This window comes from Maricaulis sp. D1M11, assembly GCF_047308265.1.
Taxonomy (GTDB): domain Bacteria; phylum Pseudomonadota; class Alphaproteobacteria; order Caulobacterales; family Maricaulaceae; genus Maricaulis.
This window is the reverse complement of sequence record NZ_JBKQWY010000008.1, coordinates 57,672-114,505: the sequence shown is the minus strand read 5'-3', so window position 1 is coordinate 114,505 and position 56,834 is coordinate 57,672. Positions and strand designations below refer to the sequence as shown.

At 60.4% G+C, this 56,834-nt stretch carries 53 protein-coding genes (2 of these 53 cut by a window edge); 18 read left to right on the top strand and 35 right to left on the bottom strand.

The window, feature by feature from the left end:
• Positions 1 to 979, bottom strand: the 5' portion of a protein-coding gene (locus tag RMQ97_RS13075) for an ABC-F family ATP-binding cassette domain-containing protein (protein ID WP_413661337.1). The gene continues 905 nt to the left of window position 1, outside the view; the window shows 979 of its 1,884 coding nt (coding positions 1-979); its start codon is at positions 977 to 979; its stop codon lies beyond the left edge, outside the window.
• 161 nt (positions 980 to 1,140) lie between these two features.
• Between RMQ97_RS13075 and RMQ97_RS13070 the strand changes: the two genes are divergently transcribed.
• Both RMQ97_RS13070 and RMQ97_RS13065 read left to right on the top strand, forming a co-directional pair.
• Entirely contained in the window at positions 1,141 to 1,863 is a 723-nt protein-coding gene (locus RMQ97_RS13070) for a DUF2268 domain-containing putative Zn-dependent protease (protein WP_413661336.1), read from the top strand.
• 237 nt (positions 1,864 to 2,100) lie between these two features.
• On the top strand, positions 2,101 to 5,373 hold the full coding sequence (locus tag RMQ97_RS13065) for a VPS10 domain-containing protein (protein ID WP_413661335.1): 3,273 nt from the start codon (positions 2,101 to 2,103) through the stop codon (positions 5,371 to 5,373).
• A gap of 70 nt (positions 5,374 to 5,443) precedes the next feature.
• Here the strand turns inward: RMQ97_RS13065 and RMQ97_RS13060 are convergent, their stop codons facing one another.
• Positions 5,444 to 7,405 carry a TonB-dependent receptor gene (locus tag RMQ97_RS13060; RefSeq protein WP_413661334.1) on the bottom strand — a complete coding sequence of 654 codons (1,962 nt, stop codon included), beginning with the start codon at positions 7,403 to 7,405 and terminating at the stop codon, positions 5,444 to 5,446.
• Positions 7,406 to 7,611: 206 nt separating this feature from the next.
• Between RMQ97_RS13060 and ndk the strand changes: the two genes are divergently transcribed.
• Together ndk and RMQ97_RS13050 are read left to right on the top strand one after the other, a co-directional pair.
• A complete protein-coding gene (gene ndk, locus RMQ97_RS13055; RefSeq protein WP_413661333.1) occupies positions 7,612 to 8,034 on the top strand; it encodes a nucleoside-diphosphate kinase in 423 nt (140 codons plus the stop codon).
• Between the two features lie 212 nt (positions 8,035 to 8,246).
• Entirely contained in the window at positions 8,247 to 8,867 is a 621-nt protein-coding gene (locus RMQ97_RS13050) for a LysE family translocator (RefSeq protein ID WP_413661332.1), read from the top strand.
• Between the two features lie 10 nt (positions 8,868 to 8,877).
• On the opposite strand, the gene RMQ97_RS13045 is transcribed toward RMQ97_RS13050, so the two are convergent.
• On the bottom strand, positions 8,878 to 10,317 hold the full coding sequence (locus RMQ97_RS13045) for a S41 family peptidase (protein WP_413661331.1): 1,440 nt from the start codon (positions 10,315 to 10,317) through the stop codon (positions 8,878 to 8,880).
• A gap of 120 nt (positions 10,318 to 10,437) precedes the next feature.
• Here RMQ97_RS13045 and RMQ97_RS13040 point away from each other — a divergent pair, with 120 nt between their 5' ends.
• On the top strand, positions 10,438 to 11,703 hold the full coding sequence (locus tag RMQ97_RS13040; RefSeq protein WP_413661330.1) for a winged helix-turn-helix domain-containing protein: 1,266 nt from the start codon (positions 10,438 to 10,440) through the stop codon (positions 11,701 to 11,703).
• A gap of 29 nt (positions 11,704 to 11,732) precedes the next feature.
• Positions 11,733 to 12,749 (top strand): adenosine deaminase, encoded by a 1,017-nt coding sequence (locus RMQ97_RS13035; RefSeq protein WP_413661329.1) that lies wholly within the window; start codon positions 11,733 to 11,735, stop codon positions 12,747 to 12,749.
• A gap of 15 nt (positions 12,750 to 12,764) precedes the next feature.
• On the opposite strand, the gene arfB is transcribed toward RMQ97_RS13035, so the two are convergent.
• From arfB to purM, 4 genes are all read right to left on the bottom strand, one after another.
• Complete coding sequence (gene arfB / locus RMQ97_RS13030) at positions 12,765 to 13,184, bottom strand: alternative ribosome rescue aminoacyl-tRNA hydrolase ArfB (protein ID WP_413661328.1); 420 nt, start codon at positions 13,182 to 13,184, stop codon at positions 12,765 to 12,767.
• 70 nt (positions 13,185 to 13,254) lie between these two features.
• A complete protein-coding gene (locus tag RMQ97_RS13025) occupies positions 13,255 to 13,650 on the bottom strand; it encodes a TM2 domain-containing protein (protein ID WP_413661327.1) in 396 nt (131 codons plus the stop codon).
• A 90-nt stretch (positions 13,651 to 13,740) separates the two neighbouring features.
• A complete protein-coding gene (gene purN, locus RMQ97_RS13020) occupies positions 13,741 to 14,391 on the bottom strand; it encodes a phosphoribosylglycinamide formyltransferase (protein WP_413661326.1) in 651 nt (216 codons plus the stop codon).
• 110 nt (positions 14,392 to 14,501) lie between these two features.
• A complete protein-coding gene (gene purM / locus RMQ97_RS13015; protein ID WP_413661325.1) occupies positions 14,502 to 15,557 on the bottom strand; it encodes a phosphoribosylformylglycinamidine cyclo-ligase in 1,056 nt (351 codons plus the stop codon).
• Positions 15,558 to 15,688: 131 nt separating this feature from the next.
• Between purM and RMQ97_RS13010 the strand changes: the two genes are divergently transcribed.
• The 4 genes from RMQ97_RS13010 (at position 15,689) to RMQ97_RS12995 (ending at position 21,260) form a co-directional block, all read left to right on the top strand.
• Positions 15,689 to 16,801 carry a DUF2066 domain-containing protein gene (locus tag RMQ97_RS13010; protein WP_413661324.1) on the top strand — a complete coding sequence of 371 codons (1,113 nt, stop codon included), beginning with the start codon at positions 15,689 to 15,691 and terminating at the stop codon, positions 16,799 to 16,801.
• Positions 16,802 to 16,870: 69 nt separating this feature from the next.
• Positions 16,871 to 17,551, top strand: coding sequence for a hypothetical protein (locus RMQ97_RS13005; protein ID WP_413661323.1), 681 nt, complete (start codon positions 16,871 to 16,873; stop codon positions 17,549 to 17,551).
• Positions 17,548 to 19,734: an RNA degradosome polyphosphate kinase gene (locus RMQ97_RS13000; protein ID WP_413661322.1), complete on the top strand. Its 2,187-nt coding sequence runs from the start codon at positions 17,548 to 17,550 to the stop codon at positions 19,732 to 19,734. The genes RMQ97_RS13005 and RMQ97_RS13000 overlap by 4 nt, the downstream gene beginning before the upstream one ends.
• A complete protein-coding gene (locus RMQ97_RS12995) occupies positions 19,731 to 21,260 on the top strand; it encodes a Ppx/GppA family phosphatase (protein ID WP_413661321.1) in 1,530 nt (509 codons plus the stop codon). The genes RMQ97_RS13000 and RMQ97_RS12995 overlap by 4 nt, the downstream gene beginning before the upstream one ends.
• A gap of 3 nt (positions 21,261 to 21,263) precedes the next feature.
• Here RMQ97_RS12995 and rnd read toward each other — a convergent pair whose 3' ends face one another.
• The 15 genes from rnd to RMQ97_RS12920 form a co-directional block, all read right to left on the bottom strand.
• Positions 21,264 to 22,421, bottom strand: a complete 1,158-nt coding sequence (gene rnd / locus RMQ97_RS12990) for a ribonuclease D (protein ID WP_413661320.1) — start codon at positions 22,419 to 22,421, stop codon at positions 21,264 to 21,266.
• Positions 22,422 to 22,456: 35 nt separating this feature from the next.
• A complete protein-coding gene (locus RMQ97_RS12985; RefSeq protein WP_413661319.1) occupies positions 22,457 to 23,767 on the bottom strand; it encodes an MFS transporter in 1,311 nt (436 codons plus the stop codon).
• A complete protein-coding gene (locus RMQ97_RS12980; RefSeq protein ID WP_413661318.1) occupies positions 23,764 to 24,489 on the bottom strand; it encodes a lysophospholipid acyltransferase family protein in 726 nt (241 codons plus the stop codon). Before RMQ97_RS12980 ends, RMQ97_RS12985 begins: the two co-directional genes overlap by 4 nt.
• Before the next feature lie 42 nt (positions 24,490 to 24,531).
• Positions 24,532 to 25,302, bottom strand: coding sequence for a lysophospholipid acyltransferase family protein (locus RMQ97_RS12975; RefSeq protein ID WP_413661317.1), 771 nt, complete (start codon positions 25,300 to 25,302; stop codon positions 24,532 to 24,534).
• 37 nt (positions 25,303 to 25,339) lie between these two features.
• On the bottom strand, positions 25,340 to 25,957 hold the full coding sequence (locus tag RMQ97_RS12970; protein WP_413661316.1) for a TetR/AcrR family transcriptional regulator: 618 nt from the start codon (positions 25,955 to 25,957) through the stop codon (positions 25,340 to 25,342).
• Between the two features lie 302 nt (positions 25,958 to 26,259).
• The gene (locus RMQ97_RS12965; protein ID WP_413661315.1) at positions 26,260 to 26,874 is read right to left on the bottom strand and encodes a phage tail protein; all 615 of its coding nucleotides are present in this window, start codon (positions 26,872 to 26,874) and stop codon (positions 26,260 to 26,262) included.
• A 2-nt stretch (positions 26,875 to 26,876) separates the two neighbouring features.
• On the bottom strand, positions 26,877 to 27,503 hold the full coding sequence (locus RMQ97_RS12960) for a phage tail protein (RefSeq protein ID WP_413661314.1): 627 nt from the start codon (positions 27,501 to 27,503) through the stop codon (positions 26,877 to 26,879).
• Between the two features lie 18 nt (positions 27,504 to 27,521).
• Positions 27,522 to 28,115: a phage tail protein gene (locus RMQ97_RS12955; protein ID WP_413661313.1), complete on the bottom strand. Its 594-nt coding sequence runs from the start codon at positions 28,113 to 28,115 to the stop codon at positions 27,522 to 27,524.
• A 184-nt stretch (positions 28,116 to 28,299) separates the two neighbouring features.
• A complete protein-coding gene (locus RMQ97_RS12950; protein WP_413661312.1) occupies positions 28,300 to 28,917 on the bottom strand; it encodes a phage tail protein in 618 nt (205 codons plus the stop codon).
• Positions 28,918 to 28,919: 2 nt separating this feature from the next.
• Complete coding sequence (locus RMQ97_RS12945; protein ID WP_413661311.1) at positions 28,920 to 29,528, bottom strand: phage tail protein; 609 nt, start codon at positions 29,526 to 29,528, stop codon at positions 28,920 to 28,922.
• A gap of 21 nt (positions 29,529 to 29,549) precedes the next feature.
• Complete coding sequence (locus RMQ97_RS12940; protein WP_413661310.1) at positions 29,550 to 30,140, bottom strand: phage tail protein; 591 nt, start codon at positions 30,138 to 30,140, stop codon at positions 29,550 to 29,552.
• Between the two features lie 53 nt (positions 30,141 to 30,193).
• Positions 30,194 to 30,385 (bottom strand): hypothetical protein, encoded by a 192-nt coding sequence (locus tag RMQ97_RS12935; protein WP_413661309.1) that lies wholly within the window; start codon positions 30,383 to 30,385, stop codon positions 30,194 to 30,196.
• 4 nt (positions 30,386 to 30,389) lie between these two features.
• Positions 30,390 to 30,983: a phage tail protein gene (locus tag RMQ97_RS12930; RefSeq protein WP_413661308.1), complete on the bottom strand. Its 594-nt coding sequence runs from the start codon at positions 30,981 to 30,983 to the stop codon at positions 30,390 to 30,392.
• Positions 30,984 to 30,986: 3 nt separating this feature from the next.
• Positions 30,987 to 31,589 (bottom strand): phage tail protein, encoded by a 603-nt coding sequence (locus tag RMQ97_RS12925; protein ID WP_413661307.1) that lies wholly within the window; start codon positions 31,587 to 31,589, stop codon positions 30,987 to 30,989.
• A gap of 25 nt (positions 31,590 to 31,614) precedes the next feature.
• Positions 31,615 to 32,226, bottom strand: coding sequence for a phage tail protein (locus RMQ97_RS12920; protein ID WP_413661306.1), 612 nt, complete (start codon positions 32,224 to 32,226; stop codon positions 31,615 to 31,617).
• A 230-nt stretch (positions 32,227 to 32,456) separates the two neighbouring features.
• Here RMQ97_RS12920 and aspS point away from each other — a divergent pair, with 230 nt between their 5' ends.
• Positions 32,457 to 34,268, top strand: a complete 1,812-nt coding sequence (aspS, locus tag RMQ97_RS12915; RefSeq protein WP_413661451.1) for an aspartate--tRNA ligase — start codon at positions 32,457 to 32,459, stop codon at positions 34,266 to 34,268.
• Between the two features lie 124 nt (positions 34,269 to 34,392).
• Here aspS and RMQ97_RS12910 read toward each other — a convergent pair whose 3' ends face one another.
• From RMQ97_RS12910 to RMQ97_RS12900, 3 genes are all read right to left on the bottom strand, one after another.
• On the bottom strand, positions 34,393 to 35,646 hold the full coding sequence (locus RMQ97_RS12910; RefSeq protein ID WP_413661305.1) for a pentapeptide repeat-containing protein: 1,254 nt from the start codon (positions 35,644 to 35,646) through the stop codon (positions 34,393 to 34,395).
• Between the two features lie 73 nt (positions 35,647 to 35,719).
• Positions 35,720 to 36,214, bottom strand: a complete 495-nt coding sequence (locus tag RMQ97_RS12905) for a pentapeptide repeat-containing protein (RefSeq protein ID WP_413661304.1) — start codon at positions 36,212 to 36,214, stop codon at positions 35,720 to 35,722.
• 50 nt (positions 36,215 to 36,264) lie between these two features.
• Positions 36,265 to 39,234, bottom strand: coding sequence for a hypothetical protein (locus RMQ97_RS12900; protein WP_413661303.1), 2,970 nt, complete (start codon positions 39,232 to 39,234; stop codon positions 36,265 to 36,267).
• 251 nt (positions 39,235 to 39,485) lie between these two features.
• Here RMQ97_RS12900 and RMQ97_RS12895 point away from each other — a divergent pair, with 251 nt between their 5' ends.
• Both RMQ97_RS12895 and RMQ97_RS12890 read left to right on the top strand, forming a co-directional pair.
• On the top strand, positions 39,486 to 39,893 hold the full coding sequence (locus RMQ97_RS12895) for an NADH:ubiquinone oxidoreductase subunit NDUFA12 (RefSeq protein WP_413661302.1): 408 nt from the start codon (positions 39,486 to 39,488) through the stop codon (positions 39,891 to 39,893).
• Between the two features lie 68 nt (positions 39,894 to 39,961).
• A complete protein-coding gene (locus tag RMQ97_RS12890; RefSeq protein ID WP_413661301.1) occupies positions 39,962 to 40,429 on the top strand; it encodes a DUF2155 domain-containing protein in 468 nt (155 codons plus the stop codon).
• Here RMQ97_RS12890 and aat read toward each other — a convergent pair.
• The 4 genes from aat to aroQ are packed head-to-tail and all read right to left on the bottom strand — an operon-like array spanning position 40,396 to position 43,423.
• Positions 40,396 to 41,046: a leucyl/phenylalanyl-tRNA--protein transferase gene (aat, locus tag RMQ97_RS12885; protein WP_413661300.1), complete on the bottom strand. Its 651-nt coding sequence runs from the start codon at positions 41,044 to 41,046 to the stop codon at positions 40,396 to 40,398. The genes RMQ97_RS12890 and aat overlap by 34 nt on opposite strands.
• Positions 41,047 to 41,065: 19 nt before the next feature.
• Positions 41,066 to 42,409: an acetyl-CoA carboxylase biotin carboxylase subunit gene (gene accC / locus RMQ97_RS12880; RefSeq protein WP_413661299.1), complete on the bottom strand. Its 1,344-nt coding sequence runs from the start codon at positions 42,407 to 42,409 to the stop codon at positions 41,066 to 41,068.
• 36 nt (positions 42,410 to 42,445) lie between these two features.
• Positions 42,446 to 42,958 (bottom strand): acetyl-CoA carboxylase biotin carboxyl carrier protein, encoded by a 513-nt coding sequence (gene accB, locus RMQ97_RS12875; protein ID WP_413661298.1) that lies wholly within the window; start codon positions 42,956 to 42,958, stop codon positions 42,446 to 42,448.
• 24 nt (positions 42,959 to 42,982) lie between these two features.
• Positions 42,983 to 43,423 carry a type II 3-dehydroquinate dehydratase gene (gene aroQ, locus RMQ97_RS12870; RefSeq protein WP_413661297.1) on the bottom strand — a complete coding sequence of 147 codons (441 nt, stop codon included), beginning with the start codon at positions 43,421 to 43,423 and terminating at the stop codon, positions 42,983 to 42,985.
• Between the two features lie 72 nt (positions 43,424 to 43,495).
• On the opposite strand from aroQ, the gene thiS reads away from it, so the two are divergent.
• Complete coding sequence (gene thiS, locus RMQ97_RS12865; protein WP_413661296.1) at positions 43,496 to 43,699, top strand: sulfur carrier protein ThiS; 204 nt, start codon at positions 43,496 to 43,498, stop codon at positions 43,697 to 43,699.
• Between the two features lies 1 nt (position 43,700).
• Entirely contained in the window at positions 43,701 to 44,501 is an 801-nt protein-coding gene (locus RMQ97_RS12860; protein WP_413661295.1) for a thiazole synthase, read from the top strand.
• 57 nt (positions 44,502 to 44,558) lie between these two features.
• Here RMQ97_RS12860 and RMQ97_RS12855 read toward each other — a convergent pair whose 3' ends face one another.
• From RMQ97_RS12855 to RMQ97_RS12845, 3 genes are all read right to left on the bottom strand, one after another.
• Positions 44,559 to 45,335, bottom strand: coding sequence for a DsbA family protein (locus tag RMQ97_RS12855; protein ID WP_413661294.1), 777 nt, complete (start codon positions 45,333 to 45,335; stop codon positions 44,559 to 44,561).
• 152 nt (positions 45,336 to 45,487) lie between these two features.
• On the bottom strand, positions 45,488 to 46,837 hold the full coding sequence (locus tag RMQ97_RS12850) for a M48 family metalloprotease (protein ID WP_413661293.1): 1,350 nt from the start codon (positions 46,835 to 46,837) through the stop codon (positions 45,488 to 45,490).
• Between the two features lie 76 nt (positions 46,838 to 46,913).
• Positions 46,914 to 49,856, bottom strand: a complete 2,943-nt coding sequence (locus RMQ97_RS12845) for an Rne/Rng family ribonuclease (RefSeq protein ID WP_413661292.1) — start codon at positions 49,854 to 49,856, stop codon at positions 46,914 to 46,916.
• A gap of 581 nt (positions 49,857 to 50,437) precedes the next feature.
• Between RMQ97_RS12845 and RMQ97_RS12840 the strand changes: the two genes are divergently transcribed.
• The 3 genes from RMQ97_RS12840 to prfB all read left to right on the top strand — a co-directional run bounded on the left by RMQ97_RS12840 (position 50,438) and on the right by prfB (position 55,508).
• Positions 50,438 to 51,640, top strand: coding sequence for an N-acetylmuramoyl-L-alanine amidase (locus tag RMQ97_RS12840; RefSeq protein ID WP_413661291.1), 1,203 nt, complete (start codon positions 50,438 to 50,440; stop codon positions 51,638 to 51,640).
• A 127-nt stretch (positions 51,641 to 51,767) separates the two neighbouring features.
• Positions 51,768 to 54,290, top strand: coding sequence for a penicillin-binding protein 1A (locus RMQ97_RS12835; RefSeq protein ID WP_413661290.1), 2,523 nt, complete (start codon positions 51,768 to 51,770; stop codon positions 54,288 to 54,290).
• 89 nt (positions 54,291 to 54,379) lie between these two features.
• A protein-coding gene (gene prfB, locus RMQ97_RS12830) for a peptide chain release factor 2 (protein ID WP_413661289.1) occupies positions 54,380 to 55,508 on the top strand; the annotation gives its coding sequence in 2 pieces (ribosomal slippage) (positions 54,380 to 54,448 and positions 54,450 to 55,508; 1,128 coding nt in all).
• Between the two features lie 29 nt (positions 55,509 to 55,537).
• On the opposite strand, the gene RMQ97_RS12825 is transcribed toward prfB, so the two are convergent.
• From RMQ97_RS12825 to RMQ97_RS12815, 3 genes are all read right to left on the bottom strand, one after another.
• Positions 55,538 to 55,846: a winged helix-turn-helix domain-containing protein gene (locus RMQ97_RS12825; protein WP_413661288.1), complete on the bottom strand. Its 309-nt coding sequence runs from the start codon at positions 55,844 to 55,846 to the stop codon at positions 55,538 to 55,540.
• Between the two features lie 7 nt (positions 55,847 to 55,853).
• Positions 55,854 to 56,474, bottom strand: a complete 621-nt coding sequence (locus RMQ97_RS12820; RefSeq protein WP_413661287.1) for a hypothetical protein — start codon at positions 56,472 to 56,474, stop codon at positions 55,854 to 55,856.
• Between the two features lie 78 nt (positions 56,475 to 56,552).
• Positions 56,553 to 56,834: the 3' portion of an acyltransferase family protein gene (locus tag RMQ97_RS12815; protein WP_413661286.1), read on the bottom strand. The gene runs 945 nt beyond the window's last position; only the last 282 of its 1,227 coding nucleotides appear in the window; its start codon lies beyond the right edge, outside the window; the stop codon is at positions 56,553 to 56,555.

Genomic DNA, 56,834 nt, shown 5'->3' with positions numbered 1-56,834 from the left:
GGACCGGCTTGCCCGGTTCATAACCGGCCTGGAGATTTTCCATGCGCACAATGGGCGGTGCCATGCGACGCTGTGGACTGGGAAAATCAAAGGGCGAGACCGGATCATCGACAATCGTGGCGACGGGCTGCATGCGTTCGAGCATTTTCACCCGCGACTGGGCCTGTTTGGCCTTGGAGGCCTTGGCCTTGAACCGGTCGACAAAGCTTTGAAGATGACGACGCTGGGCGTCCTGCTTTTCCAGTAATTTCATTTGCAGGCGTTGCTTCTCGCGCAGAGCCTTTTCGAAATCATCATAACCCCCTTCATAGACGCTGATCTTGGCGTCCTTGAGATGGGCGATGCGCTGGACGGCGCCATTGAGCAGGTCGCGGTCGTGCGAAATGATCAGAACCGCACCGGGGAAGGCTTTCAGATAGGACTGAAGCCACATCACTCCTTCCAGATCGAGATAATTGGTCGGCTCGTCGAGCAGGAGCAAGTCGGGGCGCGCAAAGAGTGTGGCGGCGAGGGCGACCCGCATGCGCCACCCACCGGAGAATTCCCGGCAGGCCCTTTGCTGATCCACACCGGAAAAGCCCAGTCCGGACAGAATGGATCCGGCGCGGGCTTCGGCAGAGTGGGCGTCGATATCGGCGAGGCGGGTCTGGATCTCGGCTATACGGTTGGGGTCGGTTGCGGTTTCCGACTCGTGCAGCAGGGCGGCGCGTTCCGTGTCCGCTGCGAGCACGACCTCCATCAAGGTTTCGTCACCGCCGGGCGCCTCCTGGGCGACCCAGCCGAGACGGGCGCCCTTGAGCACACGGGCCTCGCCGGTTTCCGAGGAGAGTTCGCCCCGGATCAGGCGGAAGAGCGTGGATTTGCCGGTACCATTGCGCCCCACAAGCCCCATCTTGGCCTTGGCGGGCAGGGCGAACGTGGCCTGGTCAAACAGGGTGCGGCCTTCAATCCGGAAGGTGAGATCATTGACGTGTAACATGGGATTTGGGGGCGTAGCGCTTCGTTTCCCCGTGTGCAAGCGCTTTGGCAGTCTCCCGCCCGGGACGGGCGCGCAGACTGTCCCGCTGTGCCCGCACGTCCGGCTGAGGCAGAAGGCGGACAACCTCTTGGGACGAGTGTTGAACATAATCGAGGAAGATCATGTCGTCTTTTCTTGCCCTCTCGGCCCTGGCCGTTCTGACCGTGAGCGATCCGGTCGATGCGACCTTTGCCAGTAATGAACATCATCAGTTTTCCGCGCAGGAAATGGAGCGGATTGGCGAGCGCCTGGCTGTGATCCATGCCCGTGTTGCCACCGACTTCCCGCATCTGGATGACCGGGTGAATGTGTCTGTTGTGCCAGTGAACCGTCCCGTTCTGGATGCTCTGGGCGGTGTGACCGGCCGGGCCGACCAGGTGGACCAGGTTCTGATTGAGATGTCGGTCACCTTTCCCGGTGGCATGGATGCCGCATCCGAGGCCGGACTGGACGCGACCTTCGCACATGAGCTTCACCACACCGCGCGCGGCTGGCTGATCAATGGCAATCATTATGGCTATGGCATCCAGATTGCCGCCATCAATGAGGGGCTGGCGACGGTCTATGCGGAAGAGCTTTTAGGGACGGTCAACCCCTCCGACCTGCCGCCCGAAGATGTCGAGGCGTGGGCCCTGGAAATCCTGGCACTGCCGCAGGCCTCCGATTACGGGCACTGGATGTTTTCCCATCCCGACGGACGCGAAGCGATTGGATACCGGACCGGACGCTGGGTGGTGCGCCGCGCCATGGCGCGTTCCGGGCTGTCGATCATCGAATTATCCGACATGACACCGGAGGCGATCTGGCGTCTGGCCGGCTATGATTGGGACCGCGCTTTGAGGTGATCCAGGGTCTGCCCGGTCGGGCCGATGTGTCAAAAGAGCCGTGTGTCCCGGACCCCGGGGATGCCGGCTCGTCTGGCGCCGCAGCCGATAGATTTTGGATCCATAAGCGTTATACTATAACGCAAATGTAATCCCGACCGTGCTGGACGATAGAGTATCGGCAGCTTAACCTCGCGTCATGCGAGAATGCGGGCGAGGTCTAAACGCATTCCGCGCAACATATAATCGGGGTAATCAATGAAACCTATTCTTGCCGCCACGGTGGCGTTTTCAGCGCTGGCATTTGTGGCTCCGGCCTGTGCCCAGTCTGAAGACGACACCCTGTCGAGTGGAACTTTCTCCGCTTTCGAATTGCGCAATATCGGCCCGGCCTTCATGTCCGGCCGGATTTCCGACATCGACATCCATCCGGATGACCCGTCGACCTGGCTGGTCTCTGTCGGCTCCGGCGGTGTTTGGCGCACGGAAAATGCCGGTACGACCTGGACGCCGCTGTTTGATGGCCAGCCTGTCTATTCGATCGGTGCGCTGACCATCGATCCGAGCGCGCCCGATGTCATCTGGGTGGGGTCCGGTGAAAATGTGGGCGGGCGCCATGTCGGTTGGGGTGACGGGATTTACCGCTCTACCAATGGTGGCCAGACCTGGGAGAATATGGGCCTGCCTGACAGTGCGCATATCTCGCAGATCATTGTGCACCCGGACGACAGCGATACGGTCTGGGTTGCGGCCCAGGGTCCGCTCTGGTCCTCGGGCGGAGATCGCGGTCTGTTCAAGACCACTGACGGCGGTGAGACATGGGAGAATGTCCTCTCCGACGGCGAATGGACCGGTGTGACCGACGTGATCATCGATCCGCGCAATCCGGACCGCCTGTATGCGGCCACGTGGCAGCGTCACCGCACGGTCGCGGCCTATATGGGCGGCGGACCAGAAACGGCGATCTACACGTCGGAAGATGGTGGCGAGAGCTGGGACAAGCTGTCCGTCGGCCTGCCCACCGGAAATCTCGGCAAGATTGGCCTGGCCATTTCGCCGCAAAATCCGGACGTGATCTACGCCGCGATCGAAACCGAGCGCCGCGAAGGCGGTCTGTGGCGGTCCGAGGATCGTGGTCAGTCCTGGTCGAAAATGTCGGACGAGGTCGCCGGTGGCACGGGTCCGCATTATTATCAGGAGCTCTATGCCAGCCCGCACAATTTCGACGAAATCTATCTGGTGTCCAATACCAGCCGCTATTCCCGTGATGGCGGACGCACGTTCGAGTCGATCGACAACACCAACAAACACGTGGACGATCATGCGATAGCCTTCCGTGAGGACGATCCGGATTTCATCCTGTTCGGATCAGATGGCGGGCTGTATGAGAGCCTCGATGGCATGCAGACTTGGCGTTACATGGCCAATCTGCCGATCACCCAGTTCTACAAGATCGCCGTCGATGACAGCGAACCTTTCTATTCCGTTTATGGGGGGACGCAGGACAATTCGACACAGGTCGGTCCGTCCCGCACGCTGAACCGCCACGGCATCCGCAATGATGACTGGGAAGTCGTGGTGTTCGCCGATGGTCACCAGCCCGCGACCGAGCCGGGCAATCCGGACATCGCCTATGGCCAGTGGCAGCAGGGTAATCTGGTCCGTTTTGACCGCACGACCGGTGAGATCGTTTATATCCAGCCGCGCCCGGCGCCGGGCGAAGACCCGCAGCGCTATAACTGGGATGCACCGATCCTCGTGTCCTCGCACGACCCGGCGCGTATCTATCACGGGTCCCAGCGTCTGTGGCGGTCGGATAATCGCGGTGACAGCTGGACGCAATTGTCCGGCGATCTGACCCGCAACCAGGACCGTATGCAATTGCCGCTCATGGGGCGCCAATGGTCCTGGGAAGCGAGCTGGGACATCTATGCGATGTCCAATTTCAACACGATCACCTCTATCGCCGAAAGCCCGGTGAATGAGGATGTGTTGTTTGTGGGCACGGATGACGGTCTCATCCAGACCACGACCGATGGCGGCGCCAACTGGACCGTCACCGATGTCTCGCGTCTGCCGGGTGCACCGCGTGGGGCCTATGTCAACGACATCAAGGCCGACCTGTTTGACGAGAACACGCTCTATGTGGCGCTCGACAATCACAAATACGGCGATTTCACACCGTATCTCTACATGTCGACGGATGGCGGACGTCGCTGGACCAATATCGGCGAGGACCTGCCCGAAGATCACGTGGTCTGGCGTATTGTGCAGGACCACGAGAATCCGGACCTGCTCTTCACCGGCACCGAATTCGGCGTCTTCTTCTCGGTCGATCGCGGTGAGAACTGGATCAAGCTGACCGGTGGGGCACCGACGATTGCCTTCCGCGATCTGCAGATCCAGCGTCGTGAAAACGATCTTGTGGCCGGCAGTTTTGGTCGCGGCATTTTCGTGCTCGATGACTACTCGCCCTTGCGCGAGGTTTCGGCGGAGGCTCTGGAGGCCGATGCGCTCCTGTTCCCGAGCCGCGATGCGCTTTGGTATATGGAAGAGCACCCGCTGGGCTTTGGTGCCGGTGGCTCGCAAGGCCATGGCTATTACCGGGCCGAGAACCCTGATTTCGGCGCGGTGTTCACCTACTACCTGAATGACGGCCTCCAGACCGCAGCGGAAATCCGTCAGGACGCGGAAGCGGACCGGATTGAAGCCTGGGACGATACGCCATTCCCCGGTTTTGACACTGTTGAAGCCGAGCGTCGTGAACATGCACCGGAAGTCTGGCTGGTGGTCTCCGATCAACGCGGCAATGCGGTGCGCCGTATCCCGGGCGCGACCGGGTCCGGTTTCCATCGGGTCAGCTGGGATCTGCGTCGTCCGCTTGGCTCGGCGATTACCCGGGCCGGTGGCGAGGAGATCCCGTCCGGTGTGATGGTGGCTCCGGGCACGTATACAGCGACGCTCTATCAGCGCGTTCGCGGTGAAACCACACAGCTCGCAGCTCCCGTGGAGTTCGACGTGGTCCCGCTGAGATCCGGCGCGCTGGAAGGGGGTACCCCGGCTGAAGTGGCGGCGTTCTGGGATCGTCTGAATGATTTCCAGGCGGATGTCTCGGCAGCCAATGCCATGTTGTCCGACATGGATGACCGTCTGGACATTATGCGGACGGCTCTTGTGCGGGCACCCGCGGCACCGGGTGAACTGGATGCCCAGTGGCAGGCTTTGCGCGATGAGGTCTATGCCATTGAAGAAGCCCTCAATGGCAATCAGTCCCATGGCGGTTTTTACGGTGCGCGTCCGGACACGATCAGCAGCCGTCTGAGCATGGTGGGTCTGGGTGTTGGAAACTCGACCTATGGGCCGACACCAAGCCATCTGGAGCAGTTCGGATATGCCCAGGATGAGTTCGCCGAAATCCGCACACGCCTCAATGCGCTTTATGAGACGGATTTCCCGGCTCTTGAACGCGCGCTGGATGAGGCCGGGGCCCCCTGGCGTCGTTCGGGTGGCACGGATCGTTTGCCGAACTGAAGCACCGGGTCATATCGACCCCTGTCACAAAAACGGGCCGCAGCGCATGCTGCGGCCCGATCTGTTTGAGCTAGCCGCCGAAACGTAGACGCACGCCCATCCGCATCCAGCGCCCCGCGCTTGGTAAGCCCAGCTGCGGTTCGATCCGGGTATCGGTCACATTATCGACCCGCACGAACAGATCCCACGACTGGGTTTGCGGTGCGTAGTCCAGGCCGAGATTAAGCGCGGTCGACCGGGCGAGCGGTTCAAAGACATCTTCATCGGTGAAGGAATAGGCCCGGCCGCGATGGCTGGCCTCTGCAGACAGGCTGAGAGCAGGACTGGCCTGATACCGGGCCGCAAGACGGGCGATCAGCTCCGGTCGTTCCGACAAAAAGCGTTGATTGTCGAGACCAATGGAATCTTCCCGGCGCAGTCGCATGGCCGTGAGGCCGGCATCGAACGAGATTTGATCGCTGATCTGCCAGTTCAGTCGGGTCTCGACACCCAGGGCCTTGGCCCCCTGAGCATTGACGCGTTGACGCAGACGCTGACCGTTGAGGGTCAGATTGATCTGATCAAGCGTATCGTCCTGTTGCCACGCAAAGGGGGTCACGCTCCAGTTGAGCGTGTCTCCGCCATAACGGATCTCCATATCCGCCGAGTAAAGCGTCTCGGCCTCCAGATCCGGATTGGGCAGGAAACGATTGAGGGCCGTACCGTAGAGTTCGCGCAAAGTCGGAATCCGCGCCTTGCGGCTCAGCGAGGAGCGCAGGCTCCAGCGCTCGCCAACATGCCAGAACAGGCCCGCGGTCGCATTCCAAGTGTCGAAATCGCCGGTTTCGGGGCGTCCGGCTGTCTCGGTGGCTTCAAGCCGGTCCGCGCTGGCACCGGCAAACAATGTCAGGCTTTCGCCCAGATCGCGCTCATACTCGGCCCCCACACTGTAACGACGATCCCCAAACCTGTCCGGGGTTGCGGGATCTTGCCCGGCAGCGACCTCACTCTGGTCGTGTGAGGTGTCGAGCACGGTGAGTGACAGGCGCAGATCGCCGCCGGCGATCTCGCGGATGTCGCCGATCAGGCGCAGGCCGTAGGCGAGGTCCTCATCGCGCTGGGTTTCGTCGAGGACGAGATAGGTGTCGTCCGTGAAGGCGTTGATGGTTTGCCGGGCAGATTGGTGCCAGACACTGGCATGCAGATCCGCCTGTTGCGACACGGCCAATCCGCCGCGTACAGTGACCAAGGTCTGGTCCGCCTCGGGATAACGCCAGAAACGCTGTCGTCCCTGGGAGGTGCGGTCAAACCGGGCCGGAGCAATTCCGAACGCGGCCTGGGAATGCAGTATGGACGCAGACAGATAAGCCTGATCACCGATGTCTTGGCGGATACGGCCGATCAGGCTCACACGTTCGCGGTCCGTATTCTCCACACCGGGCTGGGTCTCGTGTTCGAGATATTCGGCGGCCAGCATAAATTGTGTGTCGGCGTGGGTGTCTGCCCAGCGAATCTGCCCCTGGCGAAGATCAGCCTCGCCCACGCTCAGGCTCAGCGCGCCGGGTTGATCGACATCGAAGGGCGAAAGCGGCGCAATCTCGATTACACCGCCAGCGGCGTTGACGCCGTAGAGCGAGGAGGCGGGGCCGGACTGGACATCAACAGACCCGATCGCGCCCGCCGGGATAGTGGCCAGATTGATGCGGTTATCCCAGGGGATATTGAGGGCGGCGCCGTCGAAATAGAGTGCAGTCTGGCGTTCTCCGGCATTACGCAGGTAGACGAGGGTCTCGCCGCGTGAATTCGTGGTGATATTGGCCGATGGCGACAGGCGAAGGACATCGGCGATTGAGGCCGGTTTGATCGCCTCGATCTCGGCCGTATCCAGAGTCTCCAGTGATTGATTGGCCGGAGAGCGTTCCAGCACCGAGCCGATCACCGAGATCCGGTCTTCGATGGGAAAACCGGGCGGGTCAGCCGGGCCACTCGATGTCTGGGCCCATAGCGGTGAGGCAGCACCGATGGCCAGGGCGCTGGAAAACAGCAAACGCATAATCAGTCTATCCCCTCTGGCCTCGTTATCGGGCCATTTAGATACATGGAGTTAGGCGCAAATTCCGGTCGGGTCCAGTGACAGGATCGTCAGGAAACACGCCCCTCTCTTTCCAACCCTGTCTTACCCCGCTATAAGCCGCGCGAATCCTTCCTCTGGTCCGGCGGTCGCCGGGTCATTTCGACGTCATTGCAAGGAATACGATCATGGCGATCCAACGTACATTTTCCATCATCAAGCCGGACGCAACAGCGCGCAATCTCACCGGTGCCATCAACGCCAAGATCGAAGGTGCCGGCCTGCGCATCATCGCTCAAAAGCGTATCCGCCTGACCCAGGAACAGGCCGAAGGTTTTTACGCTGTGCACAAAGAGCGTCCTTTCTTCAATGACCTGGTCTCCTTCATGATTTCCGGCCCGGTCGTCGTCCAGGCTCTGGAAGGTGAAGACGCCATCGCCAAGTATCGCGAAGTCATGGGCGCCACCAATCCGGAAGATGCTGCCGAGGGCACGATCCGCAAGGAGTTTGCCGAGTCCATTGAAGCCAATTCCGTGCACGGTTCCGACGCACCGGAAACCGCTGCTGAAGAAATCCCGTTCTTCTTCTCCGACGACGAAATCGTCGGCTAAGCGAACAGGTCCAATCGGACAGACAAGGCCCGTGGCTCATGCTGCGGGCCTTTTTGTGTGTGCGGCGCTTGAACAGGGGCGGTGCACGGCGGTGCTGAGAAACGCATGGCGGTATTCTGCCAGACGGCACATGAAACGGGTTGGCGCAGGGCTCTCGCTCCCCCACATCCACGATCTCGCCCGTTGAGCGAGGCAGACGTCAGGAGGCGGTCATGGACTGGGCCCTTTATCTCACTTTCGTCCTGTTTGTGGTGTCGATGTCCGTCACCCCGGGGCCCAATAATCTGATGATGATGTCGTCAAGCATTGTGTTTGGTGTGAAGCGCACCCTGCCGCACTGGATCGGCGTCAATATCGGCTTCAATCTGATGCTCGTGGCGGCCGTGTTCGGACTGGGCGAGTTGGTCCAGCGTTTTCCCTGGATGCTCACCGTGATCAAGGTCGCGGGCTCACTCTGGCTGGCATGGATGGCGTGGCAATTCTTGCGGGCTGCGCTCTTTCCTGCGCCCTCAGGGACGTCTGAAAACCGTAGCGAGGGTAGCCGACCACTTCACTGGTATGAGGCGGCCCTGTTTCAGTGGGTCAATCCCAAGGCGATCCTGATGACGATCTCGGCCGCCGGCGTTTATTACGGTCTGGCAGACGCCATCTGGTCGCGTGCCGCGATCATGGCCGGGACATTTGCCGTTCTGGGACCACCCTGTGGCATGGCCTGGATCCTGGCAGGCGGGGTATTGCGTCGTTTCATGTCCGATCCGCGCTGGGCGAGGCCGATGAACGCCGTGATTGCGGGCATTCTTCTGCTGACCATCGGCCTCATCCTCGCGGGCTAGACCCTGCGGTCTAGTCCTGGCGGTGTCTGTCTTCGATATGGTCGATCAATTGTTGCAGGACCACGTCCTGAGATCCGCGCAGGGGCGGGATGTCGAGCGGAATGTCCGGTGTCACCGGATGCACCCGGGTTTCGCCATTGGGACGGATGATATGGGCCTTGGGATACCCCACCTGGATACCGGTGCGCGGAAGGGTGAAGGTCTCCATGGCGCCATATGTCGTGGCCATATCGGCTGTGGTCTCTCCGGCAATCAGCCCGAAGCCGTAATCCTGGATCAGGGCGGCGGCATTGACGGCATTGGAGAAGGAGTACCGGTTGACCAGCACATAGACCTCGCCCTCAAAACGCAGCGTAGGATGGGGCGTGGCGAAGGGGATATCAAACTCCACTGTCTCCCCGTTTTGCGAATTGGCATAGAGCGCCGCGAACTGTGCACTCACAGACTGGGTCGCGCCGGGGTCTTCCGCCAGTCGGGCCGCGTTGGAGGCCGTTGTGGCGTCGCTGACCCGGATCGTGAAGCGGGAGGCGAAGCGGAAATCCTCGTCCGCGAACGGCGCAATGACAGGGTCAGAGAAAGAGCTGTCCCCTCCCGGATTGTCGCGCAGGTCCAAAATCAGGTGCGAGGCGCCCGATTGGATGAGGGTCTCATAGGCCGCCTCGATCCGCGCCACATAGGCCGTATTGTCCCAGACCACGCCGCCCGGCTCGGTGTTGTAGAAGGGCCCTGGGCGTAGATAGGCGATGTCCGGCGTCGGGAAATCCTGTGAAAACCCATCCAGGGAGATCACATCCGGCGTGGTTTCGGCATGCTGGCTGTGGGTGTGTGCGTCGAGCAGGGGCACCACCACGTCTACCGTCTCGCCGGACGTCTTGCGGATGGTGAGGCTCAGTTCGCGCGCCTCAGGATATTCGATCCAGATCAGGCCGGGCAGATAGAGCTCCAGCAGGGTGTGGGCCAGGTGAGGTGTGTCAGCCGAGATGTGACGGGTCAGACGTGGCATCCAGATCGCATTGGGTTCTCCCTCTAGCGCGAGCACCTCATCGCCCACGGACAGGGTTTCGAGACCGGACTGGTCACTTTCGATCCAGACACGGCCCTGGTGAACCCGAAGCGAGACGGGAAACATCACGCCCCCTTCGCTGACATGCTCGCTCCAGGCCGCTGCGGGAAAATCGATCCGGGTATGGCCGATGCGGGCAAGCGCCAGATAGGTCTGGAACAGGATCTGGGTTTCGGTAAGGGTGAGAGGCTCGGTGAGGCTCTCATGGATGAGGGCCCGATGCCGATCGAACACATCGCGCGGTGTGATGGCGTAGAGATCATACTGGGACGCTTCGAGCGTTGTATGAAGATCGTCCAGTTCCGCGCGCAGGGTCTGTGCGTCGAAGACGGGATCGGTGGGCGGTGAGACTTGCAGACTCAGGGCGACCAACAGGGGTGTCAGCATTTGCGATTTCCTCTTTTACTCCGACCGGGTTTCGTGCCAGTCGATGAGGTCTGTCCTGCGTGATGATTGTGCCGGACGTCCTGACGGGCGTCTCCTGATTTGTCTGACCAAAATCTGACCATGTCCCAAGATACTCAAAATGCATTGCTTTTGCCCGATTTCCAGCTCGGTGAATTTCGGGTGGAACCGGTCAATGGGTGTCTATGGGCCGGTGAGACCCGTATCGACCTGGAACCGCGTGTCATGGCGCTTCTGTGTGCGCTGGTGCGCGCTGGCGGGCGGACGGTGAGTAAGGACACCCTGTTTGACACCGTATGGACCGGGGTGACGGTCAACGAAGATGCATTGAGCCGGGCGGTATGGAAACTGCGCCAGGCCCTGGGCGATGATGCGCGTAATCCTACCTATGTCGAGACGGTCTCCAAGCGGGGATATCGCCTGCGGGTTGACGCGGTGCCGTTCCAGCCGGTGCAGACGGCATCGCAGCCATCACAGCCGGGCTGGGTATTGTGGGCGGCCGGAGGCGGGCTGGCGGTCCTTGTCCTGGGCCTTCTGGTCATGGCCTGGTGGGTCCAGCCCCGCAGCGATATGCCCCAGGAGGTGGCGCTCATCGCCCGCGCGGATGAGTTCTACTATCAATTCACTGAGGCCGATAATGCGTCGGCCCAACGCTTGTACGCCCGGGCCCTCGAGCTTGATCCAGAGGGCGCGCCGGCCCATGCCGGGTTGGCCAATGCGATGACCCAGTCAGTGATCCGTTTCTCGGACGGCGTCTGGGCGGAGGTCGGGCTGAGATCGCGGGTGCGCACGGCCCTGGCCAATGGCCGTACCGAGACCGAGAGCGCGCAATTGACGCTAGCGCGGGCGCGTCATCACGCCGAAGAAGCCGTCCGTCTGGATGGGGATTATGCGCTGGGCTATCGCGCGCTGGGGCTGGTTTTGTCGGCCCAGGGGGAGATCGAGGCCGCCATCGATATGTTCAACCGGGCCGCGATCATCGATCCCGATGCCTGGGAGGCCTACATCAATCTCTCCGACCTCCACCAGCATACTGATCGGCCCGATCTGGCCCTGGCCTATATGGAACAGGGGTTTGATGCGATGAGCCGGGTCTATGACACCCAGACTGTTCTGGTGCGGCCCTGGTATTCCGATACGGGGCTGAGCATTGCCCGCATGCATGTCGAGCGCGAAGACCTTGCCGCAGCCGAAGACTGGTATGCGCGGATTTTGCAATGGGACCCGCTGAATGATGCCGCGCTTGTCGGTTTGGCCAGCTTGCGCGCAGCGCGCGGCGAAGCCGCGAGCGCACGTGAAATCTGCGCCCGCCGGACATCTCAGCCTGAGACCGGACCTTGCCCCGACCCGGACCTCAATCCACTTTGACCCTATCTGCTGCCACACTGGAGCCTGACATGTCGGACCTCAATGACCTGATCGATCGATTGCCCAAGGCCGAGCTGCATCTGCATATCGAGGGCTCGCTGGAGCCGGAACTCATGTTCGAGCTGGCAGAGCGCAATGGGGTGGCGATCCCATTCAAGAGTGTCGACGAGATCCGTGCCGCCTATGATTTTTCCAATCTCCAGGATTTCCTCGATATCTATTATGTCGGCATGAATGTGTTGCAGACCGAACAGGATTTCTTCGATTTGACCTGGGCCTATCTGCAACGCGCTGCGGCGGACACCGTGCGCCATGTCGAGATCTTCTTTGACCCCCAGGGGCATACGGATCGAGGTATTGCCTTTGGCACGGTGATAAGCGGGATCGACCGGGCCTTGAAACAGGGTGAGGCCGAGCTGGGTATCAGTTCGCGCCTGATCATGTGTTTCTTGCGTCACCTGTCTGAGGAGGCCGCCTTCGAGACACTGGCCCAGGCTGAACCGCATCTTGATCTCATTCATGGCGTGGGGCTGGACAGTTCGGAGATGGGGCATCCGCCGTCCAAGTTCGAGCGTGTGTTTGCACGGGCTGGTGAGCTGGGGCTCAAGCGTGTGGCACATGCCGGAGAGGAAGGGCCACCGGCCTATGTTAGCGAGGCGCTGGATCTGCTCCGGATCGACCGGCTGGATCACGGCAATCGCTCGCTTGAGGATGCTGAGTTGGTTGAACGCCTGGTGCAATCGGAGATGACATTGACCGTGTGTCCGTTGTCCAATCTGCGCCTGTGCGGCGTCGAGCGCCTGGCCGACCATCCGCTCAAGCGCATGCTCGCGCTGGGGCTAAAAGTGATGGTGAACTCCGATGATCCGGCTTACTTCGGGGGGTATGTGAACGAGAATTTCCGCCAGACCGCCGCGGCCATCGATCTGACCCGGGACGAGATTATCACGCTGGCCCGCAATAGTTTTACCGGGTCCTTCCTCGATGACGCTGCCATCGCCCGGCACCTGGCGGATATTGACCGCATTTCTTTGTCCCCGGCTTGACGCGGCCAGGCTCATCTAATCATCCGGTCCTGGTCGCCGGCGCGATCGTTTGCGTGCGCTTGTTCGGGCCTTGGCGTCTTTCACCCGCTGGACAGAGGCGCGGCTCGGGCGGGTTGCGACCCGTTTTTTCGGTGGGGTTAGCGCCTGGACGATGAGGGCCCTCAATCGTTCACGAACAGCGTCGCGATTGCGCGCCTGGGCCCGGTGACGATCACTGCGCAGAATGATGTCACCGTCGCGGGTCAGGCGTTGCCCAGCCAGGGTGCGTAGTCGGGCCTTGATATCGGCGTGCGGGGCCTGCCATTGGCTGAGGTGAAAGCGCAGCTGGACCGCGCTGTCTGTGGTGTTCACATGCTGCCCACCCGGGCCGGAGGCTCGCACGGTTTTCTCTTCGATGAGGAGTTCATCTATGTAGAGATGGTCGGTGATCTGCATGGTGTGTTCTGGAAGAAAAAGTGCGCCAGCTCATACGAGCCGGCGCACTAATGTCTGTGAACAGAAGGCGTTATTCGCCGTCAGCAGCCGGTGCCTCGCCGCCTTCAGCCGGCGCTTCCGCAGCCGGCGCGGCAACAGCGGCCGGGGCTGGGGGAGTGGAATAGCTGGCGGCCAGGGTCCGGGCCAGGATCATGTTTTTCGTGCGGCCGCGGCTACCGATCAGGAAGCAATCGATGATTTGCCAGATGCCAAAGCCGCCAAATGTGATCAGCTTGAACAGACCGGCAACGATGTCGCCGACTAGGAAACGGTCAATGCCCAGCCAGCCGAGCCACATGTTGAAACCGTACAGCACAACCGGGTTTTTCTCGGAGGCCTGAAAGGCCATCAGAAACGGTGTGCGGTTTTGCTCGGGCAGATTGTTCACAATCTGCATGAGTTGAAGCGTATACGTGCGCTGGTCCATAAAAACCCCCAAAACGCGAAAAGAATGCGGCCCCTCTGCCGTGCCGCAACTTTGCCACGCAATCGAGCAGGCGCAAGCCTTAAGTGTCGACTAGTCGTGGGGATTCATGAGCAGGTCCGCCCCGAATTCGCGAACTTGCAGACGGACCCGCTCACCGGCGACACGCGCCTTGCCCGAACAGGCCAGCGCGACACATTGCGGATAGAGCTTGTGCTCGGCCTCCAGAACGCGCTGGGCGAGGGTGTCCGGAGTATCGCCATGCAGGACAGGGACTGCGGCCTGACCGATGATCGGGCCATCATCCATTTCCGGGCGAACATAATGCACCGAGCAGCCATGAATGCGCACACCGGCTTCCAGCGCGCGTTCATGCGTATGAAGCCCCTTGAAAGCGGGCAGAAGCGAGGGATGAATGTTGATCAAGAGGTCGCGCCAGCGCTCGGTAAACCAGGGCGTCAGAATGCGCATAAATCCGGCCAGACAGACGATGCGGGTTCCATGGTCGCGGATCACGGTATCGAGGGCTTCCTCGAAGGCTTCGCGGTTTTCATAATCACGATGGTCGACCACGGCGGTCGCAATGCCCGCGACGCGCGCCCGTTCGAGCCCATAGGCATCAGCTTTATTGGAGACGACCAGCACGATTTCCGCCGGATAGTCGTCATCTTTTGCCGCATCGATCAGGGCTTGCAGATTACTGCCACGCCCGGACACGAGAACGGCAATTTTGGTCTTGGCCATGACAGGGCCCTTGTATCTGGTCTGGTGTCGGATCAGGGCCCGGCGCGGGGGCAGGGCCTTTGTTCAGGGTCTGAAACGCAGGTGACGCGCCGTGGGTGATCGAGCTCCGATCAGGCCTTGGCAGAGAGTGTACCTATGATCTTGGCCGTCTCACCCGATTGTGCAAGGCGTGAGATGACCTCTTCAGCGCGATCGGCTGCGACACAGAGCAGCATGCCGATGCCGCAATTGAAGGTACGGTGCATCTCGGCATCCGCAATCTGACCGGCTTCCTGCAACCAGTCGAAGACCGGCAGGCTGTCGATGGCCTCATAGTCGATGTTTGCGCTCAGATGATCGGGCAGCATGCGCGGCGGATTTTCAACAAGCCCGCCCCCGGTGATGTGAGCGAGTCCCTTGACGAGCCCGGCCTTGATCAGCGGCAGGCAGGTCGAGACATACAGGCGTGTCGGAGCAAGCAGCGCCTCGCCCAGCGTGGTATCGGGCTGGAAAGGCGCCGGGTCGGACCAGGTCAGACCCGTATGGTCAGCCACTTTTCGCACCAGGGAGAAACCGTTGGAGTGGACACCGGAGGAGGTGAGGCCGATCAGCACATCGCCGTCCGTCATCGCGTCGTGATCAGGCAGTAGGCGTCCGCGCTCGGCGGCGCCCACCACAAATCCGGCGAGATCAAAATCCTCGCCCTCATACATGCCCGGCATTTCTGCGGTCTCACCGCCGATCAGCGCACAACCGCTTTCACGACAGCCCTGGGCGATGCCAGCGACAATGTCTGCGCCGCGCGTGGGGTCGAGTTTGGAGGTCGCCAGATAGTCGAGGAAAAACAGAGGCTCTGCGCCCTGCGCCAGAATATCGTTCACGCACATGGCCACGAGGTCGATGCCCACCGTGTCCAGCTTGCCCGTGGCGATGGCCAGTTTCAGCTTGGTTCCGACCCCATCGGTGCCGGAAATCAGGATCGGATCGTCATAACCGGCCGCTTTCAGGTCGAATGCGCCTCCAAATCCACCCAGATCTGCCGCTGCCCCGGGACGACGTGTCGATGCCGCAAGGGGTTTGATCCGGTCGACGAGTGCGTCTCCGGCATCAATATCGACACCGCTGCCGGCATAAGTCAGACCGCCCTCGGGCGTGGATTTGGATGCGGAAGGCGTGTCACCGGCCATGCGGTTCCCCCAAAAACTGAAAAAGAGCGCCGGAGTACAGTCGAAACCGGCTTTTGACGCAAGCCACAGGCTTCACGCGGAACTGCACCTCGTTATAGTGGCCCCGGATCTGTTTCGACCGGAGGGGTGTCGTGCGAGTTATTTTGAGTGTTCTGGTCCTGGCGTTTGCCACGATCGGCCCGGTCCAGGCTCAGGACCCGTATACTATCACCGGCGTGGCGATCGATGCCACTGCGGATAATGCCTATGAAGCCCAGGCCGCCGCGCTGCGATCCGGTCAGGCCGAGGCTGCGCGACGGCTCGTCGCGCGTTTGACCCTAGCAGAAGACCGGCTTGAGACCGGTCTGGACGAAAGCGTCTATATCAATGAAATGGGTGAGGAATTCTCATTCTATGTCCTTGATGATGTGACTGTCGCAGAGATGATTTCAGGGCTAGAAGTGATGGATGAGCGCCGCAGTGCAACCCGCTACTTGGCCAATTTGACCGTCAGCTTCGACCCGCGCGCTGTTGAGCGCTTGATGACACGACTGGGCGTGCCCTATGTCGAATCGCAATCGCGGCCCCTGCTGGTCCTGCCGATTTATGAGCGCAATGGCAGTTTCGAACTCTGGACCGACAATGCCTGGCGCCGTGCCTGGCAGTCGGGCGGATTTGAACATGCCCTGACCCCCATGTTTGTGCCGGCGGGGCGTGAAGGCGAATCAGTCATCTCTGCCCGCGGAGCGCTGAGCCTGTCCAATAGCGGTCTGCGTCAGCTCGCAGCCCTTTACGGTGTGGACCGCATGGCTATTTTGCGCGCGCGCAGCGAAGAGATCGGTGAAAACCGCACACGTCAGCGTCTTGGTGGGTATCTGGTGGATCTGAGCGATGCCGAGGAGCCACAGGTCGAGACCTGGGGGCCCGTCAATATCGAGGGGAGCTGGGCAGAGACGGCGGATGCCTTCCTGACCGCGCGTGAGGATGAGTGGAAACGTGTCAGCATTGTCCGCGATGCCGAACTCCATGCCCTGGAAGTGACGGTGCTCTATAATGCTCTGGGCGAGTGGCGCGGGCTGCAATCCTCGCTGACCGGAGCCTCCTTGGTTGAACAGGCGCGTCTGGATGCCCTTTCGCGTCATGGCGCCTTGATGACGGTGACCTATCGCGGAGCACAGGAACAGCTGATCAACGAGCTTGGCGAACGCGGGCTTGTGTTGGAAGAACAGCCGGGCCTGGGCTGGGTAGCGCGCGAGGACGGCTAGAGCGTTCCCGTGCGACAGGTCCAGCCGGGTCGGACAAGACCGGCCAAAGCAAGACGAGAGCGATAAAAGATGAGCGAACAGCTCACGCTGGACCTGCCCATACGTGATGATTTCAGTCCTGAAGCCTTTGTGGCCGGGGCGGCCAATGCGGATGCCCGCGCAGCACTGACCCAATGGCGCGACTGGCCGCGCGGCGCGCTTTTACTGTGTGGTCCAGCCGGGGCGGGCAAGACCCACATGGCCGCGATATGGGCGCGCATGTCCCAGGCGGACGCTGTTGAGGCTTCGGACCTGGAGGCATTCCTCCCGGATTTTGCCAGTGATCGCGCCCTCGTGGTGGAAAATGCTGACCGGGTTCCCGCCGGCGAGGCGCTGTTTCATGTGCTCAACCGGGCCATGGAAGACGATATGCCTGGTCTCTTGCTGACAGCCCGCGTCCTGCCGGCCTTGTGGACCGTGACCGTGCCCGATCTGGTTTCACGCCTCAAAGCCTTGCCCGTGGTGGATATCCATGAGCCCGATGATGATCTCTTGTCACACCTCCTCGAAAAACAACTCATGGACCGGGGCACGGCCATCGATCCGGGGGTCATCCACTATCTCCTGCCGCGCATCGAACGATCTGTGGAAGCCGTCCGAGAACTCGTTGACAGGCTGGACAAATGCGCGCTGGTGAACCAGACACCCATCAACAGAACCGTGGCCCGCACCGTCCTGGCGGCCTGGGATGATGAAAGGAACGCGTCATGACCGATCTTCAGGAGGTTCAAAGCCTGCCGGAAGTGGATATTGCCGAGCTGATGCAGTCACCGGACCGGTTCGTAAATCGCGAACTGTCCTGGCTCCGGTTCAATGAACGGGTCATCGAGGAAGCGGAAAATCCCAATCACCCGGTGTTTGAACGCCTGCGTTTCCTGTCCATTTCAGCCAGCAATCTGGACGAGTTTTTCATGGTCCGTGTGGCCGGTCTGCGCGCGCGTGTCCGCAATGGCGTGACAACACGAGGCATGGATGGCCGTACGGCGGCGGAACAGCTGGCCGAGATTCAGACCCTGGCGGGTGAGTTGATGGACAAGCAGCAAGTGCTGTGGACGCAATTGCGCAAGGATATCGCCGCGGCCGGCGTGGACGTGCTCGACGAACAAGACCTCTCTCAGGCGGATGCGGATTGGCTGAAGGATGAGTTTCTCACGCACACTCTGCCCGTCCTGACCCCATTGGCGATTGATCCGGCGCATCCCTTTCCCTTCATCCCCAATCTGGGGTTTGCCATTGTCCTGCAATTGCGCAAGTCCGGCACGGATGAGGAAATGAGCGCCCTGGTCCCCATGCCCAGCGGTGTGAAGCGATTTGTCGAATTGCCGGCCCGATCCGGTGAGACGGGGCAGGTCCAGCGCTTCATGTCCCTGGAAAATGTGCTGACCTTGAATGTCGAAACCCTGTTCCCTGGTTATGAGCTGGCGGGCAAGGGTGTGTTCCGGGTGATCCGTGACAGCGATATCGAGATCGAGGAGGAATCTGAAGATCTGGTTCTGGAATTTGAGAACCTGCTCAAACAGCGTCGTCGCGGCGTGATCGTCCGTCTCAAGATCGATAGCGCCATGCCGGACGCCCTGAGGGATATGCTGGTGGAGCATATCGAGGCGTCGGAACAGGATATCGTGCCGGTCGAGGGTATTCTTGGCCTCGCCCAGATTTCCGAACTGATTCCGGATGGTCGCCCTGAACACGTGTTCAAACCTTATGAACCGCGCTTTCCTGAACGGATCCGCGATCATGGGGGCGATTGTTTTGCGGCCATTCGCGAAAAGGACATGGTCGTCCACCACCCCTATGAGACCTTCGATGTGGTCGTGCAGTTCCTGCGTCAGGCTGCGGCCGACCCGGAGGTGGTGACGATCAAGCAGACCCTCTACCGGACCTCCAAGGACAGCCCAATCGTGGCGGCACTCATCGAGGCGGCGGAATCGGGCAAAAATGTCACGGCTCTGGTCGAGCTGAAGGCGCGTTTTGATGAGGAAGCCAACCTCAAATGGGCGCGTGATCTCGAACGCGCGGGTGTGCAGGTCGTCTACGGTTTCATCGAGTACAAGACCCACGCCAAGATCAGCCTGGTCGTGCGGCGCGAGGGCGCGGAGCTTCGCACTTACGCGCATTTCGGGACCGGTAATTACCACCCGATTACAGCACGCTTCTATACAGATCTGTCCGTCTTTACGGCCGATCCGGCGTATGGTCGCGATGCCGGTCGTATCTTCAACTTCCTGACCGGTTATGCCCAGCCGCAAAATCTTGAACGTCTCGCGATGTCGCCGCTCAATCTCAAGGATACAATCCTGGAGAATATTGATGTGGAGATCGCCAACGCCAAGGCAGGCAAGCCCGCGGCGGTGTGGGCGAAAATGAACTCGCTTGTCCATTCCGAGATCATCGATGCGCTTTACCGGGCCAGCCAGGCGGGCGTGCAGGTGGATCTGGTGGTGCGGGGCATTTGCTGTCTGCGCCCGGGCATTGAAGGCCTGTCTGAAAACATCCGCGTGAAGTCGATTGTCGGACGCTTTCTCGAACATGGTCGTGTGGTCTGTTTCGCCAATGGAGGCGATATGCCGGGACCGCAGGCCAAGGTCTTTATCTCCTCGGCCGATTGGATGCCGCGCAATCTGGACCGCCGGGTGGAACATTTGTGCCCGATCCAGAACCCGACAGTGCATCGACAGGTGCTGGACCAGATCATGGTGGCCAACATCAATGATGAGGCCCAGAGCTGGTACATGCAGGCGGATGGCACGTATGACCGAGTGGATGTGTCGGACATTCCCGAGCCGTTTTGCGCGCATGATTACTTCATGACCAATCCGAGCCTCTCGGGGCGCGGTGATGCGCTGGAAACGGACATGCCGCCGACCTTTGCGGGACGGGGCCGTCCGGCGTGACGTCATTGACTGCCACTCCCTTGGCCGAGAATGCGGTGACCCGGGATGTCGCGGTCATCGATATCGGTTCGAATTCGGTTCGCCTGGTGCACTACAGGTTGGAAGGGCGTGCGGTCTGGCCCGTCTATAACGAGAAAGTCATGGCCGGTCTTGGCCGCGGTATCCGCGATACGGGACGCCTGCATGACGAGGGCTATCGGATTGCCTTGCGCGCGCTCAAGCGTTTCCAGCGTTTGCTGCGCGCCAAATCGATCACGGATGTTTACCCGGTCGCCACTGCTGCCGTGCGCTACGCACAAGACGGTCAGGATTTTGTCGACGAGGTGAGGGCGCTGACCGGGTTCGAGATCCGGGTGCTGACCGGCGAGGAAGAGGGGGGCTTGTCGGCGCAGGGACTGCTCAGCGGTATTCCCGCCGCCCATGGCATGATGGGTGATCTCGGCGGTGCCAGCCTGGAACTGACCGATCTGGTTTCCGGTGAGAGTGGTCTGAGCCGCAGCGTGCCCCTTGGCCCGCAATCCATCCTGACCGAACAGGATGAGGGGTTGGGCAAGGCCAAGGTGCGGATCAAGACGGTGCTCAAGGAGGTCCACGGTCTGAAGGGGCGTGGCGGAACCTTCTATGCCGTGGGTGGGGCCTGGCGGGCTCTAACGCATCTGGCCTTTGCCCAGACCGGCTACCCCTTGCACGTGGTCCATCAGTTTGCGCTCAATGACGCACAGACACGCACATTGACGCGCTTTGCGATGAGCCAGAGCCCGGCCTCCCTGCGCGGCATCCCCAACCTGTCCCAGCGTCGTATGGCCAATCTGCCCTATGCCGCACTGTTGTTGCGCCAGATCATGAAACATGGCGCGTTTGACCAAGTTGTGTTTTCCGCCAATGGCCTGCGCGAAGGCGTGCTGATGCAGCAAATCCCTCCGGTCATCCGCGAGCAGGACCCGCTGATCGCCGGGGCTGACGCGCTTGCGCGGCCGATCGTGCCCTCAATCCAGTTCGGAACGGCCTTGCTGAGCTGGATGCAGCCTTTCCTGGATGTGATACCGCGCGCGTTCAGCGAGCATGATTATCGCCGATATGTGGGAGCGGCGTGTCGTATGGTGGATCTGGGTGCGCGGTTTCACCCGGATCATCGTGGCCAGCTGGTGCGGGACACTGTTTTGTATGCGCCACTGGCCGGGTGTTGCCATGCTGGCCGGGTCTTTATCGCGGCCATTCTGCAAACCCGGTATGGTGAAACTCGGGGCGAAACGGACGCAATCCTGGCCCTGCTTGATCGGGACCAGCGGGCCACTGCCGAAGCGGTCGGACTGGTCATGCGCCTGGCGGCCAAACTTTCGGGTCGCTCGCCGGAATTGCTCGAACGGTTTGAAGTCGACATTGACAGCGCGCGCATTCGACTGGATGTCGCCGAGAGTGTGCACGATCTTTATGTCGAGCGGGCCCTGTCCAATCTGGACCAGATTGCCAGTCGTGTCGGCCGGGCCGCGCAGGTTCGATATCTGGGGGCTGATGCGGCGGAGTAGGGTCTAGCCCTCGACCTCCTTGGCGACGACCTTGCCCTCTTGCAGGGACAGACCGATCAGCCCCTTTTTGAGGCGAATGGCGGGTTCACCAAAGACCTCGCGGCGCCAGCCCTGCATGGCCGGAACCGCGGCATTGTCGTCGACAGCAATCTTTTCCAGATCCGGCACTGTGGCGATGAGGCGTGTCGCGACCCCGGCCTCGTCGGCGACCAGTTTGAGATAGACTTTGAGCAATTCCACCGTTGGACCAATGCCTTGTGGCGGGGGTGTCGGTTTTTCCACCTTGGGGGCATAGGCCTCGGCATTGGCGAGAGCCTCGACCATGGCGGCGATCAGGCGTTCGCCGGGCCGGGACCGTTCAAAGCCTTTGGGCACGGCGCGCAAACCCTGAAGATCGTCCGGCTTTTGCGGCTGGACATTGGCGACCTCGTAGAGCGCGTCATCCTTCATGACCCGCTGACGCGGCATGTCGCGGGTCTGGGCCTCGCGTTCACGCCAGGCGGCAGCAGCCCGCAGAGCAGCCAGCCAGCGCGGATGCAGCTTGCGCAGTTTCAGACGCTTCCACTGCGTTTCCGGGTCCAGCTCATAGGTTTTGGGATTGGTCAGAATGCCCATCTCATCCGCCAGCCAGTCATGCCGGTTCGCCTTGTCGAGGCGCTCGATGAGGATGGGGAATAGATCGCGCAGATGGGTGACATCGGCCAGGGCATAATCAAGCTGTTTGGTTGACAGCGGACGGCGCGACCAGTCCGTGAAGCGAGGGCCTTTATCGATCGGGCGACGCAGCAAGGCGCGGACCAGGCCGTCATAGGCAATGCTGTCGCCCAGGCCCAGTGCCATCGCAGCCACCTGGGTATCAAACAGCGGGGTCGGGATCAGGCCGTCGGCCTTGTGAAAGAAGATTTCCAGATCCTGGCGCGCGGCGTGAAACACTTTCATCACCGATGTGTCGCGCATGAGCGCCCAGAAGGGGGCCAGATCCAGCCCGTCGGCCAGCGGATCTATGATGATCTCGGTCTCGCCTCCGGCGACCTGAATCAGGCACAGCGCGGGCCAGTAGACGCTTTCGCGCATGAATTCCGTGTCGACAGCGACATGCTCGCACTGGGCGAGGGCGGTGCAGGCCTCTTGCAGGGCCTCGGTCGTGGTGATCATCGTCATCCCGCCGTGTTACTCCCGCCCGGCTCGAATTTCCATCATGAAGCGCTGTGGGATGCAGAGGTTTTGCGTTTCATGCGCCAGGCAATGAAGCCTGCGGCAAAGAGTGACACGGCGGCCAGGACAAAAAAGGCGAACTGGATGGGGAGTCCCGCAAAGGCAAGTCCGGCCAGCATGAAATTGCCAATCGTAGCGGTGCCGGCATTCATCAGACCCCCGGCTGCCAGCAAACGGCCGCGCAAGTCCGGTCGTGCCCGGCGCTGAGCCAGCGCTTGCAGGGGAACCACGAACAGGCCCGCGGATATTGCGGCAAAACCCAGATCGAACAACAAGCGCCAATTGCCTCGATCGGCCAGAAAGTCGGCAGCATGTGTCAGCGTTTCGCCTGTGGGGGCACGACCCAGGCTGGCCAGGGCGATATCAGTATTGAACACCACCAGTCCCAGCGCACCGAGGCAGGAGATCCACAGTGCTTCACCCTTGCCGGATATAACACCACACAGAAGCGCGCCGATCGCCGCACCGATGGTGAACAAGACCGAGAAGAGCAGGAACACGCTTTCATCGGCGCCCAGGACGTTCTTGGTGAAATTGGGCATCAGCGTGATGACAGCCGCAGCGAGCATCCAAAACCAGGCCGCGCCGAGCAAGGGCCGCAACACGTCGGGATGCTGAACGGCGAAGCGCAGGACACGGACGGTTTCCCAGATGAAGTTGAAGGAGACCGGCGCATCCGGTTCCGAGGCCCGGGCGGGGGGTAGTTGACGAATGGAAAGCCAGCCCAGAATGGCCATGATGATCAAAACGGCGCCAACATATAGCTCGCCACCGGCCCGCTGGATCAACCAGGATCCGATCCCGATACCCAGCAATACCGACACGTTCAGTGTTCCGCTGAGCAGGGCGTTGGCCGGGACCAATTCCTCCGGCTTGAGCAGGGTGGGCAGCGCCGCTTGTTTCGCCGGTGAGAAAAACGCCGACTGGACGCCCATCAGGAAGAGAGCCGGCATCAGTAATAGCGGTAGTTCCAGGACGAAGGCGATCGCCACAATGGCCATCAGCCAGATCTCGGCGAATTTTGCGACCCGCATCAATCGGGTGCGATCATACTTGTCGGCCAGACGCCCGGCGATCGCGGAGAAGAGCAGGATGGCACCGGTGAACAGCGAGGCAGCGAGTGGAACGATGACCTCGCTCGACGCGCCGAGCAGAGAGAGTTCCTTGTAGGTCACCAGGGTGATCAGGGCGTAGCGAAAGAAGTTGTCGTTAAACGCCCCCAGACTCTGGGCAATCATCAGAGGCAGGAAGCGGGCCTGGGTTACCAGGCCGGCCGCAAGACGTGCACTCATGTCTGTGTCTCCTCGCTCGCCTGGCCCTCGGCCTCCAGCGCGCGTGTACGGGTTTCAATCTGGTCGGCCAGGCGGGCGAGAAAGGTCTCGCGTGGAAGCCCGGGTTCGATGACGGGAAGAAATTCGATGACAGCGGGACCTGGCTGTTTCTGCCAGTCTTCCTGTTGCCAGCGCAGTCCCATATTGGTGGCGGCCGGGACGACCGGACGGCCCAGTTGCTCATACATGTGGGCCACTCCCAGACGATAGCGCTGGCTTTGTCCGACCGCTGTCAGCCCACCCTCGGGATAGATCAGCAACGGGCGGTTCTCGCCGTGTGAGCGGGCAATGGCGGCCTGCAGGGCGCCGATGGCTCGGGTCTCGCCCTGGGCATTGACCATGGTCGCGCCAGAGCGGCGAACAATGCGGTTGATCAGGGGAAACTTTTCAATCCCGTTTCCGATCACGAAATTGATGTCACCGGTAATGGCCATCATCAGCGGTCCGTCCGCATAGGATTGGTGTTTGGCGGCGATGATCACGCTCTGGTTTTTCGGCGGTGTGCCACGTACTTCGATGGGAATGCCCGCGACGGTGTGCAACAATCCACGCACCGATTTGCAATAGACGATCATGCCGCCCACCAGCGGGCGCCGCCAAGGCAACCAGGACAGGGCGTAACACACGATCGCGAAGAGCGCCGAGATACCCCAGAAGAGGGCGTTAAACACGAAGGATCGCATGGCCGTTTCTCCCCGTTGGCCCGCTGTGCGGACGCGCTGCGTCTAGCTGCGCAACGTTTGTGTGCGTCCAATGTGCAATCCACACTGACGGGATTGGTTCACGGACGCAAATTCTGCTTCCAGACAGCGACTGCGCGCTTCGACATCGTGTTCCAGTTGGCTGAGGAAGTCGGCCTTCGCCTCGCCGGCCTGTCGTGCGGGCAGGAATTCGATGACAGCCATGCCTGCAGACTTGCACCATTTGTTCTGGGGCCAGCACTGGCCGAGATTGGTCGCGACAGGCACGACGGGCCGATCCAGCGCGCGGGCGAGACGCCAGACACCGGAACGATATCGCATGCCCGTGCCCACCTCCGTGAGATGCCCTTCGGGATAGATCAGGACGGGCTGTTCCCGTCCTTCGCTTTGTGTGCGCTCAATGCCCGCCTCCAGCCTGGACTGGGCATCGATACCTCCCTGATTGCTGAGGACGATGGCCCCCGCCTTGCGCAGGACATGGCCCAGAAGCGGATAGTTTAGCAGATGGTCTCCACACACAAAGGAGAGGGACCCGGTCTTGGCAAGCATCACCATGCCATCGCCCCAGGACTGGTGTTTGGCGCCGATGACCACGGGCTGGTTGCGCGGAATCTCCCCCCGGACTTCAACCTTGATGCCGCAAATCCAGCGCATGGCGAGCAGGGTGAAGCGGGCGTAGGAGCGCAAGCCGTGCATCAGCGGCGACCGCCCCGGCAGCCAGGCAAGGATGAAACAGACAATGGCGTAGAACGCACTGCCGGACCAGTAGACGAGATTGAAAAGGATCGAGCGCATGGCTTGGCTCCGTGTCAGTCAAACTTGGGGTGGGATTTCAGGCGCAGCGCAGGACAGCTAGGCTGGCCCGCACAAATGTGTCGATGAGCTCGGTCATCGGGCGCTCCAGACGGCCATAGATCGAGTATTCTGCGGCTTGCAGAACCACGCCCATGGCCATGGCGGCCTTGATCTCCGGATCCCCTTTCGGGATCTCGCCGCGATCCATGGCTGCGGACACGGCGACCGCCATGACAGTCGATGGATCGGAGCCGCCATCACCGGACGCCGCGATGAAGGTATTGCGATGGGTGAGGTGATAGGTGAACTGTGCGGGGTCGTTCTCGGCCAGTTCACAATAGGCGGTGACAACGGTGCGGGTCATGGTTTCCAGATCCGCACTAGGATCAAGCGTATCGCTGACAAGGTCCGTCAGACGACGGTGAATGGCTTCAAACAGCAGGCGGGCCAGCTCGTCCTTGCTTTTGAAGTGCCGATACATGGCGCCATCCGAGATATCGCAAGCGCCGGCGATCTGTTTGATCGATACGCCATCTACGCCATGGCGCGCAAAAAGCTGTAGGGCAGCCCGTTCGATCCGGGCTTTGGTGGTGCCATAGCGCGCGGTCACCCCCTCATTCGGGTTCAATCCTTCAAACAGATCCTGGCGCAACATCGGGCTCATCCTTGCGTGAGTGAATGATCATTTACTTGCTTTATGGCGGATCTCCTGAGGGAGTGCAAGTGAATACTTACTTACATCCGATAAAATCTTACATCCTGCTGATGATAAACAAAAAAGCGGCGCTCGGGGCGCAGCCCGCGATGTGTTTGTCATCGAGGCCGGTGGCGGGCGCGATCGAGTTCGCGCAACCGAGGCCGACGTGATCGATCTCTGGTAGAGCGCTCATACGGCAGCACGACAAAAAAAGGGGGCGCCCCATTGGAGCGCCCCTTCGTTAGATCGTGTGTTCGAGCCTAGTTGCGCGACGGGAACACGCCACTGATCGCGACACAGAACTGGACAACCGCTGACGGGGCGATTGTGCTGAACGCTGCGCCATTCCCGGTGGGGGCGAGCATGTCGGATGACATCGCCACTTGAGCTCCAGCAAATCCATAAGCGCCAGGCGATCCCGAGGGATAAGTGCCGACCAAAGCCCCATTGGGCGATGCGACGGACGGCGCATTCGATGATGCGCCCACAACGTGGTTGTGCGCAGGCAAGTTGGCAGTCGTCAGCGTGACCGTCTCTGCTCCGACATATCCTCCATCGACAATTTGGACGCCGGCAGGGGCGTTGCCTGGATTGGGGTGAACCGGGACCCGGCCGCGCATGTCCGGAAGAGCAAAATTTGTTGAGCCGTTTCCGCCATAGCGTGTACCCAAAAGGGCAAAGAGGGCGGGATTGTCACTTGTATTGATCAGGCTACCGTCTGCTTTGGCAAACCCTCGGGGACACCAATCAAAGCCCACCATGATGATATCACCCAGATAGGGGTCAGTGTCGGCGTGGGCGGTGGACACGGACAGGCCGGTCAGGGCGAGGCTGCAGGTCACAGCAGCAAGGGACTGTTTGAAGATATGTGTCATGATCAGTTCCTCGGCGGATAAGTGCCCTGGGTCGCGATGCAATACGTGACGCCCAGAACGGGTTGTTGGATAAGTGTGGGTGCTGTCTCTTCGGTACTAGCGTGGCCACCGGTCGGCTGGATCATGCTGGAATGCGCTGTCTGATCCGCACTTGCATCTCCATCCGTGTACACTCGGGCAGGAATTCCGCTGGGCAGGAGGCCAAAGGTTGCGAGCGAGGCCTGATACGGATCAGGTGTGGCTGGGCCGGCATCCGTCGCATAGAGTGTATGGGTGTGACCGGGTAGGTTGTCAGTCGTCAGCGTTGTGTATTGCTGGCCGAACCTTTGACCAACCACCCTGTGGGATAGGCCAGGACCCTGTCCGGCCCCCATGGGCATGCGGCCGTTCAGATCGGGAAGGCTGAAACTTGTTCGGCCATCCCCGCCCCAGCGTGTTCCAAGCAGGGAAAACAGAGCCGAGTTTTGCCCGATCGATACCGTCTGACCTGAGGCCATGGTCGTATCCCGCGGACAATAATTGCCGGAGAACATGAATATCTCACCCAGAAAATAGCTCTGGGCAATCGATGGAGCGGAGACGGCCAGCGAAGCAGAGAGCGCCAGGGCCGATGTTAGAATATGTTTCATGACAAGAGCCTTTATCGCCTAGTTTCGCGCGGGGTAGGGACCTTCAGTCACCAGGCAATGCCGGATGGCAATGGTCGGCTGAACGGTGGAGAAGGATTGCGGGGAGGAATTGCCGGTCGTGCTGGTTGCATACTCCATCTCGACATCCGCGGTGCCGGTTGCGTACCGGGCCCCACCGGGATAGGTCGCGAGAAGCTGCCCGGCCGGATTGGGCTGGGCATTGGAGTCTGACGATACCCGCACCGTGTGCGAGTGACGTGGCATATTGGCACCAAAGAGGTAGTTGTGCGTCGTCCCTCCGGAGACACCCAAAGGAATTTGGGAAAGGCCGATACCGGTCGGGTAATTGACGCCTGTGCGCCCGCGCAGATCGGGGACGCCCATGGTGGAGGACCCATTCCCGCCATAGAAGTTAGACGTAATCGAGTAGAGGGTCGGATATTCGCTGATCGCCCAAGTCTGACCTACTGTATCGAAGGTGTCACGGGCACAGTATGTGGCGGCCGTCATCTGGATCTGACCGATATAGCTGTCTGGCCCGGCCCAGGCCGGCGCGCAGGTCAGCAGCGTGGTGGAGGCCATTAATAGGCCCAGGTGAATTCTGGATGTCATCTATGTCCCCTTGCTGGTTTGCGATTCGCGTATCGCGCAAAATCCATAGCATGAAGAACAACTGTGAATAGTAAAAAGAAAAATATATAATTTAAGTAATATGAAACTACTATAGGTGTTGTTTTGGGCCACTGAAAAGGGGCGCCCCTTTGGAGCGCCCCTTCACGAGGTCGTGTGTTCAAACCTAATTGCGCGGCGGGAACAGTCCGTCCGTGGCGATACAGAAATTGATTACTTGCGACGGTGCGATTGTGGAGAAGCCTTGATTGCCACCCTCGTTTAGAACCATCGCTCCGCTCATCGCAACAGACCCGCCTCCCGTGGTATAAGCGGGCTGGCTTGTCGACGCATAGGTACCGGCCAAGGCGCCCGACGGTGAGGGGGAGTTTGGCGCTTCAACGGACGCGTTCACATCGTGTTGGTGACCTGGCAGCTGGGAAGTCGTCAGAACGACATTTTCCACCCCGGTGGCAAGACCCGCCGGCAGAGGATAAATCTGTGAACCTGTGTTAGAGCTCATATTGGGGTGAGCCGGGACACGGCCCCGCAAATCCGGAAGATTGAATGTGGTCCGACCATCACCGCCATAGGTGGTGCCGATAACAGCAAAAAGGGCCTGATTGCTGTTGATGGACAGGCTCTGACCGTGTGTGGCTGAGAATCCTTGCGGGCAGAAATTGAAGCCCACCATGATGATGTCACCCAGATAAGCGTTAATCTGGTTAGAGGCCGAGGCCGGCGCAGACAAGGTCGTCAGGCCCAGTGCAGAGGCGAGAAGCGCGGATTTGAAAAGCGTTTTCATGACTAGTTCCTGCTCGGGTAGATGCCTTGGGTATTGATGCAATAGGACATGCCCAACACCGGTTGCTGAATGTCTAGATAATCGTTTGACCCGGTCGTCGAGATCATGTCGCTTCGAGCGCTCTGGTCTGCAGACGCAGTATCGGCAGAGTAAACACGGGCAGGATTTCCGCTGGGCAACAGGCCAAAGGTTGCAAAATCGGCGCCCTGCGGAGAGGTCGTGTTCGGTCCCCCCGTCGAGGCATAAAGCGTGTGAGAGTGAGACGGCAGATTGGCAAGAGTGAGGACTGTATCCTGTGTGCCAAAGCGGAGCCCGATGGTGCGCGGCGTCAGGCCGGGTCCGGTGCCGAAACCCATCGGCATGCGGCCATTGAGATCAGGGACCTTAAATGTGGTACGACCATCACCGCCGTAATGCGTGCCCAGCAGGGAGAAGAGGGCTGAATTGGAACTGATGCTCAAGAGCTGGCCGGACGCGTAGGTGAAGTTACGAGGGCAGAAATTGCCCGCAAACAGCATGATCTGTCCGGTGAAGTGATCCTGGGCTGACACAGGTGCCTGAACACCCAGGGTTGCCGCGAAACTTGCGGCTGCAAGAAGCAGTTTTTTCATAATTGATCTCCGGAGGTCGGCCTAGTTACGCGGAGGATAAATGCCGTCCAGCGCGATGCAGTGACGAATGGCAAGGGTGGGCTGAACCGCGGTGTGAGGCAGTCCACTGCCCTCAGTGGAGGTCAAGGTGTTCATCACGACCGTGCTCGGGTTGGCGCCGTAGTAGTAACGACCGCCGCCGCCATAGGTCGCCAGCAGGCGATTATTGGGCTGCGGATCGGTATTGGCGGATGAAGTCACAGCGACGCCGTGGGAGTGTGCGGGCATCTGGAAATGATTGATGTAGTACTGCGGCGAACCCCATTCGAAGCCGAGGGGGATCTGATAGAGCCCAATGCCCTGTAAGTAATTGACCGCCGTCCGGCCACGCAGGTCCGGAATTCCCATCGTGGTGCGAGCATCGCCATCATACATGTTGCCAATTATGGAGAACAGCGTTGGATTGCTGCTGATGCTTTGCAGCTGGCCATCTGTTGGCGCAAAGTCCCGGGGACAAAAGGTCCCTGCAGTCAGCTGGACCTCGCCGATAAACGGGTTGGGTCCCGCATGGGCCGAAGACCCGAAGGCCAGGCCTGTGACCAGCGCAACACTGGCCATCATTTTCAGTTTCATCATCATCTCTCCCCCTGAGGGTATGTTGATTGAAAGTTCGCGCGTGGAGGGTATCAGCGAGGTGCGAGTAAAAATAGAGCAAATTTAACGTTGCAATCAAAAATAGGGGCGAAATTACCCAAAATTGTAGCAAATGCGTCATGTTGAGGATCAGAGATGTCTTCGATCGCGACCATGCGAAACGGGGCGCCGTTGACCAGCGCCCCGTTCAGATGTCCGTGTCCCATCAGCAGGGTGGTAGACAAGGTGTCAGTTTCGTGACGGGAACAGGCCCTGAATGGCAATGCAGTATTGAATGCCCAGGCTGGGCGCCATCAGGTCCACACTTTGACTGTTTCCGGTCGTCGCCACCATGCTTCCGGCCATATTGGTGTTTGGCGTGTCGGTAGTGAAGAAATTGGTTCCTGCCGGATAGGACCCAACGAGCGCACCGTCCGGGCTGGTCGTATTCATCTCGTTGGTGCTGGCCCGGACGTTGTGAGTGTGTGACGGCAAGTGTCCGGTCAAAAGGGTTGTTGTCTCACGCCCGAAACCGGGGCTGGGTATCACGGTTGGCAGACCCGGCCCGGTTCCGACATGCACTGGAACAGCACCGCGCAAGTCAGGCAGGGCAAAAGTGGTCCGCCCATCGCCGCCATACTGGGTTCCGATCAAGGAAAAAAGAGCCTGGTTCTGGGCAATCGGCAGGAGTTGTCCATGGGCGCCGACATACCAGGGCTTGGGACAGAATGTGCCACCAAACAGAAGAACGTCACCCAGGAAAGGCTCCTGGGCCTGAGCTGTAGATCCCAGGCTGAGGCCGGCGATTGCGCCAAGGGCGAGGGTTTTGAGAGTGTGTTTCATCATTCAGCTCCGGCTCGGATAGATGCCGACCGTCGCGACGCAATAAGTCACGGCCAGGACAGGTTGTTGGATGATAACAGGCTGATTGCCGCCCGTGGGGACCACCATTTGGGAATACATTTGGCGATCAGCATTGCGGCCGGTGACATAAACGCCGGCGGCGCCGTAATCCATCAGCGTGGAATTCACCCCTGTGTTGGAATTCATATTGGTTGTTTCTGACTGCACCCGGAAAGTGTGGGAGTGTGACGGCATCTCGGTGGAGGTGAGCGTACGGGTCTGTGTCCCGACAAACTGACCTTCGCGACGCGGTGTGCGCCCCGGTCCCGTTCCGGCGCCCATGGGCATGGTTGCAGCCAGTTGCGGCAGTCCAAACGTGGTGCGCCCATCGCCGCCGTAAATTGTTCCGTAAATTGAGAACAGGGCATCATTGCCGGAGATCGGCAGCATCTGGCCTTGCGCATGAGTCCACCCACGCGGGCAGAAGTTGAAGGCGAAGGGCGTGATCTGGCCGATCAGGGGTTCCTGCGCCTGGACCGTGGAGGCCGTCCCCAGAGCCGCGCCAAGCAGGGTCAGCCCTGCCGACAGTTTCAAAAGCATCTTCATGGATCTTTCCTGTGTCAGGGCGGGTCTAGGACCGCGACGGATAACGACCGTACTGGGCAATGCAGTGACGAATGCCGACAGACGGTTGATGGACGTCAAATGCGGAGGGAGATGGAGACCCCGCATTGGCCAGAGTGCCCGTATGCATGGTGGTCGCGGGCGGCGAAGACGGCGCATAAAACCGGTCCGGACTGGTGACCGGGAATTGGCCCAAAAGCGCATTCGCCGGTGCCCCGATTTCACCTTCGGCGCTCGATGCATACACCTGGTGCGAGTGACTGGGCATCTGGGCCTCGGTCAGTGTCACACTTGGAGCGCCAAATTGTGTACCGATATTCACACCCGAAAACCCGGGACGGGTTCCGACACCGATCAGCGCTCGACCGCGAGCTTCGGGCAGAGCGTAGGTCGTGCGCCCATCACCGCCATAGGTCGTTCCGATGAGTGAAAACAGAGCCGTATTCTGTGAGATGGCCTCGAGCTGACCGTTCAGATCGGCCCAGCCGCGCGGGCAATACGTCACGGCTGTGATCTGGATTTGTCCGATGAACGGATCGGGGTCTGCCAGTGCTGTTGATGACAGGTTGGAAAGTCCGGCTAGCGCGAACAGGCCTGCCAGCCCGTGTTTGAGTTTCATGTATCCCTCCCAGGTTGAATGAGGGGCAACTAAACCCGTTAATGAATCTGGGTGCAAACCGAAACTGGTAAGTCGTTGAAACCGCAATGAATGGGCGAGAAGAAAATGATACGACCTGGAAGGGGTGAGCCGTCACCAGACTGCGCTCGACCGTGGCCCCAGCTTGACATTCCGCCCCGCACACCGGCATGTCCGAACCCAATTCTTCTTGCCATTCGGACGATAATTCCATGCACGCCTATCGCTCTCATACCTGCGCCGAACTGCGCCCTGAACATGTGGGTCAGGAGGCCCGTATTTCCGGCTGGATCCACCGCAAACGCGACCATGGCGGTCTGCTGTTTATTGACCTGCGCGACCATTACGGTCTGACCCAGTGCGTTCTGGAGCCGGAGAGTGAACACTTCTCCACGCTTGAACGTTTGCGCGTTGAAAGCGTGGTCACCATAACCGGTGAGGTGATCGCCCGGACCGAAGAGACCGTGAATGAAAACCTGCCGACCGGCGGGATCGAAGTTCGCGTGAAGGATCTGGCCATCCAGTCCGAAGCCGATGAACTGCCGCTGCCGGTCTTTGGTGAGCCGGACTGGTCCGAAGAGGTTCGCCTCAAGCACCGCTATATCGATTTGCGTCGTGAAAGCCTGCACAAGCGCATCGTGATGCGTTCGCAGATCATCGACAGCCTGCGTCGTCGCATGGTGGACGAGGGTTTCACTGAATATCAGACACCGATCCTGACGGCCTCGTCGCCCGAGGGTGCGCGCGATTTTCTGGTGCCGGCGCGTCTTCACCCGGGCAAGTTCTACGCCCTGCCGCAAGCGCCGCAGCAGTTCAAACAGCTGATCATGGTGTCCGGCTTTGACCGCTATTTCCAGATCGCTCCGTGCTTTCGGGATGAGGATGCCCGCGCGGACCGGGCTCCGGGCGAATTCTATCAGCTCGACATGGAAATGAGCTTCGCGACACAAGAAGACGTGTTCAACGTGATCGAACCGGTCATGAAAGGTGTGTTCGAGGAATTCGCCGACGGCCGCAGTGTGCCGGACGACAAATTCCCGCACATTGCCTACAAGGACGCGATGCAGTGGTATGGTTCTGACAAGCCGGACCTTCGCAATCCGATCAAGATGTCCGACGTCTCCGAGACCTTCCGGGGATCCGGCTTCAAGGTCTTTGCGGGCATGCTGGACAAGAACCCGAAAATCCAGGTCTGGGCGATCCCGGCCAAGACCGGTGGTTCGCGTGCTTTTTGTGATCGTATGAATTCCTGGGCCCAGAAAGAGGGTCAGCCGGGCATGGGATACATCTTCTGGCGTGAGACAGATGGGGGGCTGGAAGCGGCCGGTCCGATCGCTAAGAATATTGGTGAAGACCGGACAGAGGCTCTGCGTCAGGATCTGGGACTGGAGGCGGGAGATGCCGTCTTCTTTGCTGCCGGTGTTCCCAGCGAGTTCGCCAGTTTTGCAGGCCGCGCCCGTAATGTCGTGGGCGAGGAATTGGGGCTGTGCGAAACCAATACCTTCCGCTTCTGCTGGATTGTCGATTTCCCGATGTATGAGTGGGATGAGGACAACAAGAAGGTGGAATTCTCCCACAACCCGTTCTCCATGCCGCAAATGACCGCCGAGGATTTCCTCGCGCTGGACAATCCGGATGACGATACGCTGTTGGACATGAAGGCTTGGCAGTACGACATCGTGTGTAACGGTGTGGAGCTGTCCTCGGGTGCGGTTCGAAACCACCGCCCGGATGTCATGCTCAAGGCGTTCGGTTTTGCCGGCTACAGTGCTGACGTGGTGGAGGAAGAGTTTGGCGGCATGCTCAACGCTTTCCGCTTTGGCGCTCCGCCGCACGCCGGTGTTGCTCCGGGGGTCGACCGCATTGTGATGCTGCTGTGTGACCAGGAAAACCTGCGCGAAGTGGTGATGTTCCCGAAAGACCAGCAGGCCCGTGATCTGATGATGAATGCTCCGGGTGAGGCAGACAATAAACAGCTGCGCGAACTGCATATCCGCTCGGTGATTCCGGATGCCAAGTCCTAATCCAGTAGGACAAGCCAGAATGAGAAACGGGGCCTCCAGAGGTCCCGTTTTTTTATAGTGTGGTGGTAAAGGCGCAGGCGGGAGAGGGGCGTAGGCGCCCTATCGCTCTTGCGGGCGGAATAATCTAGTTGTCGGGATCGCCCGCACCGGGATTGACGCCCAGCAATTCAGTGTCGCCGTAATACATTTCGATGTGAGAGCGCGGGTGATCGTGCTGGATATCGAAGAGCTCATCCAGCTCTTCAGTCCGCTGGCGGGCCCGTTCGTGCATTTCCAGCTCCACCTCGCGGCGACGCTCCACCTGCTCGAGTGCCAGCGCGCGGGCGTGCTCGGCGGCCTCGCGTTCCAGCTCTTGCCGATTGCGGCGGATCTCCCGCTCGATCTCGCGGATCTCCCTTTGGGCTTCGCGGACGATTTCACGCAATTCTTCGCTGTCCATCCGCCCGGCATTGGTCGAAAGCACATCACCGAGCGCTTCGAGGGCTTCCACGCGCGCCGTATAGACCTCATCCCAGTCGATCTGGATATCGGTTGCGGGGCTGGCTTCCAACCGCACATGCGACACGATGATGGGCGGCGCGGGCGGATGCGGATCATCGCTGCGTTCCGGACACGCAGGCAGACGCAGCTCGCCCAGAATGCGGGTGTTGTCATCACCACAGGCGCGCAGGATCATGGTTTTTTCGATACCGTGTGCGCCGTCGATCTGGGCCCCTGAGAAATCGACCCGATCGAGGCGGGCTCCGGTGAAATCGACATCATCCAGATCGGCATTGACGAATCTGGCGCCACTCAGATCGGCCCCGGCAAAGCTGATACCGTCGCCTTCACTGTCTGAGAAATCTGCGCCGCGCAAATTGGAATTGCTGAAATTGGCATCAGCGATGTCCGCACCGATGAAGCGTCCATAACGCACCCGCACGCCCACCAGGCTGGCATCATCCAGTTCGGCGTGGTTGAACGCGACCTGGATCATCACCGCACCGTTGAAAGCCGCCGAGCTCAGATCGGCATTGGAGAAATTGACCCGTTCAAACTGGCCTCCGGCCAACTGGGAGAAGGACAGGTCAGCACCGGCAAAGGTCACGCCAGAGATATGCGCGCTCGCTAGGGAGGCGTCAGACAGATCGGCATGCGAGAAACGGCTTTCGATCAGCGTTGCACCGGGGAGGTGGGAATTGCTGAAATCGGCTTCACGCAGATCCGCGCCGATGAAACGGGCCCCGGCGAAATTCTTGTCAGAAAAGTCACAGCCCTGGCAGTCACCCGCGATTTCAAGGCGCCGATGCGGCGTCTCGGGATCGCCCGCAGCGGCATGCGCTGTTCCTGTCATCAGGACAAGCGACACCGTCAGGCTGGATAGAACAGTCCGGCTCATTCCGGAATCGATAGGACAATTGAGCCGGGAAGGCGACTTAAAACCGCGTAATTGATTGCGGGGAATACAGGTCTCAACAGACAGGCACGGTCAGCTCGGCCGGCAATTGGGTTGCGGCATCACCACAGGCCTGGTCGAGTTGTGATTGGGTCAGGCCCCGGGCGGTTGCCATTTCCGCGCCAGAGAGATTGGCGCCTGACAGGTTGGCACCGGCAAAATTCGCTCCGCCAAAATGGGCACCCACAAGCACAGCCTGGCTGAGATCTGCACCTGCGAAACTGGCTCCGGTGAAGCGGCCGCCGAACAGATTAGCGACCGACATATTGGCATTGTCGAACCGGGAGCCGTTCATGGTCGAGAGCGCCAGTGTGGCCTGACGCAGTCGGGCGCCCGACAGATCCACGGCTGGCAGATCGATGTAGGCCAGCTCGGCTTGGAACAGATTGCACCCGGGACAGGATTGTTCGTTTTGCACCTGGGTGATCTGGGACGCATTCTGGGCCAGCCCCGGCGTTGTCAGCAGGGAAAAAGCCGCAAAGACCGGCAGGATACGGGTCAGCTGTGCCATTTCAGGGCGCTCCTCTCATAACGCCCCGAGTATTGCAAAGCGTGGGCCTGTCAGCCCGTCCAGCCACAGGCGTGACACACCTGACCGTCCTCATCCGTCGTTGCCACAGTAAAATGGCCACACGACGGGCAGGGATCTCCGGAATAGACAGAGACTGTATTGCTCGCCCGTGAGACGGTCGTCAGCTGTGGCGTATCCGTGATCTCGCCCTCGATGGAGAGCGGGGCCTCGCTGCCCTCATTGGCCGAGGCAACCTTCTTCAGCTCCTGGGAGAACATGAGAATATTGTCCGGCACCTGCCCGCGGCTGAACCCTTTGGAAATGAAGCGCGCGGCGTCTTCCTGGTTCAGCTTCTCCTGGGCGACACCTTGTCCTAGCCCTGCCGGGTCAGCGCCTTCCGGCGAGACTTCCGCCAGATCGTCACGGCCCAGATAGGACACACCCAGTTCCCGGAACAGGTAGTCCAGGATTGAGGTGGCGTGCTGGATGCTGTCATTGCCATCGACCTCGCCGGCTGGTTCGAAACGGGTATAGACAAAGGCGTCGACATATTCTTCCAGCGGCACGCCGTATTGCAGCCCGATCGAGATGGCGATGGCGAAATTATTCATCAAAGACCGGAAGGCTGCGCCCTCCTTGTGCATGTCGATGAAAATCTCACCCAGCTCGCCATCATCAAATTCGCCGGTGTGGAGATAGACCTTGTGCCCGCCCACCGTGGCTTTCTGGATATAGCCCTTGCGTCGGTCGGGCAGTTTGCGGCGCGCCGCCGGGCGTTCCACAACACGCTCAACCACCTTCTCGACCACACGCTCCTCGACCACGCTTTCGCGTTGATCCTGAACATAATCGCCCTTGTCGAAATCAATAGCGGGTAGCAGATCGAACAGGCCGGATCCCACACGTTCAATATGGAGTTGGCGAAGGCCATGTGCACCGCCTTCACTCATCAGCGCGGCAACATCGTCAATCGTGGCCGGACCGTCCAGTTCCAGTCGGGTTTCGACGGCACCATTGATCTGGGCTTCGATGGCACCGGCCATGGCGATCCGCGCCAGCGGGCGCACAGGCTGGAAGATGGCGCGCTGTTCGGCGGTCAAGACCGGAGCATCGGCCAGGGTGCCGGCTCCATGCGCATAACGATCGGCCGCCGCGATAGCCTCAGGTCCAAAGCCGATCGCGTGGCACAGGGAGCTGGCCTGTGCCTCGATCACGTCCGAACTCAGCCCGAGCTGATCCCGACAGACCCGGTCACCCAGTGTCCAGCGGTTCAGGGCAAAGCGGATGGAGGCGCCTTCCGAAATCGAGTCATCGAGGCGTTCGAGCGCGTCGTCCGGCACGCCGCGTTCGCGCAGAGCTTCAAGGCTGATCCCGGGAGCGCCGGCCAGGGTGCCGCGACCGGCGGCGTGATCTTCCGCAAGCTCGCATTCAGTTGCGTCCAGGCCCAGCGCGTCCAGAGCCAAACGACTGGCGCGGCGTAGGCGCTGTCCGCCCTGGTCCGGATCCGTTTCTGTTTGTTGGTCAAGCGGTTCCACGCCTGGGGTCTCACATTCGAGAATACGGGCGATCGGTCCGGACGGGGTACGTACCGTCAAAATCAGCCCCGGACGAACCAGGGCGCGTCTGGCCTGGAACCGGTCCGCAAGTGCCTCGACCGCGTCCGCCAAGTGATCCATGCTGGACGGCCAGCCGGACACAGTGAGATCTGCGCCCAGAGCCGGGGCCACCGCGCCAAATTCTCCGGCGACATCGCGCAGGACCGAGGTTGCAAGACGGGCAAGGGCGGAAGCGACGGAGCGCCCCGTATCGCTGTCATAAGCCAGGCCATAGGCCTGCAGGAAAGCACCAAAACCGGTCAGATTAATATTGCCGGCATGCGGTGAATTTTTTGCTGCGGACAGAAGCAGGGCCGTCGACCAGATCCGGATGGTGTGGGTAAACAGGGCCGGATCGAAATCGCCGGGTCCGGCAAACCGCGCCAGGTCGATATGCGCTGTGGGACCATCACAATGCGGGGCGGTGTGGAAGGTCAGGGATGGTGTCCCGAAACTCCAGACCGAGCGGGCAATACGGTTCCAGAACTGACGGGCGCGTAGCGTGCCGCCATCCTCGCCAAAGGACCAGGATGCATCGGTCTCAACCGCTGCGCACAGCGCCTGGGGCAGGGCGATCTGGGTTTCTCGTGTCGCGGGCGCGTCCGGAATCAGATGGGAGAGCGCTTCGTCTTCAGCGCCCTGGCGGGCCAGGGCAAGGGCGCGTTCAACCGCCTGTTCGGGAATGCCATCGCGCAGTGCATTCCGCATGGCACGGGCGAGGGCTGTATTGCGGCGCGGATCAAACCGGTCCGTTTCGTCCCCGGCGCACCGCGCCACGGCATGACCGATCTCGACCAGGCGGTCGCGTGTCACGCGCGCGCCGACATCAAGGATGGATTTGCGCAGAGCGCCCTCGGTCACACGGCGCAGCCCGTCAGCGGCAATGGGCGAGCTGGCATCGAGCAAACGCGGCCGCGGCTGGATCTCGCGCTCCGTGATCTCATCGCCATACGCCCAGTCGATCCCCGCTTCGGTCCAGGAATGCGCATCAATGCAGGCATGACGGCTGACCAGGCTCAGACGCAATTCGTCTGCAAATTCCTTGGCCATGTCCGCTTCGGTGAAGGCCCCTTGCCGGGCGGCCGACCAGGCCAGTGCGCCGCCGATCCGGTGGGCAGCCGTGTCGAGTTCACGTTCCGGCGCGCATTCCTCACCGACAGCGACGGAGGGAATCAGTCCGCCAAACAGTTTCAGTCCCGGGCGCGGTTCGGTGCGCACGGGGCGAGGGGTGTCGAGCAATCCGGCCAGGGCCCGCACCGCATGATCGGGCCAGGCGTTTGGAGCGGTGAAGGCGAGTGACGCGGCTCCCTGTTCGTCCAGCGCACCGGTATCGTCCTCGCCATTATGGGGCAGATCGCGGGGTTGGGCGGCAAACAACTCCGGCGTTTCCTGTTCCAGCGAAGCAAAAAGGCGCGCAAAATCCATCATTTATCCCTTGGCGACCTGAGCCGCTTCTCTGCCGCGTCCATAACGCGTCTATGATGAGGGCCGGTCGCTGTCTGGCGTGAATGTCGGTCGCGAATCGGTACCCGTTTGCACAAGTCTACCGCGATGCCGCAAATATTAAGAAGGTGTATATGGGATTGCCTGTGGAAGATGTTCCCTCTGCCTTGGCGGGCTGGACCTTGGCGGCGAGCGGGGGCATATTCCGCGCAATTCTTAGGGAGCTGTCGCGCATGTTTGGATTCATCGCCAAAATCTTCGTCTGGTGGAAAGATGCCACGCCGGGGACATTCCTGACCCTGAGCATGCGCGGTGCCCAGAAAGTCGGCGAAGACGAGTATGGCAATCGCTATTTCCAGGAGAAGGGCGTGACCGGACCGGATGGCCAGAAACGTCGCTGGGTGGTCTATAAGGGCTATGCCGATGCTTCGCGTGTTCCGTCTGACTGGCATGGCTGGCTGCACCATACGTTCGAGACCCCGCCGAGTGAGGAACCGCTCAAGCGTCAGGCCTGGGAGAAGGACCACCATCCGAACCTGACGGGTACGGTCCATGCCTATCGCCCGGAAGGCTCGCTGGCCCGCTCAAACAATCGTCAGACCGCCCGGTCCGATTACGAAAGCTGGTCTCCGGACGCTTGATCAGAAATCTCTCGCGTCTCGCGGGAATCGCCTCGACATGGCCCAAATTGGCCGTCAGGACTTGAGCCATGATGCGTACCCTTATCGCCTGTCTCGCCCTTCTTGTTCCGGCCGCTGTGGCCGGGGCCCAGGATCTGCGCCAGGATGATCCGCCGATTGCGGATCGTCTGGATGATATTTTCGGCGATGAAGTCGACACGGATTCCGGTCAGCCCTCCTCCCAGCCGGGGCGGGTTGTGGTCTTGCGGGGTCTGGACAAGGTGACGGCCCGGACAGAGGATTTCGAGGCTGTGATCGGGGAGACCGTGACCTTTGGCCCGCTGACCATCACCGCGCGTTACTGCCGCAAACGGCCGCCGGAAGAGACCCCGGAAACCTTTGTCTTCCTTGAGGTGCTGGACCGTCGCACGGATGGGTTCGGCACGGATATCGAGGGTGAGATGGTGTTTTCAGGCTGGATGTTTGCATCCAACCCGGCGCTGAGCCCGCTCGAACACCCGGTCTACGATGTCTGGCCGATCGACTGCAGAAGCTGAGACCCGCTCAGGTCTTGCGGCAAGGCCATGAAATCCCCGTCCTCCAGCAGCGCCTCATTGAGCAGGCGGCGATAATCCTGTTTGGAGACCACACGCGTCCCAAAGCGCTCCAGGTGATCGGTGGTGAACTGCGTGTCCAACAGCGTGAACCCGCCCGCCCGGAGACGGGCAATCAAGTGAACAAGAGCAACTTTCGACGCGTCACGTTGAATGGAAAACATGCTCTCGCCAAAAAAGGCGCGGCCGAGCTGCACGCCATATAGACCGCCGACGAGTTCATCGCCCTGCCAGCATTCAACCGAGTGAGCATAACCGCGGGCGTGGAGCTGACTGTAGAGCATGCAGATGCCCTCATTGATCCAGGTCTCCTCACGTCCCGGGGCCGGGGCCGCACACGCATCCACGACAGCATCGAAACACGTATCCAGGCGGATCTGGAACCGGTCCTGCCGCACGGTCTTTTTCAGACTGCGCGGCAGGTGGAAGGCGTCGAGGGGCAGGATCCCGCGTTCATCGGGTTCAAGCAGGAAGATCCGCTGATCATCGCGTGACTCCGCCATGGGAAAGACGCCACGGGCGTAACATTCCAGCAGATCATTGGCGTCGAAGCCGCGCATATTCAGCCTTCAGGCGATATCAAGCCCGACTAGCGAGCCATTCCTCCAGCCAGCGGATGTGGTAGTCGCCATTCACGAATTCCGGCTCCTCAAGCAGGTCGAGGAAAAGCGGGATTGTGGTCTCCACACCGCCGACAACCATTTCCTCGAGCGAGCGACGCAGGCGCAGCAGAGCTTCGGTGCGTGACTTGCCGTGGACGATCAGCTTGCCGATCAGACTGTCATAATAGGGCGGAATGGCATACCCGGCATAGAGGGCACTATCGAGCCGCACACCAAGCCCGCCCGGCGCATGGTATTCCGTGACCTTGCCCGGTGAGGGCGCGAAGGTTTTCGGGTTCTCGGCATTGATGCGACACTCGATGGCCCAGCCTTCAAACGTGACATCTTCCTGTTTGATGTCGAGCGGAGCACCATCGGCGACCCGGATCTGTTCGCGGACCAGGTCGATACCCGTGATCATCTCTGTGACCGGGTGTTCCACCTGCAGGCGGGTATTCATCTCGATGAAGTAGAACTCGCTATTTTCCCAGAGGAATTCGATCGTGCCGACACCGCGATATCCGATCGCTTTGATGGCCTTGCTCACAATCTCACCGATCTCGGCACGTTCCTCAGCATTGAGGGCCGGAGAGGGCGCTTCTTCCAGGATTTTCTGGTGTCGACGCTGGAGGGAACAGTCACGCTCACCCAGATGCACCACATTGCCGTGCGTGTCGGCCAGCACCTGGATCTCGATATGGCGCGGACGGCCCAGATACTTCTCCAGATAGACCGTGCCGTCACCAAAGGCGGCGCTGGCTTCCGCCGACGCGGTCTCCATGGCTTCTTTCAGCTTGTCGGCTGTTTCCGCGACTTTCATGCCGCGTCCGCCGCCGCCGGAGGCGGCTTTTACCAGAATCGGAAAGCCGATTTTTTCGGCGATGTCCTTGGCGTCTTCATAGGTCTCCACACCGCCGTCAGAACCGGGTACGACGGGGATGCCGGCGTCCATGACGGCCTGTTTGGCGGTAATCTTGTCGCCCATCAGACGGATATGCTCGGCTGTCGGCCCGATAAAGGCCAGGTCATGGGCCTCCACGATCTCGGCGAAACGGGCATTTTCCGACAGGAAGCCGTATCCCGGGTGGATGGCCTGGGCCCCGGTGACTTCTGCCGCAGCCATGATGGCCGGGACGTTCAGATAGGACTTGGCAGCCGCCGCCGGTCCCACACACACGCTCTCATCAGCCAGACGTACATGCATGGCATTGGCGTCGGCTTCTGAATGGATGGCCACAGTGCGGATGCCCATTTCACGGCAGGCACGGTGGACGCGAAGGGCAATTTCGCCGCGATTGGCGATCAGAATCTTGTCGAACATGGTTCGGCTCCCGGCTGAGCAGGATGATCAGGGAAATCAGACGAGGATAAAGAGCGGTTCGCCATACTCGACCGGCTGGCCGTCTTCGATCAGGATTTCCGCGATCTTGCCGGACTTCTCGGCGGTAATCGGGTTGAACGTTTTCATGGCCTCGATCAGCAAGATCGTATCGCCTTCTTTTACGGAATCGCCCACGGCGCAGAAGGCCGGGCTGTCGGGATTCGGTTGGAGATAGGCGGTGCCCACCATCGGAGACTTCACGACGCCGGGATGGGCCGACATGTCAGTGGCGTCCTGGGGAGCGGGAGTTTCCGGCGGAGCTGCTGTGGGCGTAGCGGGTGCAGCAGCCATGGGTGCTGCAGCCGTGGGCGCAGCGGCCATTGGCGCGGCCTGGACCACTTGCGGGGCCGGGATCTCACGGGCCACACGCAGGCGCAGATCATCACGCTCGACTTCAATCTCGGTTAGCTCGGTTTCGCGAAGAATCTCGGCGAGCTCACGAACGATCTTCGGACTGATGGGCGTGCGCGAACGGGACTCAGAACTCATGGTGTCAGCCTTTTTGTGATTCCATCATTGGGAGAGACAGTGGTGTGCCGCTTCGATTCCCAGCAAGTAACTTGCCAGACCCAAACCGGTAATGCTGCCTCGTGCCGCAGACGCGATGTAGGAATGATGCCTGTAATCTTCGCGAGCGGCCGTTTGCGACAAGTGAACTTCAATAACGGGGGGTTCTATCGCGCGAACGGCATCATGCAAAGCGATGGATGTATGTGTGTATGCTCCAGGATTGATCACGACTGCACTCGCGTTGACGTTTGCGTCATGCAGCCAGTCGATCAATACACCTTCGTGGTTGGACTGTCGGAACTCGGTTGTATACCCGAACGAGGCAGCGCGCTCGGCACACGCCGCTCCGATCTGCTCCAGCGTCAGATGTCCGTAGACCTCCGGTTCACGCTGTCCCAGCAGATTCAGATTCGGTCCATTGAGGATGTAGATCGGTTTCGTCATACCCTTGCCTTAGCCCCCGCAGAGGTTTTACGACCTCGTAGACAGAAAACACAAGCGAAGTGAGCGTTGCCGGTGCTGCAAGTAACAGTAAATGGTGAAATCCGCAGCCTGGATGACGGAATGACCGTCATCGGCCTGCTTGAGCATTTGGAACTGAATGCCCGCAAGGTCGCGGTGGAACGCAATCTCGAAATTGTCCCCAAATCCGCCTATGCCGAAACGGCCCTGATGGATGGGGATCGACTGGAAATCGTGGCCTTCGTGGGAGGGGGCTGACATGGATGATACGCGAATCGTGAACACTGCCGAGGATACGCCGTTGGTCGTGGCCGGCCGGACTTTCAATTCCCGCCTGATCATCGGCACGGGCAAATACACGACCTATGCCCAGAACGCCGAGGCACTTGTGGCGTCAGGGGCGGAGATGATCACGGTGGCTGTGCGGCGAGTAAACCTCTCCAATCCGGACGAGCCGCGCCTGGTCGATTTCATTTCGCCGGATGATTACACCTATCTGCCGAACACGGCGGGCTGTTTCACCGGTGAAGATGCCGTACGCACACTGCGTCTGGCGCGGGAGGCCGGCGGCTGGAATCTGGTGAAACTGGAAGTCCTGTCTGATCCCAAACACCTCTATCCTGACATGTCGGAAACACTGCGTGCGGCCGAAATGCTGATCAAGGACGGTTTTGACGTCATGGTCTATTGCTCGGATGATCCGGTTTACGCGAAAAAGCTCGAAGAGGTGGGCTGCTGTGCGATCATGCCGCTGGGTGCGCCGATCGGGTCGGGTCTGGGCATACAGAACCCGGTCAATATCCGTCTCATCATTGAACAGACGTCTGTGCCGGTCATCGTCGACGCCGGTGTCGGAACGGCTTCGGATGCAGCTGTTGCGATGGAGCTGGGGTGTGATGGCGTGTTGATGAACACGGCGATCGCCGAGGCGGGGGATCCGGTTCGCATGGCCACAGCCATGAAACACGCCGTTATTGCCGGACGTGACGCCTATCTCGCCGGACGCATGCCCAAAAAGCGCTATGCGGATCCGTCGAGCCCGTTGAGTGGTTTGATCTGACCGAAGTGAGGGCGCAGCAGGCTGACCGGGACAGCCCGGCGACCTGCTGCGGTCCGCCTAGCCGTTGAGCTCTTCCATCAGCGCACGCTCAAGGGCCATGCCATTGGCTCCGGGAACCAGCGTATCTCCGATAATGAAGAATGGCGTGCCGGTCACATCCAGCGCGCGACCCAGCTGACGCACATCATCGACGTGAGCCGTGATCGCCGGGTCATCCATGTCGGCGCGCATTTGCGCAACATCCACGCCGGCCAGACTGGCCAGCTGATCGATCCGCTCGCTCGGCAGGGCACCGGAGGCCCGGATCAGGGTGTAGTGAAAATTGGCATACACATCATCGCCCTGACGTCGTGCGGCCAGGGCGGCAATCGCCGCCTCGCGGCTGTCCGGGCCGAGAATGGGATATTCCTTGAAGATAAACTGGACCCGGTCGCCATAGCGTTCGTTGACGTCTTCGACCCATTCCGCGGCCACACGGCAATAGGAGCACTTATAGTCCATGAATTCGACGATGACGACTTGCGGATCCTCGGCCCCCAGGCGCGGATCGCGCGGGTCGGCGTAGATCGCGTCATACTGGGCATTGACCGCCGTCAGCTGGGCCTGGGATTCACGCAGACGCGCCCGGCGCTGCAATTCCACGAGGGCTTCCTCGATGATTTCCGGGTTTTCCAGAATGTATTCCCGCACGATCTCACGCACTTCGTCTCGGTCCTGGTCGGACAATTGCGCATCGGCAGGCGGCGCAGAACAACTGGCCAGGAAAAATCCGCAGGAAAGAAGGGTCAGGAAACGGGTCATGGTCGTACTCTCGATATCATCGCCGTTTTTCATTTAGAGGAGAGGCGTGAACAAAACGAGAGGCGCGCGCAGGCAAGGGCAGACGTTTCGCGGGAATGTGATCGATTGTGTGGGATCGACGCGGGCATGAGATATCTGTCGCGCCGTATGCAGCGCGTCCGGTATTTTCGATCACCTTCGAGAGCTTAGCGACGCCGCCGTGCCATTTCCTCGGCCATGGGCCGGGCGGCCAGTTCGATCTCTGTCGCGCGAATCCAGGCCGGTGTGCCCTGTTCCAGCTCCTCGCGGGCTCGGCCGGCAAACTGGACGGCCCGGATCATATTGCCCGAGTGGAAGCTTTGCTCGGCAATAGCCAGCTTGGCCAGGGGCGTTTCACCGGAGCGTTCGTGCACGATCGAGAGCTGGTACCAGGCGAAACTATTGTCCGGCTCGATATTCAGGGCCACCTGCAGGTGACCGCGAGCGTCTTCCAGCAGGGTTTCATCCTCGCTGGCAAGCTGGGCGACAGCCAGATTGACCCGGAACAGGGGAGCGGAAGGGCGCATGTCCACGGAGGCTTGATGGTAAGGGATGCTTTCGCTGATATAGCCCGACTCGAACAACATCTGTCCGTAGAGTTCCTGGAAATACGGGTTGTCTGGCTCTTGTGTGATCAGGGATTCGATCTCGCCGCGTGCTTCCTCCAACCGAGCTTCGCGGTAATAGGCCACAACACGGGCATAACGTGCATACAAGGAGGTGTCGTCTTCGGGATAGCGATAGAAGACATATTCCGGCGGCGCGGTGAAACCGTAGATCTTGGCCTGGATACGGCGCAGGGCATCCACGCTCTGTGCACTGTCTTGAACGCCATAAAACTCTGATTCTTCAACGCCCCGACGCAAAGCGGCCACACGTTGGGACGAGAGCGGGTGCGAGCGGAAATAGGGGAAGCGCTGCTGACGCGACATTACTTCCTGGTAGCGAAAGCGCTCGAAGAATTCGACCAGGCCTTCGCCCGATTGTCCGGTGGCGGTGAGATATTGCAGCCCGGCCTGGTCAGCGGAGCTTTCCTGGGCCCGGGAATAGGTCAAAAAGGAGAGGGCGCCGAATTGCTGACTGGAAGCCATCAGTGCACCCGCGGCTCCGCCTTCGCCGGCCAGGGCGGCAATCAGGCCCAGGCCCAGCGAGACATAGGCTGGTACAGCGGCATTGCCGATGGCCTCGTCTGAACGGGCCAGGTGGGCACCAGCAATATGACCGATCTCGTGCGCATACACACCGATCAACTGGTTCGGGGTCTCCGATTCCATGATCAGGCCGGTATGCATGAAGATGTTCTGGCCCCGTGTCACGAAGGCGTTCACCGAGGGGTCTGAAATGATGTAGAGGTCGACATCATTGGGCTGCAGACCCGCGGCGACAATCAGGTCGCGGGTGTAGACGCCCATCAATTCCTCGATTTCCGTATCGCGGATAAGCGACTGGCCCCAGGCCGGCATGGCGGCCAACACAAGGGCTGCACAACTCGCAGCGACGGTTTTCAGGATGCGCATTCTCGCTCCTCTATCCACCCCCGCCTGCCAGTCTAAACCCCTTCAGACCGTGCTGGCTATAGCTGTCCGGTGCGGACTAGCCTCCGAAGAGGCCAGTCCGGTTCCACCATCCCTTGCGACGCGGTTTGGCCGGCTTGTCGTCTTCCGCTGCCGCTTCAGCCGGGGCCTCGGCGACAGGCTCAGCCTGCGTCTCCGGTTCGACGTTTGCTTCAGTCTCGGCCGGAGTCGCCGTCTCGACCTGGGTGTCGACGGTATCCGTTTCAGCGTGAACCTCAGCTGACCCGGTGTCCGCACTCTCCGGCAGCGTTTCGACAGCGGCCTCTGATGCCTCTACGCTCTCAGCGGGCGTATCCGTCGCAACACTCTCAGCGGCATCGGCATCGGCGACGGTCTCGACCGTCTCGGTCTTTTTCTTGCGCGGCGCGCGACGACGTTTCGGCTTGGGAGCCTCTTCAGCGTCTGCCTCAGGCTCAGCTGTCACTTCAGCCTCCGCGGAACCCTCTGATTCCGTCGAGGTTTCGGATGTCTCGGCAGCGGCCTCGGTGTCCGATTTCTTGCGACGTGTGCGACGACGTTTGGGCTTGGGGGCGTCCTCTTGCGCCGCCTCAGCCTGTGCGGGGTCGGCTGCGCTCTCTTCGGCCGTGTTGGCCTCGGTCTGCACCGATGTGTCGTCAGCGGTGTCCTCGCTGGCAGCGACCTCTGTGTCAGAGGCTTCGCCGGAGGTTTCCGGGCTGGACGCCTCTTCGGTGACTGTGTCGCTCTTCTTGCGACGACGGGAGCGACGACGTTTCGGCTTGGGCGCCTCGTCCTCGCTGGACGCGTCGCTCGCGCTTTCAGTGCTGTTTTCCTCGCTTTGCGCGTCATCCTCGCCGGGGGCTGTGTCAGTCAGCTCGAAGGGTTTAGACTCTTCACCCGGGGCGCTGTCCTCGTCGGTCGGCTCTGCGCCGGCTTCGACCGTGTCCATTGCCTCGTTTGTTTCCGAGCTGCGACGACGTCCACGGCCACCCCGACGGCCACGGCGACGACGGCGACGCGATCCGCCGTCTTCACTGGACGCGTCGTCTTCTGGGCGATCGCCAGCATCGGTCTCGGTGTCTGTATCCGCGCTGGTTTCGCTTGCCTCACGCGAGGTTTCGGCCTCGCTGCCGCCGGATCCACGGCGACGGCGCCGACGACGGCGACGTCCGGAGCCTTCGCGCGGTTCGTCGTCAGACGTCTCGCTCGAGGAGGAGGACGAAGACGAGCTTTCCGCGGGCAGAGGTTCGATCGGAGCTGAATCCAGCTGCAGCTCTTCTCCCGGCTGACGGGCAATGGTCACCTCGATCTGGAGATCGGGCGGCAGGAGCGTGTCGTCCGCCGAGATGGCCACGACCATGTCGAAGCGGCTTTCAATCTCGAGAAGGTGATCGCGTTTTTCGTTGAAGAGATAGAGCGCGATCGGTGTCGGAACGATCAGGCGGATCTGCTTGGCACGACCGCGCAGACCTTCTTCTTCCAGCGCCCGCAGGGCGACGAGGGCACTCGATTCAACCGAACGCACATGACCGGTGCCACCACAGGTGGGACATTCCAGCGTGGAGCCTTCCAGAATGGATGTGCGTCGACGCTGACGCGAAATTTCCATGAGGCCGAACTGGGAGATCCGACCCATTTGAAGACGGGCACGATCCTTTTTCAGGACGTCCTTCATCTTCTTCTCGATCGCCCGGTTGTTCTTCGACTCTTCCATATCGATGAAGTCGATCACGACCAGACCAGCCAGATCCCGCAGACGCATCTGGCGTGCGGCCTCGGCGGCGGCTTCCAGATTGGTCTTGAGGGCAGTGGCTTCGATATTGCGTTCGCGCGTCGAACGGCCCGAGTTCACATCGATGGCAACGAGAGCCTCGGTCGGGTTGATGACCAGATAACCACCCGATTTGAGCGGGGCGACCGGCGAATAGATGGCCTCGAGCTGTTTCTCGACCTGATAGCGCAGGTAGAGGGGAACCGGATCCTTGTAGGGCTGGACCTTGGTGGCATGGCTCGGCATCAGCATGCGGATGAAGGCCTTGGCATCCTTGTAGGCCTTGTCGCCCTGCACGAGCACGGTTTCGATCTCCTTGTCATAGAGATCGCGAATGGCACGTTTAACGAGATCGCCTTCCTCATAAATGAGGGCGGGGGCCACGGATTTGAGCGTTTGCTGGCGGATGTTTTCCCACAGACGCAGAAGATAATCAGCATCCCGGCGGATTTCCGTCTTCGTGCGTTTCGCACCGGCGGTCCGAATGATCAGGCCGACGCCCTTGGGCAAATCGAGATCGCTCACCACGGATTTCAGGCGTTTGCGGTCCGAGGCATTGGAGATTTTCCGCGAAATGCCGCCGCCGCGCGGCGTGTTCGGCATCAGTACGCAGTACCGTCCCGCAAGGGAGAGATAGGTTGTCAGGGCCGCGCCCTTATTGCCGCGCTCTTCCTTGGCGACCTGGACGAGCAGGATCTGGCGACGCTTGATGACTTCCTGGATCTTATACTTGCGATACATCTGACGGCGACGACGGGCCTCCTTAGCCTCGTCAAACTCGTCATCATCATCGGAATTGATGGTTTCGGCATCGTCCGATGCGTCCGCCTCATCGCTGGCAACGCTATCCTCCGGCGCCTCGTCTGAAACGACCTCATCGGCAGGTGCGGCTTCAGCCGCCGGTGCCGGAGTGCCGTTATCGTCATCCTCCGCTTCGGCCTTGCTCGCGGCTTCCTCTTCCTCGTTCAGAGCCTGGCGGTCTTCGAACGGGATCTGGTAATAGTCGGGATGGATTTCGTTGAAGGCCAGAAAGCCGTGACGATTGCCGCCGTATTCGACAAACGCCGCCTGGAGCGAGGGCTCGACCCGTGTGACCTTGGCCAGATAGATATTGCCGCGCAGCGGTTTGCGCGCTGCGGCTTCGAAATCAAATTCTTCGACTTTGGGGCCGTCGACAATGACGACGCGAGTCTCTTCCGGGTGACCTGCATCGATCAGCATTTTCTTGGACATGAAGTGTCTCTCCTGGGCGCGCGGCCTGAGAGGCGCCGGCTTGGGCCGGAAGCATCTGGCGAGGCCGCAGCGGCAGCACGAGCCCGGACAGTGACAACAGGCCGGCCGGGCCAGCGAAGTGCTGTCCGGGCTGTTGAGGCGTTGTCATCTGGCGAGCGTGGCGCATGCGGTACAATTCTGGTGCGCCGTGACCGCGGGATGGCGGAGGCGCGTCGATCGGGACTGAAACCGGAACGGTCCGGAGACAGCGTATAACAGTGTTCGGAATGCGTCAGAGGGCCTGTATCCGTTTTGCGTGACAGGCCTTAACGATCCCTCCGGCGTCCACATCATCCTGAATCAGCTAAGCTTCGGACGCCTGGATATCAGCAACATGCAACATATCCTCTGGGAAGGAAAGCACCGGACGCGGTGGAAACCGCATGCCGCTGACGTCAATTTGGTGGATAAATCAGATGCTTTCCTGTGGGCTGGCTGGAAAACCAGAAGAAAGTTTCCGCTGTCAACGAAACGTCAAGCTGTAGGGGGTAGATTTTGACAAAACTCGTGGACAGAATCACGATGAACGAGATGGTGCCGGTATGAGTCTGAAGCGTCTGATTGCGGGAATCCTTGTCAGTACGGCGATGTGCGCGAGCGCAGCGGCCGATCAGGCTGTCCAGAATATCCGGTTCGGCGTGGACGGGGACCGGACCCGGATTGTGGTCGAAACCTCTGAACCGGTCGATTTCAATGCATTCACGGTCGACGGTCTGAGCAATCGGCTGGTGATCGAATTGCCCCAGAGTGCATGGCAAGTGTCCGGCCTGGAAACGGGCGAGGGCATGGGCCATGGCGTGGTGGGTCAGTTCCGTTTTTTCAACTCGACCACCGCGTCGCGTCTTGTCTTCGAACTGGACCGGCCGGCAGTAGTGGTTGAGGAATTCAGCCTGGGTCCGCAATCAAGCGGCGGTCATTATCGGGCTGTGATTGATCTCCAGCGCACCACAGAAAACGATTTTCGCATTCAGTCCGGCTTCCAGCAAAACCAGGTCCTGACCAATCTGATCGCGGATCGCGTTGAGGCTGTTTATACACCGCCGCCGCGCGAACGCCGTGTGATTGTTGTCGATGCCGGTCACGGCGGGCGCGACCCTGGCGCGATCGGTGTGTCTGGCACGTATGAGAAAACCGTTGCCTTGGCGGCTGCGCTCGAGCTCAAGGCTCAGCTGGAAAGCACGGGTCGGTACGAGGTCTATCTGACCCGCTCCGATGACACCTTCCTCACACTGCCTGAACGGGTTGATGTGGCCGCACGTCACCAGGCTGATCTGTTTTTGTCGATCCATGCGGATGTGTCCGCCAATGCCGGTACGCGCGGTGCAGCGGTCTATACGCTCAATGACCGCGCCGAAGGGCGTGCGGAACGTATCGCCCAGCGTGATGCGGATCCGAACCGGTCACCGGAAGTGAACAACATCCTGATCTCTTTGGGTTTGCGGGAGAAACGCAACCAGTCCGAGGCGTTTGCCGATGTTCTGCTGGATAATCTGTCCCAGGCTGGACCGCTTCTGACTAATCCGCATCGCCAGGAGAATTTCTATGTCCTTCTCGACAGCCGGGTTCCGGCCGTCCTTCTGGAGATGGGCTTCCTGACCAATCGCACGGATGAAGCCAATCTGATGTCGGCCAGCGTTCGCCGTCGCCAGATGGCGGCTGTGGTTGAGGGGCTGGACGAATACTTCGCCACGCGCGGTGATGAAAACGATACAGCGCGCCACGCCTCCTTGCAGTCCGCGCGCTGATTTCAGGTCACATTCTCGTTTCAAACACAGTGCAGATCGTTTGCCCGCTTTGCCTCGAGGGCTGAGCGCGTCATAATGCTGCCGTATAAGCCATGCTTTAAAGGCCGCGGACTTCCTGAGGGCACCGATGAAAATCTTCACTCTGCGTAATTTTGTGCGGGCCGTCCTGTGGGGCGGTGTTGCGGCTGTGATCTGTGCTGTGGTCGGATTTATCGCGGTCGCGGTCTATGTCGTGCGGGTCACGGAAGATCTGCCCGATTATCAGCAGCTGGCCGAATACGAGCCGCCGATCATGAGTCGTGTTCATGCCGGCGACGGGCGTTTGATTCAGGAATATGCCCGTGAACACCGGGTCTTCGTACCGATCGAGAATATTCCCCAGAACGTCATCCATGCGTTTGTTGCTGTGGAGGACAAGAATTTCTATGATCATGGCGGTCTGGACTTCAAGGGAATCGTGCGCGCGGCCTTTGCCAATATTGGTCATGTCCTGCGCAATGAACGCCTGGAAGGCGCCTCGACCCTGACCCAGCAGGTGGCCAAGAACTTCCTGTTGTCTTCGGCACAGCGCCTGGAACGCAAAGTGCAGGAAATGGTGCTGGCGCGGCGTATCGAGCGGGCCTTCACCAAGGATCAAATCCTCGAACTCTATCTCAACGAGATCTATTTTGGTCAGCGCTCCTACGGGATTGCCGCGGCCAGCCTGAACTATTTCGACAAGGCCCTGGATGAGCTGAGCCTGTCTGAAGCCGCCCTGCTGGCCGCCGTCATCAATGGCCCGTCACGTTTCCATCCGATCCGCCATCCCGAGCGCACTACGGATCGGCGCAATTACGTGCTGACCCGCATGGCGGAGGATGGCTACATAACCATGGATGAGGCCCGCGCTGCTGCGCAGGACCCGCTACAGGTCGCCGACCGGTTGTCCGGGGATGAATATCTGGCAGCCGAATACTTTGTGGAGAATGTGCGCCGCGAAGTCTTCCAGATCTATGGTGAGGACGAGCTTTATGATGGCGGGCTGTCCATCCGCACTACACTGGACACTCGCATGCAGCTGGCCGCGCGCCGGGCCTTGCGTGACGGTCTGGAAACCTATGACCGTCGCCATGGCTATCGCGGTCCGGTCACCACGCTCGATCTGGGCGAGGACTGGGCGAGCCAGCTGGCCGAAGCCACCTTGCCGTCTGACCTTGATGCGGACTGGATGGGGGCGATCGTCCTTGAGGTTTTAGATGACGTGGTCCGTGTCGGCTATCTCAGTCCGACAGAGTTTGATGCGGATGACACGCCGCTGCCCATGGAAGGCACGATTTCCCTGGCCGAGCTGGAATGGGCGCGCGAGGCGCTTCGCGATGGCGAGGTGGGGGCGACCATCAATCGGGCCAGTGATGTCTTGTCTGAGGGCGATGTCGTTCTGGTCGAGGCCCTGACCGGGGATGAGGTCGAGGATGGCGCATTTGGCCTGCGTCAGTATCCCGCGATCAATGGCGGTATCATGGCGATGGACCCGCATACCGGTCGGGTGCTTGCCATGGTAGGCGGGTATTCCTTCCAGCACAGCCAGTTTAACCGGGCCACCCAGGCCCGACGTCAGCCGGGTTCAGCGTTTAAACCTTTCGTCTACGCGGCCGCGCTGGACAATGGCTACACACCCGCCAGCCTGATCCTGGATGCGCCCTTTATCGCCAGCGGCGGGGATACCGAGCGGTTCTACATGCCGTCGAACTATTCCGAACGCTATTATGGCGAATCCACTCTGCGTTTGGGCATTGAGCTGTCGCGGAATGTGATGACGGTGCGCCTGGCGCAGGAGATGGGCATGCAGCCGATTACCGATGTCGGCGAACGCTTTGGCATCTATGATGATCTCCAGCCGACGCTCGCCATGTCCCTGGGAGCGGGCGAGACCACGCTCTGGCGTTTGATTTCGGCCTATGCCGCGCTGGTCAATGGCGGGCACCAGGTGGAGCCGACCATTATTGACCGTGTCCAGGATCGCAATGGTGACACGATTTATCGTCACACGCCGTTGAGCTGTGAAGGGTGCGACCAGCTGGAATGGTCCGAGGATCTCTCTGAGCCGGTTTTCCCGGAGATCCGAGACTCCGTTATTGATCCGGTGACCGCCTATCAGGTCGTGTCCATGATGGAAGGCGCTGTTCAGCGCGGAACCGGCACGGCTTTGCGGGAACTGGGCCGGCCCCTGGCGGGCAAGACCGGAACGACCAATGATTTCCGCGATGCCTGGTTTGTCGGATTTGGTCCCGACCTGGTCGTCGGCGTCTATGTCGGTTTCGATACGCCCTATCAGCTCGGTTCAGGCGAGGCCGGGGGCCGTGTTGCGACACCTATTGTGCGCGATTTCTTGCGCACGGCACTGGAAACCTATCCTGTGGCCCCGTTCCGCGTACCGGAAGGGGTTCGACTGGTGCCGATCGAGCGTCGTACAGGCGATCCAGCCATTCTGGGCCAGCCGGGTGTGATCCTCGAAGCCTTCCGTCCGGGAAGCGAACCCTCGCGTCGTAGTGAAGAGGAAGAGAGCGGTCTGAGCTTTGCGTCCACCGCGCTCTCTGGTGATGCCAGCCTGGTGGCTGCCGCCGAGGAAGAAGAGGAAGAGGAGGAAGAGGATCTGGGTGGGATCTACTAGACCCGGCCTGCACCTCCTCCCTTGTTTCCGTCTTTGCCCGCGTCTAAGTCGGGGTCTTTGACTTTTCTAGCCATGGAGACTCGCCGCTCATGCGCGCTGACATCCAGACTTTGTCCGATGAAATACAGCAGGCCGTAGGCTTGCTGAGGAGGCGTCTTTGACTGGGATACGGCCCAGAAACGCCTAGACGAACTCAACGCTCTCTCTGAAGATCCGGAATTCTGGAATGACCCCCAGAAAGCCCAGGTTCAGATGCGTGAGCGCAATCGCTTGGATGCGGCGATCAAAGTCATTCATGACGCGGAAAACGAGCTGACTGACACGGTCGAGATCGTCGAACTCGCCGAAATGGAAGGCGATAGCGACATGATCGATGACGCGCTCGACGGCTTGCGCAGCTTGCGCGAGACCATGAAGCGCGCTGAGCTTGAAGCGCTCCTGTCCGGCGAAGCCGATGGCAATGACAGTTATCTGGAAATCCACTCGGGTGCGGGCGGAACGGAAAGCCAGGACTGGGCCTCCATGCTCACGCGCATGTATTCGCGTTGGGCCAATGCTCATGGATACAAGGTCGAGGTCATCGAGGAACAGGCCGGTGAAGAGGCCGGTCTTAAGTCTGCCACCTTGCTCATCAAGGGCGAAAATGCCTATGGGTGGCTGAAGACCGAAACAGGGGTTCATCGCCTGGTCCGGATTTCGCCCTACGATTCAAGTGCGCGCCGTCATACCAGTTTTGCCAGTGTTGGCGCCTATCCGCTGATTGATGACAAGATCGAGGTGGAGATCGAGGAAAGCAAGGTCCGGGTTGATACCTATCGCGCCTCGGGCGCGGGCGGACAGCACGTCAACACCACGGATTCGGCCGTCCGTCTGACCTATGACATGCCCGGTCAGGAACGTCCGATCGTCGTGCAGTGTCAGAATGAGCGGTCGCAGCACAAGAACCGGGCCCAGGCCTGGGACATGTTGCGGGCGCGGGTGTATGAGATCCAGCTGGCCGAGCGTGAAGCTGTCGCCCAGGCGGAAGCGGATGCCAAGACGGAAATCGGCTGGGGTCACCAGATCCGTTCCTATGTGTTGCAGCCCTATCAGATGGTCAAGGATCTGCGCACCAATGTCGAAACCTCCAATACGGGCGGTGTGCTCGACGGGGATCTCGATGATTTCATGGCCGCTGCTCTGGCGGCCCGGGTCGGTGGCGATGAGGACGAGGACTAGTTGTCCCTGTTGGGAGGAGCGGCCGAGGTCTAGTCCGCCCCTCCCAGCAAGTCTGCAATGGCCTTAACATAGGCCTTGAAGGCCTTGCGGCCGGCAGGTGAAATCCGCGCGCGGGTGAGGGGTTTGCGGTCGATGAAACTCTTCTCGATCGCGATATAGCCTGCATCTTCCAGCTTGCGCAGATGAATGGATAGATTGCCGCGTGTGGCCTCGAGCGCGCTGGCGAGCTCGGTGAAATCGGCCACTTCTGCATTGGCCAGATACGTCATGATGCCCAGCCGCAAGCGTCCGTGGATCACGTCGTCAATCTGACCAATTCCGGGAGATTTGGGCGGCATATCGACTTTACGCGTCCTGTTTGTCCGCCAGACGCATGATGATCCATCCGGGCACGGCCAACAGGGCAAACAAGGCAACCGCAATAATCAGAACATAGGTCGGTGTGTGCGCGGTGAGGCCCAGACCGATCGCGGCCGTGATCCATCCCGCCGACACCAGGCCCAGCCAGAGGCGTTTGCGCAAACGAAAGCCCGCAAACCAGGCTCCGGCCTGCACGGCAAATATCGTGGGCGTGTAGTAATACCAGATCCCGGGATCGCGCTGGCGGATCGTGACCACAATGAAGAACGAAACGATGGCAAGATTGGCGATGCCGGCTGCTTCGAACGCGCTTTCATAAGCTCTGGCACTGACGGATTTGCTGCCCTTTTTCCGGTTCCGCCAGATGATCACGCCCAGTACGATGAAGAAAACCAAGCTGCAGCTGATGACGAAGGCCAGATAGAACGGTCCGGGCAGGGCCACGTAACCGGCCCAGGCGGCCCATTGGACCAGAGCCTGCACACTATAGATCAGACCCGCGCTGAACAGGGCCAGCCCCATGGTCTTGTTGGGTTGCGATGGTGTTTCCGCGAGTGCACGCAGAAAGGCCAGATCGTCTCGTGCTGTCTCCAAGTCGTCGCTCATGGGCGCTCTCCGGGCAAAGCAGTGTGGAGCGCCTCCGTGAGGAGACGCTCCAGGGTCAGTGCCATCTTATGCGATGATTCATTCGGCGTGCGAGGTCTGAGCAGTGGACCCGTCCGTTTTGGACTTGCCCGGATAACGCCGGCCATTGAGCCAGCCACCCAGAACCGTATTGCGCACCAGCACGTGATAACTCGCCAGGCAGACCGCCAGTGTGATGAGGTTCACCAGTGCGAATTTCAGTCCAACCGGTATCGCCATGTCGGAGAACCAGACCTGCAGGGCCATCACGATCGGCAGATGCAGGATGTAGATCCAGTATGAGGCGTCGGCGACATAACGCACGATCGTGTTCTCGCGAGC

What these genes read in the sequence shown, in the direction of transcription:
- RMQ97_RS13070 (WP_413661336.1), top strand. Translation starts at nt 1,141, where the DNA reads ATGTCGTCTTTTCTTGCCCTCTCGGCCCTGGCCGTTCTGACCGTGAGC.
- RMQ97_RS13065 (WP_413661335.1), top strand. Translation starts at nt 2,101, where the DNA reads ATGAAACCTATTCTTGCCGCCACGGTGGCGTTTTCAGCGCTGGCATTT.
- RMQ97_RS13060 (WP_413661334.1), bottom strand. Translation starts at nt 7,405, where the DNA reads ATGCGTTTGCTGTTTTCCAGCGCCCTGGCCATCGGTGCTGCCTCACCG.
- ndk (WP_413661333.1), top strand. Translation starts at nt 7,612, where the DNA reads ATGGCGATCCAACGTACATTTTCCATCATCAAGCCGGACGCAACAGCG.
- RMQ97_RS13050 (WP_413661332.1), top strand. Translation starts at nt 8,247, where the DNA reads ATGGACTGGGCCCTTTATCTCACTTTCGTCCTGTTTGTGGTGTCGATG.
- RMQ97_RS13045 (WP_413661331.1), bottom strand. Translation starts at nt 10,317, where the DNA reads ATGCTGACACCCCTGTTGGTCGCCCTGAGTCTGCAAGTCTCACCGCCC.
- RMQ97_RS13040 (WP_413661330.1), top strand. Translation starts at nt 10,438, where the DNA reads ATGTCCCAAGATACTCAAAATGCATTGCTTTTGCCCGATTTCCAGCTC.
- RMQ97_RS13035 (WP_413661329.1), top strand. Translation starts at nt 11,733, where the DNA reads ATGTCGGACCTCAATGACCTGATCGATCGATTGCCCAAGGCCGAGCTG.
- arfB (WP_413661328.1), bottom strand. Translation starts at nt 13,184, where the DNA reads ATGCAGATCACCGACCATCTCTACATAGATGAACTCCTCATCGAAGAG.
- RMQ97_RS13025 (WP_413661327.1), bottom strand. Translation starts at nt 13,650, where the DNA reads ATGGACCAGCGCACGTATACGCTTCAACTCATGCAGATTGTGAACAAT.
- purN (WP_413661326.1), bottom strand. Translation starts at nt 14,391, where the DNA reads ATGGCCAAGACCAAAATTGCCGTTCTCGTGTCCGGGCGTGGCAGTAAT.
- purM (WP_413661325.1), bottom strand. Translation starts at nt 15,557, where the DNA reads ATGGCCGGTGACACGCCTTCCGCATCCAAATCCACGCCCGAGGGCGGT.
- RMQ97_RS13005 (WP_413661323.1), top strand. Translation starts at nt 16,871, where the DNA reads ATGAGCGAACAGCTCACGCTGGACCTGCCCATACGTGATGATTTCAGT.
- RMQ97_RS13000 (WP_413661322.1), top strand. Translation starts at nt 17,548, where the DNA reads ATGACCGATCTTCAGGAGGTTCAAAGCCTGCCGGAAGTGGATATTGCC.
- rnd (WP_413661320.1), bottom strand. Translation starts at nt 22,421, where the DNA reads ATGACGATGATCACCACGACCGAGGCCCTGCAAGAGGCCTGCACCGCC.
- RMQ97_RS12985 (WP_413661319.1), bottom strand. Translation starts at nt 23,767, where the DNA reads ATGAGTGCACGTCTTGCGGCCGGCCTGGTAACCCAGGCCCGCTTCCTG.
- RMQ97_RS12980 (WP_413661318.1), bottom strand. Translation starts at nt 24,489, where the DNA reads ATGCGATCCTTCGTGTTTAACGCCCTCTTCTGGGGTATCTCGGCGCTC.
- RMQ97_RS12975 (WP_413661317.1), bottom strand. Translation starts at nt 25,302, where the DNA reads ATGCGCTCGATCCTTTTCAATCTCGTCTACTGGTCCGGCAGTGCGTTC.
- RMQ97_RS12970 (WP_413661316.1), bottom strand. Translation starts at nt 25,957, where the DNA reads ATGTTGCGCCAGGATCTGTTTGAAGGATTGAACCCGAATGAGGGGGTG.
- RMQ97_RS12965 (WP_413661315.1), bottom strand. Translation starts at nt 26,874, where the DNA reads ATGACACATATCTTCAAACAGTCCCTTGCTGCTGTGACCTGCAGCCTC.
- RMQ97_RS12960 (WP_413661314.1), bottom strand. Translation starts at nt 27,503, where the DNA reads ATGAAACATATTCTAACATCGGCCCTGGCGCTCTCTGCTTCGCTGGCC.
- RMQ97_RS12955 (WP_413661313.1), bottom strand. Translation starts at nt 28,115, where the DNA reads ATGACATCCAGAATTCACCTGGGCCTATTAATGGCCTCCACCACGCTG.
- RMQ97_RS12950 (WP_413661312.1), bottom strand. Translation starts at nt 28,917, where the DNA reads ATGAAAACGCTTTTCAAATCCGCGCTTCTCGCCTCTGCACTGGGCCTG.
- RMQ97_RS12945 (WP_413661311.1), bottom strand. Translation starts at nt 29,528, where the DNA reads ATGAAAAAACTGCTTCTTGCAGCCGCAAGTTTCGCGGCAACCCTGGGT.
- RMQ97_RS12940 (WP_413661310.1), bottom strand. Translation starts at nt 30,140, where the DNA reads ATGAAACTGAAAATGATGGCCAGTGTTGCGCTGGTCACAGGCCTGGCC.
- RMQ97_RS12930 (WP_413661308.1), bottom strand. Translation starts at nt 30,983, where the DNA reads ATGAAACACACTCTCAAAACCCTCGCCCTTGGCGCAATCGCCGGCCTC.
- RMQ97_RS12925 (WP_413661307.1), bottom strand. Translation starts at nt 31,589, where the DNA reads ATGAAGATGCTTTTGAAACTGTCGGCAGGGCTGACCCTGCTTGGCGCG.
- RMQ97_RS12920 (WP_413661306.1), bottom strand. Translation starts at nt 32,226, where the DNA reads ATGAAACTCAAACACGGGCTGGCAGGCCTGTTCGCGCTAGCCGGACTT.
- aspS (WP_413661451.1), top strand. Translation starts at nt 32,457, where the DNA reads ATGCACGCCTATCGCTCTCATACCTGCGCCGAACTGCGCCCTGAACAT.
- RMQ97_RS12910 (WP_413661305.1), bottom strand. Translation starts at nt 35,646, where the DNA reads ATGAGCCGGACTGTTCTATCCAGCCTGACGGTGTCGCTTGTCCTGATG.
- RMQ97_RS12905 (WP_413661304.1), bottom strand. Translation starts at nt 36,214, where the DNA reads ATGGCACAGCTGACCCGTATCCTGCCGGTCTTTGCGGCTTTTTCCCTG.
- RMQ97_RS12900 (WP_413661303.1), bottom strand. Translation starts at nt 39,234, where the DNA reads ATGGATTTTGCGCGCCTTTTTGCTTCGCTGGAACAGGAAACGCCGGAG.
- RMQ97_RS12895 (WP_413661302.1), top strand. Translation starts at nt 39,486, where the DNA reads ATGTTTGGATTCATCGCCAAAATCTTCGTCTGGTGGAAAGATGCCACG.
- RMQ97_RS12890 (WP_413661301.1), top strand. Translation starts at nt 39,962, where the DNA reads ATGATGCGTACCCTTATCGCCTGTCTCGCCCTTCTTGTTCCGGCCGCT.
- aat (WP_413661300.1), bottom strand. Translation starts at nt 41,046, where the DNA reads ATGCGCGGCTTCGACGCCAATGATCTGCTGGAATGTTACGCCCGTGGC.
- accC (WP_413661299.1), bottom strand. Translation starts at nt 42,409, where the DNA reads ATGTTCGACAAGATTCTGATCGCCAATCGCGGCGAAATTGCCCTTCGC.
- accB (WP_413661298.1), bottom strand. Translation starts at nt 42,958, where the DNA reads ATGAGTTCTGAGTCCCGTTCGCGCACGCCCATCAGTCCGAAGATCGTT.
- aroQ (WP_413661297.1), bottom strand. Translation starts at nt 43,423, where the DNA reads ATGACGAAACCGATCTACATCCTCAATGGACCGAATCTGAATCTGCTG.
- RMQ97_RS12860 (WP_413661295.1), top strand. Translation starts at nt 43,701, where the DNA reads ATGGATGATACGCGAATCGTGAACACTGCCGAGGATACGCCGTTGGTC.
- RMQ97_RS12855 (WP_413661294.1), bottom strand. Translation starts at nt 45,335, where the DNA reads ATGAAAAACGGCGATGATATCGAGAGTACGACCATGACCCGTTTCCTG.
- RMQ97_RS12850 (WP_413661293.1), bottom strand. Translation starts at nt 46,837, where the DNA reads ATGCGCATCCTGAAAACCGTCGCTGCGAGTTGTGCAGCCCTTGTGTTG.
- RMQ97_RS12845 (WP_413661292.1), bottom strand. Translation starts at nt 49,856, where the DNA reads ATGTCCAAGAAAATGCTGATCGATGCAGGTCACCCGGAAGAGACTCGC.
- RMQ97_RS12840 (WP_413661291.1), top strand. Translation starts at nt 50,438, where the DNA reads ATGAGTCTGAAGCGTCTGATTGCGGGAATCCTTGTCAGTACGGCGATG.
- RMQ97_RS12835 (WP_413661290.1), top strand. Translation starts at nt 51,768, where the DNA reads ATGAAAATCTTCACTCTGCGTAATTTTGTGCGGGCCGTCCTGTGGGGC.
- RMQ97_RS12825 (WP_413661288.1), bottom strand. Translation starts at nt 55,846, where the DNA reads ATGCCGCCCAAATCTCCCGGAATTGGTCAGATTGACGACGTGATCCAC.
- RMQ97_RS12820 (WP_413661287.1), bottom strand. Translation starts at nt 56,474, where the DNA reads ATGAGCGACGACTTGGAGACAGCACGAGACGATCTGGCCTTTCTGCGT.